At 41.9% G+C, this 55,728-nt stretch carries 66 protein-coding genes, 7 tRNA genes and 3 pseudogenes (2 of these 76 only partly in view); 56 read left to right on the forward strand and 20 right to left on the reverse strand.

What is annotated here, in order from left to right:
* Positions 1-117, reverse strand: partial view of a manganese catalase family protein gene (locus JNUCC21_RS02335; RefSeq protein ID WP_012116856.1) — the 5' end (the start) only. The gene continues 705 nt to the left of window position 1, outside the view; the window shows 117 of its 822 coding nt (coding positions 1-117); its start codon is at positions 115-117; the stop codon falls past the left edge of the window.
* 85 nt (positions 118-202) lie between these two features.
* Positions 203-1,255 carry a TRAP transporter substrate-binding protein gene (locus JNUCC21_RS02340; RefSeq protein WP_033575053.1) on the reverse strand — a complete coding sequence of 351 codons (1,053 nt, stop codon included), beginning with the start codon at positions 1,253-1,255 and terminating at the stop codon, positions 203-205.
* Positions 1,256-1,335: 80 nt separating this feature from the next.
* Between JNUCC21_RS02340 and JNUCC21_RS02345 the strand changes: the two genes are divergently transcribed.
* The 8 genes from JNUCC21_RS02345 to JNUCC21_RS02380 all read left to right on the forward strand — a co-directional run bounded on the left by JNUCC21_RS02345 (position 1,336) and on the right by JNUCC21_RS02380 (position 9,683).
* Positions 1,336-2,958, forward strand: a complete 1,623-nt coding sequence (locus JNUCC21_RS02345; protein ID WP_014416956.1) for a sensor histidine kinase — start codon at positions 1,336-1,338, stop codon at positions 2,956-2,958.
* Complete coding sequence (locus JNUCC21_RS02350) at positions 2,933-3,604, forward strand: response regulator (RefSeq protein ID WP_003156219.1); 672 nt, start codon at positions 2,933-2,935, stop codon at positions 3,602-3,604. Before JNUCC21_RS02345 ends, JNUCC21_RS02350 begins: the two co-directional genes overlap by 26 nt.
* 108 nt (positions 3,605-3,712) lie before the next feature.
* The gene (dctP, locus tag JNUCC21_RS02355) at positions 3,713-4,969 is read left to right on the forward strand and encodes a C4-dicarboxylate transporter DctP (protein WP_003156217.1); all 1,257 of its coding nucleotides are present in this window, start codon (positions 3,713-3,715) and stop codon (positions 4,967-4,969) included.
* Positions 4,970-5,154: 185 nt separating this feature from the next.
* The gene (locus JNUCC21_RS02360; RefSeq protein WP_072588808.1) at positions 5,155-6,204 is read left to right on the forward strand and encodes an AI-2E family transporter; all 1,050 of its coding nucleotides are present in this window, start codon (positions 5,155-5,157) and stop codon (positions 6,202-6,204) included.
* A 101-nt stretch (positions 6,205-6,305) separates the two neighbouring features.
* Positions 6,306-7,232, forward strand: coding sequence for an ABC transporter ATP-binding protein (locus tag JNUCC21_RS02365; RefSeq protein ID WP_012116860.1), 927 nt, complete (start codon positions 6,306-6,308; stop codon positions 7,230-7,232).
* Positions 7,225-7,992 carry an ABC transporter permease gene (locus JNUCC21_RS02370; protein WP_007410217.1) on the forward strand — a complete coding sequence of 256 codons (768 nt, stop codon included), beginning with the start codon at positions 7,225-7,227 and terminating at the stop codon, positions 7,990-7,992. The genes JNUCC21_RS02365 and JNUCC21_RS02370 overlap by 8 nt, the downstream gene beginning before the upstream one ends.
* A 94-nt stretch (positions 7,993-8,086) precedes the next feature.
* The gene (locus JNUCC21_RS02375) at positions 8,087-8,422 is read left to right on the forward strand and encodes a hypothetical protein (RefSeq protein ID WP_007410218.1); all 336 of its coding nucleotides are present in this window, start codon (positions 8,087-8,089) and stop codon (positions 8,420-8,422) included.
* A 115-nt stretch (positions 8,423-8,537) separates the two neighbouring features.
* Entirely contained in the window at positions 8,538-9,683 is a 1,146-nt protein-coding gene (locus JNUCC21_RS02380) for an acyl-CoA dehydrogenase family protein (protein WP_369878535.1), read from the forward strand.
* A 26-nt stretch (positions 9,684-9,709) separates the two neighbouring features.
* On the opposite strand, the gene fbpB is transcribed toward JNUCC21_RS02380, so the two are convergent.
* Together fbpB and JNUCC21_RS02390 are read right to left on the reverse strand one after the other, a co-directional pair.
* Positions 9,710-9,856 (reverse strand): Fur-regulated basic protein FbpB, encoded by a 147-nt coding sequence (gene fbpB, locus JNUCC21_RS02385; RefSeq protein ID WP_003156206.1) that lies wholly within the window; start codon positions 9,854-9,856, stop codon positions 9,710-9,712.
* Entirely contained in the window at positions 9,843-10,022 is a 180-nt protein-coding gene (locus tag JNUCC21_RS02390) for a Fur-regulated basic protein FbpA (RefSeq protein ID WP_003156203.1), read from the reverse strand. The genes fbpB and JNUCC21_RS02390 overlap by 14 nt, the downstream gene beginning before the upstream one ends.
* 213 nt (positions 10,023-10,235) lie before the next feature.
* Between JNUCC21_RS02390 and JNUCC21_RS02395 the strand changes: the two genes are divergently transcribed.
* Complete coding sequence (locus JNUCC21_RS02395; RefSeq protein ID WP_100001218.1) at positions 10,236-11,129, forward strand: cation diffusion facilitator family transporter; 894 nt, start codon at positions 10,236-10,238, stop codon at positions 11,127-11,129.
* Here JNUCC21_RS02395 and JNUCC21_RS02400 read toward each other — a convergent pair.
* Positions 11,126-11,443 carry a thioredoxin family protein gene (locus JNUCC21_RS02400; RefSeq protein ID WP_003156200.1) on the reverse strand — a complete coding sequence of 106 codons (318 nt, stop codon included), beginning with the start codon at positions 11,441-11,443 and terminating at the stop codon, positions 11,126-11,128. The genes JNUCC21_RS02395 and JNUCC21_RS02400 overlap by 4 nt on opposite strands.
* A 153-nt stretch (positions 11,444-11,596) precedes the next feature.
* On the opposite strand from JNUCC21_RS02400, the gene JNUCC21_RS02405 reads away from it, so the two are divergent.
* The 5 genes from JNUCC21_RS02405 to JNUCC21_RS02425 all read left to right on the forward strand — a co-directional run bounded on the left by JNUCC21_RS02405 (position 11,597) and on the right by JNUCC21_RS02425 (position 17,998).
* On the forward strand, positions 11,597-12,682 hold the full coding sequence (locus tag JNUCC21_RS02405; RefSeq protein ID WP_003156199.1) for a D-alanine--D-alanine ligase: 1,086 nt from the start codon (positions 11,597-11,599) through the stop codon (positions 12,680-12,682).
* A gap of 76 nt (positions 12,683-12,758) precedes the next feature.
* Entirely contained in the window at positions 12,759-14,129 is a 1,371-nt protein-coding gene (gene murF / locus JNUCC21_RS02410; protein ID WP_060563115.1) for a UDP-N-acetylmuramoyl-tripeptide--D-alanyl-D-alanine ligase, read from the forward strand.
* 330 nt (positions 14,130-14,459) lie between these two features.
* On the forward strand, positions 14,460-15,944 hold the full coding sequence (gene cshA / locus JNUCC21_RS02415) for an ATP-dependent RNA helicase CshA (protein WP_015239193.1): 1,485 nt from the start codon (positions 14,460-14,462) through the stop codon (positions 15,942-15,944).
* Between the two features lie 118 nt (positions 15,945-16,062).
* On the forward strand, positions 16,063-16,542 hold the full coding sequence (locus JNUCC21_RS02420) for a PH domain-containing protein (protein ID WP_007410226.1): 480 nt from the start codon (positions 16,063-16,065) through the stop codon (positions 16,540-16,542).
* Positions 16,532-17,998, forward strand: coding sequence for a PH domain-containing protein (locus JNUCC21_RS02425; protein ID WP_031378638.1), 1,467 nt, complete (start codon positions 16,532-16,534; stop codon positions 17,996-17,998). The genes JNUCC21_RS02420 and JNUCC21_RS02425 overlap by 11 nt, the downstream gene beginning before the upstream one ends.
* Here JNUCC21_RS02425 and JNUCC21_RS02430 read toward each other — a convergent pair.
* Complete coding sequence (locus JNUCC21_RS02430) at positions 17,995-18,594, reverse strand: rhomboid family intramembrane serine protease (RefSeq protein WP_003156193.1); 600 nt, start codon at positions 18,592-18,594, stop codon at positions 17,995-17,997. The genes JNUCC21_RS02425 and JNUCC21_RS02430 overlap by 4 nt on opposite strands.
* A 92-nt stretch (positions 18,595-18,686) precedes the next feature.
* Here JNUCC21_RS02430 and acpS point away from each other — a divergent pair, with 92 nt between their 5' ends.
* The 14 genes from acpS (at position 18,687) to JNUCC21_RS02500 (ending at position 29,459) form a co-directional block, all read left to right on the forward strand.
* Positions 18,687-19,052 (forward strand): holo-ACP synthase, encoded by a 366-nt coding sequence (gene acpS, locus JNUCC21_RS02435; RefSeq protein ID WP_150941004.1) that lies wholly within the window; start codon positions 18,687-18,689, stop codon positions 19,050-19,052.
* Between the two features lie 164 nt (positions 19,053-19,216).
* Entirely contained in the window at positions 19,217-20,224 is a 1,008-nt protein-coding gene (locus JNUCC21_RS02440; RefSeq protein ID WP_007410230.1) for an outer membrane lipoprotein carrier protein LolA, read from the forward strand.
* Between the two features lie 116 nt (positions 20,225-20,340).
* Positions 20,341-21,510, forward strand: coding sequence for an alanine racemase (gene alr / locus JNUCC21_RS02445; RefSeq protein WP_025284272.1), 1,170 nt, complete (start codon positions 20,341-20,343; stop codon positions 21,508-21,510).
* Between the two features lie 119 nt (positions 21,511-21,629).
* Positions 21,630-21,911, forward strand: coding sequence for a type II toxin-antitoxin system antitoxin EndoAI (endB, locus tag JNUCC21_RS02450; RefSeq protein ID WP_003156188.1), 282 nt, complete (start codon positions 21,630-21,632; stop codon positions 21,909-21,911).
* A 5-nt stretch (positions 21,912-21,916) separates the two neighbouring features.
* Positions 21,917-22,267, forward strand: coding sequence for a type II toxin-antitoxin system endoribonuclease NdoA (gene ndoA / locus JNUCC21_RS02455; RefSeq protein ID WP_003156187.1), 351 nt, complete (start codon positions 21,917-21,919; stop codon positions 22,265-22,267).
* 117 nt (positions 22,268-22,384) lie between these two features.
* Positions 22,385-23,206 carry an STAS domain-containing protein gene (locus JNUCC21_RS02460; protein ID WP_015416874.1) on the forward strand — a complete coding sequence of 274 codons (822 nt, stop codon included), beginning with the start codon at positions 22,385-22,387 and terminating at the stop codon, positions 23,204-23,206.
* Positions 23,207-23,210: 4 nt separating this feature from the next.
* Positions 23,211-23,576, forward strand: coding sequence for an RsbT antagonist protein RsbS (gene rsbS / locus JNUCC21_RS02465; RefSeq protein WP_003156180.1), 366 nt, complete (start codon positions 23,211-23,213; stop codon positions 23,574-23,576).
* Between the two features lie 2 nt (positions 23,577-23,578).
* Entirely contained in the window at positions 23,579-23,980 is a 402-nt protein-coding gene (locus tag JNUCC21_RS02470; protein WP_003156178.1) for an anti-sigma regulatory factor, read from the forward strand.
* Positions 23,981-23,991: 11 nt separating this feature from the next.
* A complete protein-coding gene (locus JNUCC21_RS02475; protein ID WP_007410233.1) occupies positions 23,992-24,999 on the forward strand; it encodes a PP2C family protein-serine/threonine phosphatase in 1,008 nt (335 codons plus the stop codon).
* Between the two features lie 63 nt (positions 25,000-25,062).
* Positions 25,063-25,392, forward strand: coding sequence for an anti-sigma factor antagonist (locus JNUCC21_RS02480; protein WP_033575044.1), 330 nt, complete (start codon positions 25,063-25,065; stop codon positions 25,390-25,392).
* Positions 25,389-25,871: an anti-sigma B factor RsbW gene (gene rsbW / locus JNUCC21_RS02485; RefSeq protein WP_007609591.1), complete on the forward strand. Its 483-nt coding sequence runs from the start codon at positions 25,389-25,391 to the stop codon at positions 25,869-25,871. Before JNUCC21_RS02480 ends, rsbW begins: the two co-directional genes overlap by 4 nt.
* Positions 25,837-26,625: an RNA polymerase sigma factor SigB gene (gene sigB / locus JNUCC21_RS02490; protein WP_003156171.1), complete on the forward strand. Its 789-nt coding sequence runs from the start codon at positions 25,837-25,839 to the stop codon at positions 26,623-26,625. Before rsbW ends, sigB begins: the two co-directional genes overlap by 35 nt.
* On the forward strand, positions 26,625-27,227 hold the full coding sequence (locus JNUCC21_RS02495; protein ID WP_007410234.1) for a PP2C family serine/threonine-protein phosphatase: 603 nt from the start codon (positions 26,625-26,627) through the stop codon (positions 27,225-27,227). Before sigB ends, JNUCC21_RS02495 begins: the two co-directional genes overlap by 1 nt.
* Before the next feature lie 72 nt (positions 27,228-27,299).
* The gene (locus JNUCC21_RS02500) at positions 27,300-29,459 is read left to right on the forward strand and encodes a Tex family protein (protein ID WP_151295736.1); all 2,160 of its coding nucleotides are present in this window, start codon (positions 27,300-27,302) and stop codon (positions 29,457-29,459) included.
* Between the two features lie 9 nt (positions 29,460-29,468).
* Here the strand turns inward: JNUCC21_RS02500 and cmpA are convergent, their stop codons facing one another.
* Entirely contained in the window at positions 29,469-29,582 is a 114-nt protein-coding gene (gene cmpA / locus JNUCC21_RS02505; protein ID WP_003156164.1) for a cortex morphogenetic protein CmpA, read from the reverse strand.
* Between the two features lie 99 nt (positions 29,583-29,681).
* Here cmpA and JNUCC21_RS02510 point away from each other — a divergent pair, with 99 nt between their 5' ends.
* From JNUCC21_RS02510 to JNUCC21_RS02545, 8 genes are all read left to right on the forward strand, one after another.
* On the forward strand, positions 29,682-30,131 hold the full coding sequence (locus JNUCC21_RS02510) for a SprT family protein (protein WP_060563118.1): 450 nt from the start codon (positions 29,682-29,684) through the stop codon (positions 30,129-30,131).
* A 135-nt stretch (positions 30,132-30,266) separates the two neighbouring features.
* A tRNA-Asn gene (locus JNUCC21_RS02515) sits at positions 30,267-30,341 on the forward strand.
* Positions 30,342-30,344: 3 nt separating this feature from the next.
* Positions 30,345-30,435 (forward strand) — tRNA-Ser (locus JNUCC21_RS02520).
* Between the two features lie 19 nt (positions 30,436-30,454).
* Positions 30,455-30,529 (forward strand) — tRNA-Glu (locus JNUCC21_RS02525).
* Positions 30,530-30,540: 11 nt separating this feature from the next.
* A tRNA-Gln gene (locus JNUCC21_RS02530) sits at positions 30,541-30,615 on the forward strand.
* A 33-nt stretch (positions 30,616-30,648) separates the two neighbouring features.
* Positions 30,649-30,724 (forward strand) — tRNA-Lys (locus tag JNUCC21_RS02535).
* A gap of 8 nt (positions 30,725-30,732) precedes the next feature.
* Positions 30,733-30,814, forward strand: a tRNA-Leu gene (locus JNUCC21_RS02540).
* Between the two features lie 68 nt (positions 30,815-30,882).
* Positions 30,883-30,966 (forward strand) — tRNA-Leu (locus JNUCC21_RS02545).
* Between the two features lie 499 nt (positions 30,967-31,465).
* On the opposite strand, the gene JNUCC21_RS02550 is transcribed toward JNUCC21_RS02545, so the two are convergent.
* Together JNUCC21_RS02550 and JNUCC21_RS02555 are read right to left on the reverse strand one after the other, a co-directional pair.
* Positions 31,466-31,915 carry a hypothetical protein gene (locus JNUCC21_RS02550; RefSeq protein WP_044802974.1) on the reverse strand — a complete coding sequence of 150 codons (450 nt, stop codon included), beginning with the start codon at positions 31,913-31,915 and terminating at the stop codon, positions 31,466-31,468.
* Between the two features lie 849 nt (positions 31,916-32,764).
* Positions 32,765-33,268 carry an Rrf2 family transcriptional regulator gene (locus JNUCC21_RS02555; RefSeq protein WP_004393007.1) on the reverse strand — a complete coding sequence of 168 codons (504 nt, stop codon included), beginning with the start codon at positions 33,266-33,268 and terminating at the stop codon, positions 32,765-32,767.
* 196 nt (positions 33,269-33,464) lie between these two features.
* Between JNUCC21_RS02555 and JNUCC21_RS02560 the strand changes: the two genes are divergently transcribed.
* The 4 genes and pseudogenes from JNUCC21_RS02560 to JNUCC21_RS02575 all read left to right on the forward strand — a co-directional run bounded on the left by JNUCC21_RS02560 (position 33,465) and on the right by JNUCC21_RS02575 (position 35,669).
* Complete coding sequence (locus tag JNUCC21_RS02560; protein ID WP_150941031.1) at positions 33,465-34,106, forward strand: FMN-dependent NADH-azoreductase; 642 nt, start codon at positions 33,465-33,467, stop codon at positions 34,104-34,106.
* Positions 34,107-34,114: 8 nt separating this feature from the next.
* Positions 34,115-34,261 (forward strand): NAD-dependent epimerase/dehydratase family protein, encoded by a 147-nt coding sequence (locus JNUCC21_RS02565; RefSeq protein ID WP_119001710.1) that lies wholly within the window; start codon positions 34,115-34,117, stop codon positions 34,259-34,261.
* 160 nt (positions 34,262-34,421) lie between these two features.
* Positions 34,422-35,584: pseudogene (locus JNUCC21_RS02570) on the forward strand (tetratricopeptide repeat protein).
* Positions 35,541-35,669 (forward strand): hypothetical protein, encoded by a 129-nt coding sequence (locus JNUCC21_RS02575; RefSeq protein WP_260485571.1) that lies wholly within the window; start codon positions 35,541-35,543, stop codon positions 35,667-35,669. Before JNUCC21_RS02570 ends, JNUCC21_RS02575 begins: the two are co-directional and overlap by 44 nt.
* Positions 35,670-35,737: 68 nt before the next feature.
* On the opposite strand, the gene nfsA is transcribed toward JNUCC21_RS02575, so the two are convergent.
* The gene (gene nfsA / locus JNUCC21_RS02580; protein WP_020955362.1) at positions 35,738-36,478 is read right to left on the reverse strand and encodes an oxygen-insensitive NADPH nitroreductase; all 741 of its coding nucleotides are present in this window, start codon (positions 36,476-36,478) and stop codon (positions 35,738-35,740) included.
* Positions 36,479-36,964: 486 nt separating this feature from the next.
* Positions 36,965-37,324: a helix-turn-helix domain-containing protein gene (locus tag JNUCC21_RS02585; RefSeq protein WP_020955363.1), complete on the reverse strand. Its 360-nt coding sequence runs from the start codon at positions 37,322-37,324 to the stop codon at positions 36,965-36,967.
* 228 nt (positions 37,325-37,552) lie between these two features.
* On the opposite strand from JNUCC21_RS02585, the gene JNUCC21_RS02590 reads away from it, so the two are divergent.
* The 3 genes from JNUCC21_RS02590 (at position 37,553) to JNUCC21_RS02600 (ending at position 39,481) form a co-directional block, all read left to right on the forward strand.
* Positions 37,553-38,275, forward strand: a complete 723-nt coding sequence (locus JNUCC21_RS02590; RefSeq protein ID WP_150941032.1) for an NADPH-dependent F420 reductase — start codon at positions 37,553-37,555, stop codon at positions 38,273-38,275.
* 363 nt (positions 38,276-38,638) lie between these two features.
* The gene (locus JNUCC21_RS02595; RefSeq protein WP_157872133.1) at positions 38,639-38,779 is read left to right on the forward strand and encodes a hypothetical protein; all 141 of its coding nucleotides are present in this window, start codon (positions 38,639-38,641) and stop codon (positions 38,777-38,779) included.
* A gap of 177 nt (positions 38,780-38,956) precedes the next feature.
* Entirely contained in the window at positions 38,957-39,481 is a 525-nt protein-coding gene (locus tag JNUCC21_RS02600) for an NAD(P)H-dependent oxidoreductase (RefSeq protein ID WP_015416878.1), read from the forward strand.
* A 187-nt stretch (positions 39,482-39,668) separates the two neighbouring features.
* On the opposite strand, the gene JNUCC21_RS02605 is transcribed toward JNUCC21_RS02600, so the two are convergent.
* Positions 39,669-39,794 carry an ester cyclase gene (locus JNUCC21_RS02605; protein WP_227051472.1) on the reverse strand — a complete coding sequence of 42 codons (126 nt, stop codon included), beginning with the start codon at positions 39,792-39,794 and terminating at the stop codon, positions 39,669-39,671.
* 474 nt (positions 39,795-40,268) lie between these two features.
* Here JNUCC21_RS02605 and JNUCC21_RS02610 point away from each other — a divergent pair.
* From JNUCC21_RS02610 to JNUCC21_RS02630, 5 genes and pseudogenes are all read left to right on the forward strand, one after another.
* Positions 40,269-40,677 (forward strand): annotated as a pseudogene (locus JNUCC21_RS02610) (BCCT family transporter); the annotation flags it as partial.
* Positions 40,678-40,715: 38 nt separating this feature from the next.
* Entirely contained in the window at positions 40,716-42,119 is a 1,404-nt protein-coding gene (locus JNUCC21_RS02615; protein WP_063096234.1) for an MFS transporter, read from the forward strand.
* Between the two features lie 337 nt (positions 42,120-42,456).
* A complete protein-coding gene (locus JNUCC21_RS02620; protein WP_072588824.1) occupies positions 42,457-42,771 on the forward strand; it encodes a MarR family winged helix-turn-helix transcriptional regulator in 315 nt (104 codons plus the stop codon).
* A gap of 161 nt (positions 42,772-42,932) precedes the next feature.
* Positions 42,933-43,293, forward strand: a pseudogene (locus JNUCC21_RS02625) (cystatin-like fold lipoprotein); the annotation flags it as partial.
* A gap of 125 nt (positions 43,294-43,418) precedes the next feature.
* Positions 43,419-43,844, forward strand: a complete 426-nt coding sequence (locus JNUCC21_RS02630; RefSeq protein ID WP_003156152.1) for a MaoC family dehydratase — start codon at positions 43,419-43,421, stop codon at positions 43,842-43,844.
* A 260-nt stretch (positions 43,845-44,104) separates the two neighbouring features.
* On the opposite strand, the gene JNUCC21_RS02635 is transcribed toward JNUCC21_RS02630, so the two are convergent.
* From JNUCC21_RS02635 to JNUCC21_RS02645, 3 genes are all read right to left on the reverse strand, one after another.
* Complete coding sequence (locus tag JNUCC21_RS02635) at positions 44,105-44,446, reverse strand: MmcQ/YjbR family DNA-binding protein (protein WP_012116882.1); 342 nt, start codon at positions 44,444-44,446, stop codon at positions 44,105-44,107.
* Positions 44,447-44,594: 148 nt separating this feature from the next.
* Complete coding sequence (locus tag JNUCC21_RS02640; protein WP_225307344.1) at positions 44,595-44,696, reverse strand: hypothetical protein; 102 nt, start codon at positions 44,694-44,696, stop codon at positions 44,595-44,597.
* A gap of 92 nt (positions 44,697-44,788) precedes the next feature.
* Positions 44,789-45,232 carry an Rrf2 family transcriptional regulator gene (locus JNUCC21_RS02645; RefSeq protein WP_108654912.1) on the reverse strand — a complete coding sequence of 148 codons (444 nt, stop codon included), beginning with the start codon at positions 45,230-45,232 and terminating at the stop codon, positions 44,789-44,791.
* Positions 45,233-45,429: 197 nt separating this feature from the next.
* Here JNUCC21_RS02645 and JNUCC21_RS02650 point away from each other — a divergent pair, with 197 nt between their 5' ends.
* From JNUCC21_RS02650 to JNUCC21_RS02670, 5 genes are all read left to right on the forward strand, one after another.
* A complete protein-coding gene (locus JNUCC21_RS02650) occupies positions 45,430-46,068 on the forward strand; it encodes an NAD(P)-dependent oxidoreductase (protein ID WP_259425015.1) in 639 nt (212 codons plus the stop codon).
* Positions 46,069-46,263: 195 nt separating this feature from the next.
* Positions 46,264-46,389: a hypothetical protein gene (locus JNUCC21_RS02655; protein ID WP_257645089.1), complete on the forward strand. Its 126-nt coding sequence runs from the start codon at positions 46,264-46,266 to the stop codon at positions 46,387-46,389.
* A 470-nt stretch (positions 46,390-46,859) separates the two neighbouring features.
* Positions 46,860-47,435 carry a TetR/AcrR family transcriptional regulator gene (locus tag JNUCC21_RS02660; RefSeq protein WP_150941033.1) on the forward strand — a complete coding sequence of 192 codons (576 nt, stop codon included), beginning with the start codon at positions 46,860-46,862 and terminating at the stop codon, positions 47,433-47,435.
* Positions 47,436-47,493: 58 nt separating this feature from the next.
* A complete protein-coding gene (locus tag JNUCC21_RS02665; RefSeq protein ID WP_032866855.1) occupies positions 47,494-48,243 on the forward strand; it encodes an SDR family oxidoreductase in 750 nt (249 codons plus the stop codon).
* Between the two features lie 262 nt (positions 48,244-48,505).
* On the forward strand, positions 48,506-49,519 hold the full coding sequence (locus JNUCC21_RS02670) for an NADP-dependent oxidoreductase (RefSeq protein WP_369878536.1): 1,014 nt from the start codon (positions 48,506-48,508) through the stop codon (positions 49,517-49,519).
* 573 nt (positions 49,520-50,092) lie between these two features.
* Here the strand turns inward: JNUCC21_RS02670 and JNUCC21_RS02675 are convergent.
* Positions 50,093-51,121: a fatty acid desaturase gene (locus JNUCC21_RS02675; RefSeq protein WP_369878537.1), complete on the reverse strand. Its 1,029-nt coding sequence runs from the start codon at positions 51,119-51,121 to the stop codon at positions 50,093-50,095.
* A 176-nt stretch (positions 51,122-51,297) separates the two neighbouring features.
* On the opposite strand from JNUCC21_RS02675, the gene JNUCC21_RS02680 reads away from it, so the two are divergent.
* On the forward strand, positions 51,298-51,396 hold the full coding sequence (locus JNUCC21_RS02680; protein WP_369878806.1) for a molecular chaperone TorD family protein: 99 nt from the start codon (positions 51,298-51,300) through the stop codon (positions 51,394-51,396).
* A 446-nt stretch (positions 51,397-51,842) separates the two neighbouring features.
* The gene (cspC, locus tag JNUCC21_RS02685; protein ID WP_003156143.1) at positions 51,843-52,046 is read left to right on the forward strand and encodes a cold shock protein CspC; all 204 of its coding nucleotides are present in this window, start codon (positions 51,843-51,845) and stop codon (positions 52,044-52,046) included.
* Between the two features lie 656 nt (positions 52,047-52,702).
* Here the strand turns inward: cspC and JNUCC21_RS02690 are convergent.
* A complete protein-coding gene (locus tag JNUCC21_RS02690) occupies positions 52,703-53,164 on the reverse strand; it encodes a CarD family transcriptional regulator (protein WP_041481999.1) in 462 nt (153 codons plus the stop codon).
* Positions 53,165-53,615: 451 nt separating this feature from the next.
* On the opposite strand from JNUCC21_RS02690, the gene JNUCC21_RS02695 reads away from it, so the two are divergent.
* Entirely contained in the window at positions 53,616-54,296 is a 681-nt protein-coding gene (locus JNUCC21_RS02695) for an aspartate/glutamate racemase family protein (RefSeq protein ID WP_369878538.1), read from the forward strand.
* Between the two features lie 105 nt (positions 54,297-54,401).
* Here the strand turns inward: JNUCC21_RS02695 and JNUCC21_RS02700 are convergent, their stop codons facing one another.
* From JNUCC21_RS02700 to cotR, 3 genes are all read right to left on the reverse strand, one after another.
* Positions 54,402-54,971: a DUF2812 domain-containing protein gene (locus JNUCC21_RS02700; protein WP_369878539.1), complete on the reverse strand. Its 570-nt coding sequence runs from the start codon at positions 54,969-54,971 to the stop codon at positions 54,402-54,404.
* Positions 54,958-55,275, reverse strand: a complete 318-nt coding sequence (locus tag JNUCC21_RS02705) for a PadR family transcriptional regulator (RefSeq protein WP_014416988.1) — start codon at positions 55,273-55,275, stop codon at positions 54,958-54,960. Before JNUCC21_RS02705 ends, JNUCC21_RS02700 begins: the two co-directional genes overlap by 14 nt.
* 366 nt (positions 55,276-55,641) lie before the next feature.
* A protein-coding gene (cotR, locus tag JNUCC21_RS02710; RefSeq protein ID WP_038457049.1) for a sporulation hydrolase CotR crosses the window boundary here: on the reverse strand, positions 55,642-55,728 show its final stretch. Its footprint extends 879 nt past the window's final position; the window shows 87 of its 966 coding nt (coding positions 880-966); the start codon falls outside the window, past its right edge — the gene reads right to left on this strand; its stop codon occupies positions 55,642-55,644.

Below are 55,728 nucleotides of genomic sequence, written 5' to 3' on the forward strand. Positions count from 1 at the left end.
GGCGACGGATATTTCCCCGTATTGTCCCCCTAAAATTTCCTGCATCTTTTTGGCGAACAGCGGGTCAGGACGATCCGGTTTAGCCGGATGCTGCAGTTTTTTCGTATGTGTAAACATGTCTCCATCTCCTTTTTTTTGCTCTGTCCCTATTTACTTCCCCGGCGGGAAAAGGGATGAAACGGAGATGGGCGTATTGGTCCTGCTAAGGCTCGCGGCGCAAGGATAACAAATCCTGCACAAGCCCGCGGCCGATTACCTGTTCATATTGTCCGTAAATCGGGTCGAGGCGTTTCATCCATGTGTTCTTTTCCGCTTTGCTCAGCACATGAATATGAATGGATGAATTCTTCTTTATCTCTTCAAGCTGGTCTTTATTCATTTTCTCAGCGGAGGCTTCGTTCCATTCCGTCGTTTCTCTCATCGCCTCCGTTAAGATGGCTCTCGTTTTTTCTGTCTGCGAATTCCAGAAATGCTCGTCGGTCATCACGGCATAACCGAGGTACCCGTGATTGCTGATTGTCAAATAATCTTGAACATTATAAAATTTTTTAGAATAGATATTTGAAATCGTATTTTCTTCTCCGTCTACGAGATTGCTTTCCAATAGCTGAAACGTGGAATTAAAGGAATCCTGCCGCGGGCGCGCGCCGAGCAGACGGTACTGGTCTTCGATCACGCTGCTCGGCATGATCCTGAGCGCCTGTCCTTTCAAATCGTCCGGAGTGAAGATCGGTCCTTTATTTGACGTAAGCTGCTTAAACCCGTTCGTCCAGTACGCCAGACCTTTCAAATGATGCTTTTCTAAAGAAGCGAACAGGCGTGTGCCGATTTTGCCGTTGAGGCCTTCTTGCACGGCTTTATAGTTTGTAAACGCGTACGGCAGATCCAAAACACCCCATTCGGGAGACAGTGATCCGAGCTTTGAGGTGGAGGGAGCGATGAATTGTACGTCCCCGTTTTGGAGGGCGTTTATTTCTTCATTATCTGAATAGAGGCTCCCGTTTGGAAACACCTCTACTTTAATGGTGCCGCCGGATTTTTGATAGACAAGTTCGGCAAACTTATTCGCCGCCCGCCCTTTTGGCGTGTTTTCAGCAACGACATGGCTGAATTTGAAAACGATTTGATCTTTCAGGCCTTCCTGTTCGTCATCATAATACGGTTCTTCCGTTGAGAAACGATCATGAAAGCCGATGAATAAAGCGGTTCCGATACCGAGTACCATCAGGCTGAGACAAGTCAGCAAGCTTTTCATCGAAAACCCCCTCCGCCATTTTCTATAACAAGCATAATCGGGCGGGCCGTTTTCGTAAAGAGACGGAAAGGAAGAGGCCAATGACGAAAAAAAAGCTCACCATCCGCTGGAAAATCACCATACTTTCGTATATCGTCGTGCTTTTTACCTTTTTGATCGTCGGCATCGTGCTGATCGGCAATATTCAGCATACAGAGGAGCGCGAGCTGAAAAAACGGCTGATGAATACCGCGCGGACGGTATCTGAGATGACCGATGTCAAACGCGCCCTCGAGCAGAAAAAACAAAGGGAAGACGTGCGCCATGCGGTCGAAGAAATAAGGATCATCAATGAAGCGGACTACATCGTCGTCATGGATATGGATCATATCCGCTATTCACATCCCGTCAGCACAATGATCGGAAAGCGTTCAAGGGGTGAGGACGAAGCCGCGGCGTTCGCCGAGCACATTTATTTTTCCGAAGCAAAGGGAGAAATCGGCACCGCCGTCCGCGCTTTTTATCCCATTAAAGACCGGGATTTGAATCAGATCGGGGTCGTTCTGGCCGGTAAAACGCTGCCCGGATTCGGTGAAATTCTTCTTCAGCTGAAACATGAAATACTGTTTATCGTTCTGCTGGCGCTCGGGTTCGGACTGGCCGGCTCCTTTTTGCTGGCCCGCCACATCAAAAAACAAATGTTTTGGCTGGAGCCCCATGAGATCGTGAGAATGTATGAGGAACGGACCGCTACGTTTCATTCGATGAATGAGGGCGTCATCGCGATCGATAATCAGCATCACATCACCATTTTTAATGAAAAAGCGAAGCAGATATTCAATGTCAGACAAGAGACCGATGGCAGGCTGATCTGGGACGTGTTAAAAGATTCGCGGCTCCCTGAGATCGTCGAGCGGAACCGAGCCGTATATAATGAAGAAATCCAAGTCAGCGGAAAGGTGATCATGAGCAGCAGAATTCCGATCGTCATGAAAAAGAAGGTCATCGGAGCCGTCGCCATTTTTCAGGACAGGACGGAAGCGGCGAAAATGGCGGAAGAACTGACAGGTGTGAAAAATTTTGTCGATGCGCTCAGAGTTCAAAATCATGAACATATGAACAAGCTTCACACCATCGCGGGACTGATTCAGCTCGGAAAATCAGAAAAAGCGCTCCAGCTTGCTTTTAAGGAATCATCAGAACAAGAAAGCGTCACCGATTTTCTTCATCAGGCCATTCAGAATGACGCTGCGGCGGGACTGCTGTTAAGCAAAATCAAAAGAGGAAAAGAGCTTGGCATTTCTGTGAAAATTGATGAAAACAGCAGTTTCTCGGCATTTCCGGAGCATGTCGACCAGCATGATATTGTCGTCCTGCTCGGCAATTTAATTGAAAATGCGTTCGGCGCATTCGAAACAGCGGACACGGAGGACAAACATATTGACATCAGTATCGAGCAAAATGATGAAGTGCTTGCTATATTAATAGAAGACAACGGAAGCGGGATTTCCGATCAGCACATCCCGCGCCTTTATGACAAAGGGTTTACCGTCAATAAAACGGGAGGAACGGGATACGGCTTGTACCTCGTCAAACAAATCGTCGACAAAGGGATGGGCGTTATTGAAGTCGACACACGGCAGGGACAGGGAACGGCATTTTCTATTTTATTTCCGATGAAGGGGGAGGAATCATTCGATGGACATCAAGGTGCTGCTTATTGAAGATGACCCGATGGTGCAGGAGGTGAATAAAGAATTTATCACCGGTGTTTCGGGGTTCAGCGTCATCGCCACAGCCGCTGACGGAGACGAGGGAATCAGGCTTATTAAAGATCTGCGGCCCGGGCTCGTGGTATTAGACGTATACATGCCGAAAAAAGACGGAATTAAAACGCTCCAGGAAATCAGAAAACAAAAGCTCGAAGTGGACGTCATCATCGTCTCGGCCGCAAAAGACAAAGAAACAATCCAGCTTATGCTGCAAAACGGTGCGGCCGACTATATTTTGAAGCCGTTTAAGCTGGAGCGGATGAGACAGGCGCTCGAAAACTATAAACAATATAAACGGAAAATTGAAGAGCATGACACCATGTCGCAAGAGCAGCTTGACATGCTGCTTAAAATTCCGCAAAATCCGTCCCGGGATCTGCCGAAGGGGTTAAATCATTTTACGATGAATGAAATTTTGACCTATATGAAACAGCAGACGGAGCCGCTTTCAGCTGAAGAAGCCGCCAAAGCGCTCGGAATCGCAAGGGTGACAGCGCGGCGTTATCTTGATTTTCTTGAAAAAGACGGCCAGATTAAGCTCGACATTCAATACGGGGGAGTGGGCCGGCCGGTTAACCGCTACAAATTCGTCCGCTAGCCGAGACCAAAAAGACCAAAATGTCCGTTATGATCATAAGCTTCCCCTCTTTGTTTGAAAACGCTATCATTTTTGTATAGACGCAGCGAGAGGCAAGGGGGAGTAGGGATGAAAATTTTCAAAAATCTTACGGTGCAGGTCATCACGGCGGTTATCATCGGCGTCATTGTCGGACTCGTATGGCCTGAGGCCGGGAAGCAGATGAAGCCGCTCGGCGATACATTTATCAATGCGGTAAAAATGATTATCGCACCGATCATATTCCTGACGATCGTGCTTGGCATCGCCAAGATGGGAGACATGAAAAAAGTCGGCAAAGTCGGGGGAAAAGCATTTATTTATTTTGAAGTCGTGACCACCATCGCCCTTATTATCGGACTTCTGGTCGTCAATATCATGAAACCCGGTGAGGGGCTTGATTACAGCAAGCTTGAAAAAGGGGATGTCTCTCAGTACACGCAAAACGGGGGACAGGGGATTGACTGGATTGAATTTATCACTCACATCGTTCCGTCAAATATGGTTGACGCTTTCGCAAAAGGCGACATTCTTCAGGTCTTATTCTTTTCTGTTTTATTCGGTGTCGGCCTGGCGGCGCTCGGTGAAAGAGGCAAAAGCATTATTGATTTCTTTGATAAACTGTCGCATGTTTTTTTCAAAATCATCGGCTACATCATGCGCGCGGCGCCGATCGGCGCATTCGGAGCCATGGCCTATACGATCGGGCACTTCGGCCTTGATTCCATCAAGCCGCTGGCGAGTCTGATGCTGTCTGTATACGTTACGATGTTCCTGTTTGTATTTGTCGCTTTGAATATCATTTGCAAACTATTCGGTTTCAGCTTGTGGAACTATCTCCGTTTTATTAAAGATGAACTGCTCATCGTTCTCGGCACAAGCTCTTCTGAGTCCGTCCTTCCGCGGATGATGGATAAAATGGAGCGCTACGGCTGTTCCAAATCGGTTGTCGGCCTTGTCATTCCGACGGGATATTCTTTTAACCTGGACGGCACCTCGATTTATCTGTCCATGGCGACGGTTTTTCTGGCGCAGGTGTTCGGCGTTGACCTTACCATCGGCCAGCAGGTTACGATCATTCTCGTGCTGATGCTGACATCAAAAGGCGCGGCGGGCGTAACCGGAAGCGGATTTATCGTGCTCGCCTCCACTTTATCGGCGCTTCAGGTTATTCCGCTGGAGGGACTGGCGCTGCTCCTCGGCGTCGACCGCTTTATGAGTGAAGGAAGGGCGATCGTCAACCTGATCGGAAACGGAATCGCCACCATCATCGTAGCCAAGAGCGAAAATGAGTTTGACGAAGCGAAAAGCACACAGGCCGTTAAAGAAATAAAAACGGCGGTATAAAAGGAAAGGAACGGCATGCATCGGGCATGCCGTTCTTTTTTTCGGCCGCCATGAGTAAAAAAGATAAATTTGTTTAAATTTATTAGGAGGTGGACAAAGACCTTAGCGTCATTTTGTTATATAATTTACAATTAGAGAGTGAAAGATGAAATCTAAGGGCTTTTTGTCCTAGCAGGAGTGTATAAATGGCGGCTATTTTTAAATTTTTTCAGCATCCGGGTGTCAGACGTTTTTCCGTTTTTCTTGTTTTGACTGGGGTGTTAGTTGTATTCCGAAGTATGATTAATTTGATTTTGCTTACGTTTATTTTTACTTTTCTGATGGATCGGCTGGAGACTGTCATCCGGCACGTGTTGAACCATTTTTTCCGGATCAGCCAGAGGGTGGTCATCACCGTTTTATATATTGCGCTGGCTGTCGGGGCGACTGTCGGAGGCTTTGTCTTTTACCCGATTGTTGCCAAGCAGATTGAACAGCTGATTAAGCAGATCAAGCACATCGCGTATCATCCCGATGTCATTCCGTTTTATGATGAGATATCGAGCGTGTTCGGCGATATCAATATCGGTTCCTATGTAAAAGAAGGTTTTAATGTACTGTATACATACTTGGCCGATATCAGCACTTTCGGTTTGCAGGTCGTGATGTCACTGATTCTCAGCATGTTTTTCCTGTTCGAGAAAAAGCGGCTCACGGAGTTTATGAAAAAATTTCAGCACAGCAAGCTGTCTGTTTTTTACTGCGAACTTGCTTATTTCGGCAGCAAGTTTGCGAGAACATTCGGCAAAGTGCTTGAAGCCCAATTTATTATCGCGCTGGTGAACTGTATCCTCACCTTGATCGCATTGGCGATTCTGCATTTTCCGCAGCTGTTCGGCCTGTCAATCATGGTCTTTTTCCTCGGGCTCATTCCCGTTGCGGGTGTGGTGATTTCGCTCATTCCGCTCAGCATCATCGCATATACGACGGGCGGCGCAGCGTATGTCATCTACATCGTGCTGGTCATTTTCGTCATCCATGCGATTGAGACGTACTTCCTTAATCCGAAACTGATGTCAGCGAAAACGGAACTGCCGATCTTTTTTACCTTTACAGTTCTGATTTTCTCGGAACATTTCTTCGGCATTTGGGGCTTGATTATCGGAATTCCGATTTTTGTGTTCCTGCTTGATATTCTGGATGTCGTCAATAATGAAGAGAAGGAAAAAAACGGACCGGTCCCGGATAAGACATAACGTCGGCTCCGGCTCTTCACGAATATATGACTAATGTTATAATGCAGACAGTGCCTTTGTACGGGCACTGTTTATTTTTTGTGAAAAAGGAGGAAGGCTGTATGACTGAGCCGATTTTACATATTGAAGGCCTTGACAAAACAATAGGCAAAAAGCACATTTTAAAAAACATCAGCATGGATGTCAGGCAGGGCGAGATCATCGGTTTGCTCGGTCCGAACGGGTCGGGAAAAACCACACTTATCCGAATCATCGTCGGTCTTTTAAAGAAAAACAGCGGCACGATTACAATTAACGGCTTTCAGCACGATGCTGATTTCGAAAAAGCGCTTGAATCCGTTGGAGCGATCGTGGAAAATCCTGAATTCTACCCGTACCTGACGGGGTGGGAAAATCTGAAGCACTTTGCCAACATGCACAAAAACATCAAAGAGGACAGGCTTCAGGAAGTCATCGAACGGGTCGGGCTCACCAATGCCGTTCATGACAAAGTTAAAACGTATTCCCTCGGTATGCGTCAGCGTCTCGGGATTGCGCAGGCCATTCTTCACCGTCCGAATCTGCTCATTTTAGATGAACCGACAAACGGGCTTGATCCCGGCGGAATGAAGGATTTCCGCGATCACTTAAAGGAACTCGCGGAGCTTGAAGGGACGAGCATCCTTTTTGCGACGCATTTATTGCGTGAAGTGGAGGACCTTTGCGACCGTGTCATCATCATTCAAAAAGGTGAGATCAAAACAGAGGTTGTTCTGCGCGGCGCTGAGGAAAAAGAAGAAAAAGCCGTCCTCGACATTCAGCCGGCTGACGAAGCATTCGAATGGCTGTCCCAACAGCAATTTGCTCCGGAGAAAAACGGCGGGGGCATTACCGTCACCGTAGCGAAGAAGGACATCCCGGCATTAAACCGTGCGCTCGTCGGACAAGACTTTCTCGTGTATTCCATCATGCCGTATGCGGAATCGCTGGAGGATGAATTCATGAAAGTGACGACGGCGCTTCAAGAGGAGGGGGAGACGAATGTTTAAATTGACAGCGAATGAGCATATGAAACTCTTTAACCGAAAAGTCTCATTAGTGGCGCTGATTCTGATGGCCGTTCTCCAATTTATTATGGCGCTTGTCATTAAACGGCTTGTCATCAGTTCCGGAACGGATGAGAATTTCATCGGCTATATGGCGTACGCGCCCGGGCTGAATATTCTGCTTGAGGCATTAACGATCGTGATCGCGGCAACGATCATTTCCGCTGAATTTGATAAGAAAACGATCAAATTTTTATTAATCCGCCCGGTAAAGCGGGAGCGGATTTTTGTATCTAAACTCATTACCGTATTTTTGGTCAGCTTGTACCTGTATGCGGCGTACTATATTCTGTCTCTGCTGTTCGGCATGGCTTTCTTCGGCGTGTCGGTGACATCTGAATCAGGGACGCTTCTTATGAACACCCTGAAAGTAATCGGCACGAACTGGGTCGAGGCGTTTGCGATGGCATGCTTTGGCTTGTTGTGTTCTTCTGTATTCCGAAACAGCGCAACGGCCGTCATTTTGTCATTTATCGTGCTGTATGGCGCAAAATCACTCGTGACGATTATGTCGCTCTTCCAAAACAAATGGGGAAGTTTTCTGCTGTTCGCAAATACTGACCTGACGCAATATATGAGCGGGGCGAAACCGCTGTTTGCGGGAATGACGCCGTTATTTTCCGCAGGCATTATCATTATCCATATCGTATTCTTCTTAGCCGTCGCTTGGTGGAGCTTTTGCAAACGCGATGTTCGGGTATAAAGTAAAGGAATGACATTTTTGTGAAAAAGATCACGATAAATCAATAATTTATGCTATTTTGATTTATAATAAAGGTAATGACGGAGGTGCTCACTTGAGAAATTTTATTACCGCATTACCGATTGTGTTATTGCTTGGTTTTTCCTTTGTGTCATTCATGTTCCAATTCGAACATCTTGTTTATTTCAGGCTTGCGCTGGGTTTGTTTTCTACAGTGGGGCTGTTTCTCTTATATAAAATGAAGTCGGGATTCCGTTATTTCATCATCTACCTGTATGCAAGCTGGATCGTGCTTGCGGCAGTTACCGCGTTTGAAGAGCCGATTTTTTCTAGCTTTTTCTTTGGCGGGCTTGTGATGACGATGGGTTATCTCACATATATGCTGATTTATCTCGGGCTTAAGCAGGACCGCGGCCCGGAAGCAGTCTGAACGCGCTATTCCATGGAATAGCGTGTTTTTTTTGTACAGCCTCACAGTTGCGAAACGAGACTTGAATCTCTATAATACTTATTAACTTTATCGGAATTATAATGGGGGGATTCCAGTGTCTTTATGGATACAGAATGAACGGCAGAGGGAATGGATGGAAAAAATCGGCCTGCTTGCAGACGAATTTCAAAAAACAGCCGCGCTTGATGATGAGGCGGGCCGTTTTCCTGCGGAGAAAATTCAAAGACTGCGCGACGCGGGATATACGGCGTTAACGGTACCTGAGGTATTCGGCGGTGCAGGCATTTCCGTTTATGATATGGTGCTGTTTCAGGAACGGCTGGCGCGGGGAGACGCGGCCGTTGCTCTCGGAATCGGCTGGCATTTATCCGTCATGGGTGAGCTCGGAGAAGGAAACAGCTGGGATGAAGATGTCTTTTCATTTATCACAGAAGAGGTGAAAAAGGGAGCTGTCCTGAACAGGGCAGCGACGGAACGGCAGACCGGCAGTCCGACGAGGGGAGGAAGACCCGGCACCTCCGCTGTCAAAAAAGACGGAAAATGGGTGCTGAACGGCCGAAAAACCTTTACAACCCTTTCACTGACTTTGGATTATATGCTTGTGACGGCATGGATTGAAGAAAAACAAACGACCGGTGTTTTTCTCATTCATAAAGATCAGTCAGGCGTTTCAGTCGAAGAAACATGGGATATGATTGCCATGAAGGCGACCGGAAGCCATGATCTCCTTTTAGATCATGTCACGGTCAGTGAAGAGCGGCTTGTGGAGCTTATCAGCGGGCCGAGAGCGGCGAAAGTGAATGGCTGGCTGCTTCACATTCCGGCTGCTTATCTGGGCATCGCTCAAGCGGCAAGGGACTATGCCGTCCGGTTTGCATCCGAATATTCGCCGAACAGCCTGAACGGACCGATTAAAGACGTGCCGGCCGTTGGGCAGCGTGTCGGGGAAATGGAGCTTGAATTGTTAAAAGCGAGACAGTTTCTCTTCACGGCGGCGCAAATGTATGATGACCCGAAACGCCGTCCTTTCATCAAAAGCGAGCTTGGCGCGGCAAAACATATTGTGACAAATGCCGTCCTTTCTGTTGTTGATAAAGCAATGAGAATCACCGGCGCAAAAAGCCTGGAGCGAAACAATCCGCTTCAGCGGTATTATCGGGATGCCCGGGCCGGCCTTCACAATCCGCCGATGGACGATGCGGTCATCGGCAAATTAGCGGCGGAAGCCTTTGAGCAATAAAAAAAAGAGCCTGAAAAAGGCTCTTTTTATGTATGGCTGTTGTGCCGGAGCAGTTTTTGATGCTTGCGGTCAATTCTGTCATAGATCACATTCATCAGCTTTTGATTATTCATAATGGCCGCCTTGTTTTCTTTTATCAGCTGTTCGTATGTTTTTATTTTACGTTTCGCCATGAGCCCGCACCTTCCTTACATATTTGTATTCGCTTTCTAATTCTCCGAGCGATAATTCATATAAATGCCGTTCCGACTTTTTGTATATTCCGTTATTGATCAGCAAATGGATCAGATGTTTTTTTCGTCCTTCAACTGATGATCTGAGCTGAGGAGAAGACCTCATGATTACCCTCCTAATCAAATGATATTGAGAATCATTATCAGTTAATGAAAGTATACAATGGGCATATTCATATGTAAAGGGAAAATACCGCCAATTTTTCGACAAAAAGTTTCCCGGGGAATAATGCTGTCGAATATTGCATTCGCTCAGATCAAAGCTGCTATTTTTCCGCTTTTCCATCCATACTATGAATGAGAATGGAGGAGTCCTTACATGAATGATCAAACGGCAAACTTAAAACGGGGTGAGAAAGGCGCGATTCTTAATATCGGCGCGTACCTCATCCTTGCCGCCGTCAAACTGGTGATCGGTCTTATTTATCATTCCGAAGCGCTCAGAGCGGACGGGTTAAATAATGCCACGGATATTGTCGCATCACTGGCTGTGCTGATCGGGCTCCGGATTTCCCAGCGCCCCGCGGACAGTGATCATGCCTACGGACATTATCGGGCTGAAACAATTTCTTCATTAATTGCGTCTTTTATTATGATGGCGGTTGGTTTTGAAGTGCTGATCGGAGGGGCAAAGGCGATTGTCAGCGGAACGGAGGCCGAGCCGAGCTTCATTGCGGCATGGACGGCGCTCGGAAGCGCGATTGTAATGTACGGCATGTATGTATATAACAGCCGTCTTGCAGATCGGGTTAAAAGTGCTGCGCTTCATGCGGCGGCGAAAGACAGCCGTTCTGACGCCTATGTCAGTATTGGGGCGTTTATAGGCGTCTTAACGGCCCGGCTTCATCTGCCGTGGATTGATCCGGTCATTGCTTTTCTGATCGGAATCATCATCTGTAAGACGGCATGGGACATCTTCAAAGATGCTTCCCACTCATTGACGGACGGGTTTGATCTGAAAGATTTGGAGCCGTATAAACACACGGTGAAAGAAATAAAAGAGGTCAGCAGGCTGAAGGATGTGAAAGCAAGGTATTTAGGGAGCACGGTTCATGTGGAAATGGTCATTACGGTAGATCCGGGGCTGTCTGTGAAAGAAGGCCATGAAGTAGCCGATGAAGTCGAGTATACAATAAAACATGAACATGATGTGACTCATGTCCATGTTCATGTAGAGCCTGAAGTCATAAACAAAGATCGTGAAACGAATTAAATATGCTGTGATAAAAACTCTGTGACTTCTTCGGGCGTTTTCGCGTTTGCGCTGTGAAGATGCGCTTTCTTTTCACCGTTTTTAAAAATCAGAAGGCTCGGTATGCCCATTACCTGATATTTGTCGGCAAGCTCAGGGAGCTCGTCTCTGTTCAGTTCATACCAATCATTTTGATTATATTCTTCCAAAATATCGCCGATGAACATATTCATGCGCGTGCAGTCAGGGCACCAGTCAGCGAAAAATTTCACGATGATTTCCTTGTCGGATTGAATAAGTTCATTAAATTGTTCTGTTGTACTGATTTTTTTCATATGACACATCTCCTTTTCCATGCCATTTTAATATAAAATAAAAAGGAATTACATACAAATGCTTTCATATTCAGAATGCCCAAAAATAATTAGATCATTTTCTGAGGAAAGTGATAAGATAGTAAAGATGAATTGTTGTGGGGGGAATATCCATTGAAAACAAGTCTAGGATTGGTGTACGGCGGAAAGTCAGCCGAACACAATGTATCGCTGCAGACAGCATTAGCTGTAACAAAAGCGCTTAATACTGAGAAGTTTGATATACATCCGATTTACATCACTGAAAAAGGAGAATGGCAAAGAGGCCCGTTGCTGACTGAGCCGGTTTCCAACGTGAAAATGCTTCAGCTGGAACAAAACGGTGAAAGTTTCGCTCTATCAGCATTGAACCGGGAAATGTTTCCTGAAGCGTCGCCTGACGAAAAGGCGCCGATCGATGTCGTATTTCCGCTTCTCCACGGACCGAACGGTGAAGACGGCACCATTCAGGGTCTGCTGGAATTGCTGAACGTTCCTTATGTCGGCAACGGGGTGCTTGCATCATCAGCCGGCATGGATAAAGTCATCATGAAGCATTTGTTCGCTCAAGCGGGGCTTCCGCAGGCGAAGTACGCCGCTTTCTTAAAAAAGGACTGGAAACAGACGCCGGACAGCTGCTTACAGCAGGTTGAAGAGGAGCTGGGATATCCGTGCTTCGTCAAACCGGCGAACCTCGGATCAAGCGTCGGAATCAGCAAATGCCGAAACCGTGAAGAGCTTGAAAAAGCCTTCGAACTGGCTTTTGAGTATGACCGGAAAATTGTGGTGGAAGAAGGAATCGCCGGCAGAGAAATCGAAATCGGCGTACTCGGAAATGACGAACCGAAATGCTCCGCCGTCGGTGAAATCGCGCCGAAAACCGACTTTTACGATTACAAAGCGAAATATGAAGACGGCGACACGGATTTAATGATTCCCGCACAAGTGACGGATGAACAATATGCGGAAATCAGCGAAATGGCGATTAAAGCCTTCAAAGCGATTGACGGATCAGGCCTTGTCCGCGCCGATTTCTTCCTGACCAATGACGGTCAAGTGCTCATTAACGAAGTGAACACAATGCCGGGCTTTACGCCATTCAGCATGTTCCCGCTGCTTTGGAAAGAAGCAGGCGTAGATTACAGTGATCTGATCGAACAGCTGGTTGAGCTGGCAAAAGAACGCCATGCCGAAAAACAGCTGATTAAACATACATTTTAATGAAGACGGACACTGCCTGAAGGGGCAGTGTCTTTTCCCGTAACAGACAACATTTTCAGAAAGCGAGGTGCCACCTTTGATAAAGCGAACTGTAAAACGAATCGCAGACATGGTCAAAGGCACACTGACAAATCCCGAATTTGAACAAACAATGATTGAGGGCGCCGCAACCGATACGCGGACTTTGGAAAAAAATCAGCTGTTCATTCCTTTAAAAGGCGAGCATTTTAACGGCCATACCTTTGTGCCGCAAGCATTCGAAAAAGGCGTTTCCGCGGTGTTGTGGGACCGCTCTGAACCGAATCCGCCGGAAGGGCGTGCTGTCATCCTGGTCGATGACACGCTGGAGGCGCTGCAAACATTGGCAAAAGCTTATTTGAAAGAGCTCGGCACACGGGTTATCGGGGTGACCGGGAGCAACGGAAAAACGACAACGAAAGACATGCTTCACGCCGTTCTCGGCACGCAGTACCGCGTTCACAAAACCGCCGGCAATTTCAACAATCATATCGGCCTGCCGCTGACTGTGCTTGCCATGCCTGAAGATACAGAAATCGCCGTTTTAGAAATGGGAATGAGCGCGAGGGGCGAAATTGATTTTCTGAGCCGTCTTGCTGAACCGGAAGCGGCCGTCATTACCAATATCGGCGAATCCCACATGCAGGATTTAGGCTCAAGAGAAGGAATTGCGGAGGCGAAACTTGAAATTATAAACGGACTTCGGGAAGACGGCGTTCTGTTTTATTTCGGGGATGAGCCGCTGCTCCGCCAAAAGACGTACACTTGCCGGACAACGACATACGGCGCAGGCGCGGACAATGATCTCCGCCTGAAAGAAATAAAACAAGCGGAAGAAGGCACGTACTTCAATATCGACGGGATCGACCGTTCTTTCTTTATTCCGGTTCTCGGCAGACATAATGTGATGAATGCCATGGCTGCATACGCCGCCGGCATCTATTTCGGCATTACGCCGGAAAATGCCGCTCTGGGACTGAGCCGCCTGAAGGTGACGGGGATGAGATTGGAACTGGTCAAAACGGACAACGGCATCTCGATCGTAAACGACGCGTATAATGCGAGCCCGACGTCAATGAAAGCGGCGGTCGAATTAATCGAAACGATGAAAGGCTATCGGAAGAAAATGCTCGTGCTCGGTGATATGCTTGAACTTGGTGATGAAGAAAAAGCATTCCACGAAGAATGCGGAGCTGCGGTCAATCCGGCGGAAATCGACCATGTATTTACTTACGGCACACTCGGCGCATTCATCGCTGACGGAGCGCGCCGGCATTTTGAAGAAGGGCGCGTCAGCCATTATCTTGACAAAAAAGAACTGCTTCACGCCATACAGAAAATGGCCGCTTCCGGCGATCTCCTTCTGTTTAAAGCATCGAGAGGTATGAAGCTCGAAGAAATCGTTAAAGATTTATTAGAGAAGAACTGAAAAAATACTGATCAGCATCATAAAAAAATACAAAAATGAAGAAACTAATTCAGGGTGAAATAATTCTGTCCGTATGAAAAAGAAAGACCGCCGGCTGGGAAATCCCGTCCGGCGCGGGGTCCGGCCTCGTTCGCGGGAAGAATCCGGTCAGGCCGCTTCCGGCCGCCTGACCATCTCGCCTTATTGAAAAACACATAGTGTAATGGTAAGATTAAACGTAAAGTAATTCGGGCTTTGTATACGTATGATCCTGTCCTTTGGATGAAAGGGCGGTTTTTAGTGGTAAATCACGACATTACTGAAACAGCAATCAGAAGGAGTTTGAATAATTTGACTATAACGTTTCAAGATTTCCAATTAAGTTCTGATCTCATGAAATCAATCAATCGTATGGGATTTGAAGAAGCAACACCGATCCAGGCACAAACGATTCCGCTCGGACTTTTAAATAAAGATGTCATCGGACAAGCGCAAACAGGTACAGGTAAAACAGCTGCGTTCGGTATACCCCTTGTTGAAAAAATGAACCCCGAGTCTCCTAATATTCAAGCAATCGTAATCGCGCCAACCCGTGAATTAGCCATTCAAGTATCTGAAGAGTTATATAAAATCGGACAAGATAAGCGTGCGAAAGTACTGCCTATTTACGGCGGCCAGGATATCGGACGTCAGATCCGCGCATTGAAGAAAAACCCGCATATCATCGTAGGTACGCCGGGGCGTCTTCTTGACCATATCAACCGCCGCACGATCCGTTTAAACAACGTGAATACGGTTGTCATGGATGAGGCTGATGAAATGCTGAATATGGGATTCATTGATGACATTGAATCCATTCTCTCAAACGTGCCGAGCGACCACCAAACGCTCTTATTCTCAGCAACAATGCCTGCGCCGATCAAACGGATCGCAGAGCGTTTCATGACTGAGCCGGAACACGTAAAAGTAAAAGCGAAAGAAATGACTGTGTCCAACATTCAGCAGTTCTACTTGGAAGTGCAGGAGCGCAAAAAATTCGATACGCTGACTCGTCTTCTTGACATTCAGTCTCCGGAACTTGCGATCGTATTCGGACGTACGAAACGCCGTGTCGATGAGCTTGCTGAAGCCCTGAACCTTCGCGGATATGCGGCTGAAGGAATTCACGGCGACTTAACGCAGGCGAAACGTATGGTTGCGCTTCGTAAATTTAAAGAAGGTGCGATCGAAGTGCTTGTAGCGACTGACGTTGCCGCCCGCGGACTTGATATCTCAGGCGTTACCCACGTTTACAACTTTGACGTGCCTCAAGATCCTGAAAGCTACGTTCACCGTATCGGAAGAACGGGCCGTGCAGGAAAAACGGGTATGGCGATGACGTTTATCACACCGCGTGAGAAAAGCATGCTTCGCGCGATTGAACAAACGACAAAACGCAAAATGGACCGTATGAAAGAGCCGACGCTTGACGAAGCATTAGAAGGACAGCAGCAGGTGACGGTTGACCGTCTGCGCACGGCGATCAGCGAAAACAACCTGAACTTCTACATGACGGCAGCTGCGGAATTGTTAGAAGATCATGATGCAGTGACAGTTGTGGCTGCAGCCATTAAAATGGCGACAAAAGAGCCGGACAGCACGCCTGTACGCCTCACTGATGAAGCGCCGATGGTCAGCAAACGCTATAAAAACCAGCGTACTTCTAAGCGCAGAGACGGCCAAGGCGGCGGCTACCGCGGCGGCAAAGGGAAAACCAACAACCGTTCTTCCTACGATAAAAAACGCTCAAGCGACCGCCGTTCTTCAGGTGACAGACGCCAGAAAAAATCATACTAAAACACAGGAAGCGGACCCTTTTACGGGGTCCGCTTTTTTTTTTGATATGCCGGAAAGTGAATCTTTTTTGCAAATCAGCCGTATTTGTATGTATGATAAAAAATGGGAGGTAGGTATGTTGAGAGCACAGCCAAAAAATCGAATCAGTCCAAGCGGCTTAAAAGTCTGGCGTCTTCAGGAAATCATCCTGTCCGCCTTCTGTCTTCTGGCCGTTATAGCAGCAGCTGTTTTAAGCCATTTCTTCCATTGGCCGTATTGGATCACCGGAGTCCTCGGCATCATTTGGATATTCGGTTCAGTGATATCCGTCTATGCCATACCGAAAATCAGGCACAGGATCTGGCGCTATGAAGTCCATGAAAATGAAATTGATATTCAATCCGGCATTTTTATTGTCAAACGGGTCATTGTGCCGATGGTGAGGGTGCAGCACGTAGATACTTCACAAGGCCCGCTCCTCAGAAGGTACCGTCTGGCCTCAGTCAAAATCTCCACGGCGGCAACCGTTCATTCCATTCCGGCGCTTGATATGGAGGAAGCTGACCGGCTGAGGGATTCCATTTCCCGTCTGGCAAGGGTGACGGAAGATGATGTCTGAGCCGAAACGTCTGCACCCGGCGGCCGTGATTTTGAACTTATTCCATATTATTATCGAAACCATTAAAAACATTATTCTGCCATTTTTTCTCGTCTATATTGTAAACTCCAACCACTTCATCCGCTTTTACGGAGGCATTGCGCTCGCCGTCCTGCTTATCTGGCTGATTACGGCTAGTGTGATCGAATGGAGAAAATTTACATACCGGATTGAGGACGGAGAATTCAGAATTGAAGAAGGCTTGTTTTTTACGAAAAAGAGATACATCTCCATTGACCGGATTCAATCAATGAATACGAGTGCCGGCATCATTCAGCAGCTTTTTAAGCTTGTTAAGCTTCAAATCGAAACGGCCGGTGACGGGAAAAACGCCGAGGCCGTCTTATCCGCCATTACTGTGGAAGAGGCGGAACGGATCAGAGCGGCTGTTTTTCAGCAAAAAGCGGAGCAAGAAGAACGAGGGGAGACCGCAGCGGAGCAGGAGCCGATGCGCGGGGAAGATGTGCAATCCGTTTACCGACTGTCTGTAGGTGAGCTGCTTATGGCCGCCTCAACATCCGGGGGAATCGGTGTCATCATCTCAGCGGTATTCGCCCTCTTTTCTCAGATTGATGAAGTACTTCCGATGGACTGGCTCTATGACAGGTTTTCTTTTCTCAAGCATGCGAGCATCGGTATATACGCCGTGATCATTTTCATAGGATTGTTCATCGCCTGGCTGTTAAGCATCGCCGGTATGATGATCAAGCATGCCAACTTTAAGATAGAAAAAAAGGAACACGAATTGGTCATTACCAGAGGAATTATTGAAAAACATCAAGTGACAATCCCGCTCCGTAAAATCCAAGCCATTAAAATGAAAGAAAATGTGATCAGGCAATTATTCGGATACGCGACGGTTGCGATTGTCAGCGCCGGCAGTGCGGGGAATGAGAAAGAAGGAGCACAGACGATTCTGTTTCCGATCATCCGCAAATCAAAGCTCGGAGTGATGCTGAACGGTTTCACACCGGATTACGTGCTGGAAGAAAACCGGAATCATTTGCCGAAAAGGGCGCTGCGCCGGTATTTATTCCGATCCATAATCTTCTCGGTTTTCGTGATCATCCCGCTTTGTATTCTGTTTAAACCGTGGGGATATGCATCGCTCCTTGTGCTTCCCGTCGAACTGGTGCTTGGATATGCCTCGTTTAGGACAGCGTCATGGTGCATAAACGGCGGCAGGCTTCAGATCACCACGAGGCTGGTCGGGAAGACGACCACGATTATGCTGAGAAGAAGAATGCAGATGTTTGAAGTCAGCCGCTCCTTTCTGCAAAAAAGAAGGCGGCTCGCATCTGTGGCTACCGCAGTGAAATCAGCTCACCACATGGAGCATGTCATGCTGAAGGATGTCAGCGAGGAAGATGCCGAACGCATCGGGCGCTGGTATTCATATGAAAAAGCGGACGGTTAATACCGCCGCTTTTTTTGCTGCACGCATAAAAAGGAAAGCAAAAATCCGCCTGCCAGTCCGAACAAATGCGCCATAATGTTAATATTAGAGTTGATAAACGTCGACAGCACCGCGATGATAAGCAGGGTCATAATCATTTTCGACTGATCCCGGCCGATCAGCTCCTTGCGGAAAACAGTCAAAAACACATACACGCCGAAAAGTCCGAAGATCGCGCCGGATGCGCCGACATGCACATAATCAAGCGGTTCGGCAAGATACGTGCCGATATTGCCGATGATGCCCGATGCGATGTACACAATCAGAAAACGGACTTTTCCGAGCATCTGCTCAAGCGGGGGCGCGAATAAAAAGAGAGACATGGAGTTAAACAAAAGGTGAGTGAAATTCGCGTGTAAAAACATCGGTGTCACCAGCCGCCACCATTCTCCCGAGGAAACGCCGTAATTATAGCCGGTCACAGCATCTGACCACATCATGACGGAATGAAGCGGCATACTGAAAAACAGCCACAAGAACGCCTGCAGCGCCAAGATACAGCTGACGGCCGGATAACGTCTGATAAAAGTCTGGAAATTTTCCGTTCGTATAAACATCGCAAGCCCCTTTGCATCTGATTTGTTACATATATAGTAACACGTTTATGACATAAACCGTTTTTTAGTACGGACTTTTAGGAGGAATTCACATGATTTTCGGAATCGGAATCGACATCGTTGAACTGCACAGAATTGAAAACATGCTCAGCCGGCAGGCGAGGTTTCCGCAAAGAATATTGACGGAGGCTGAATACGCCCGTTTTACATTGCTGTCGGACAAAAGGAAAATTGAATTTCTCGCGGGAAGATTTGCGGCAAAAGAAGCCTTTTCGAAAGCATACGGCACAGGTATCGGCAAAGAGCTCAGCTTTCAGGATATTGAAACCGGAAAAGACAAAGCGGGAAAGCCTGTGCTGGCCTGCGCCAAGCTTGACGGCGCGGCGGTTCACGTCTCCATTACCCATACAAAAGAATACGCCGCGGCACAGGTCGTGATTGAAAGGTTGTCACGCTAGTCTGCATATTAGCCGGAACCCCTTCATATATTTGATAGTGCATTAAGGGAGACAAGTTGTTTGAGGCTTTTATGGTACGCGTCCGTCCGTTCAGGGCGTACCGTTAAAGTCAAACAAGCGATTTCTTCCCTTTACATCAATTGAGAAGAAGGGGTTGAAAAAAGGTGAGAAAAAGCTTTGTTTTGCTTTTAACGGGACTGCTTGCCGTCCTTATTCTTTCGGCCTGCGGCCAAAAATCACAGGAAGATATCGTGAACGGTTTAGATAAGAAGGCGAAAGAATACACCTCGTACAAAGCGAAAGCCAAAATGACCATTGAAACGGGGAGTGATCCGCAAGTATACAATGTGGAAATCTGGCATAAAAAACCTTCCCTGTACCGGGTCTATTTGGAAAATCCGAAAAAAGACCAAAACCAAGTCATTTTACGGAACGCCAACGGAGTCTTTGTCCTCACGCCGTCGTTAAATAAGAGCTTCAGATTCCAAAGCGACTGGCCGAATAACAGCAGCCAAGTATATTTGTTTGAGTCACTTGTAAAAGACGTGCAGCATGACAAAGACGCCGTCTATTCCGCCAAAGATAAAAAGTACACGTTTGAAACAAAAACAAACTATCAGCACAACAAAATGCTGCCGACTCAGGAAATCACTTTCAACAAAAAGGACATGAGCCCGTCGCTCGTCAAAGTCATGGATACAGACCGGAAAGTGATGGTAAAAGTCGAATTCAAAAGCTTTGAATTCAACAAGCCGTTTGATAAAGACTCTTTTGACGAGAAGAAAAATATGACGCTTTCCCAGATGGACGTCGCCACAAGCGCCAAGCCGTCTGATTCATTTGCGGTCAAAACACCGCTTCAAGTGCCGGCCGGCGTCAAAAAGCTTGAAGAGAAAGATATTTCAACGGCGGACGGCAAACGGATCGTCATGACTTACGGCGGAGAAAAATCATTCACCCTTATTCAAGAAAAAGCCCATATCGCAAAAGCCGCCTCTGCCGTCACGCTGAAAGGCGAACCGGTTAATCTCGGCTTCACGGTTGCGGCATTATCTGATACGTCTTTAACGTGGACATATGACGGAGTGGATTATCTTCTGTCATCACAGGATCTTACAAAAGATGAAATGGTGGCCGCCGCCAAAAGCATGCAGGGACAGTCGTCAAAATAACGTCAAAAAAGAGGCCGCCGCTGTCGGTCTCTTTTTTGATTCCATTTCACTTTGCAGAATAATTTTAGTATGATAATAACAATATGAATTGAAAATAATGCTAGGAAGTGTATCGAATGAACACAGCATCCTTTTACAGAGAAACGTGGGCGGAAATCAACCTGTCCGCGATTAAAGAAAATGTCACGCATATGAAAAAACACATCGGGCAAAACGTCCATCTCATGGCGGTTGTAAAGGCGAACGCTTACGGCCACGGAGATTTGGAAGTTGGGAAAGCCGCGCTTGAAGCGGGTGCCTCTTGTCTTGCCGTAGCCATACTGGATGAAGCGATTTCATTGAGAAAACGGGGCATTACAGCGCCGATTCTCGTGCTTGGCGCCGTGCCGCCCGAATATGTACAAGCAGCTGCCGAGTATGACGTAACACTCACGGGGTATTCTGTTGAATGGCTTCAGGAAGCTGCGCGCCACCTCGGAAGTGCGACAGTGCCGTTTCATCTGAAAGTCGACACCGGCATGAACAGACTCGGAGTCAAAACGGAGGAAGAAATCCAAAGCGTGTTAAAAATCCTCAGCCAAAATCCCGGTTTAGTCTGTAAAGGCGTATTCACCCACTTTGCTACCGCGGATGAGAAAAACAGAGATTATTTCCTCTTCCAGTTTGACCGCTTTAAAACATTGATCGCTCCGCTTCCTTTAAAAGAATTGATGGTGCACTGCGCGAACAGCGCTGCCGGACTTCGTCTTAAAAAAGGCTTCTTTAACGCGGTTCGTTTCGGCATCAGTATGTACGGGCTTCGTCCTTCTGCTGACATCCAAAGCGAAATTCCGTTTCAATTAAAGCCGGCTTTTGCGCTGCACTCTGTTTTATCCCATGTGAAAAAGATCCGCAAAGGGGAAAGTGTCAGCTACGGCGCAACATATACGGCAGAGAAGGATCAATGGATCGGAACGGTTCCCATCGGCTATGCGGACGGGTGGCTCCGCAAGCTGAGCGGCACGTCTGTGCTGATCGGCGGCAAACGGATGAACATCGCGGGAAGAATCTGTATGGATCAATTGATGGTCGAATTAGATCAATCTTATCCGCCGGGCACCAAAGTCACCCTGATCGGCAGCCAGAAGGGAGAAACGATCACGATGGATGAAATCGCAGGGCGGCTTGAGACGATTAATTACGAGGTCCCTTGTACCATTAGTTCCCGCGTTCCCCGTATGTTTTTGGAAAATGAGAGTATAATGGAAGTAAGAAATCCTTTACTGCAAGATAATACAAACAAGTAGCCGTCATCCGGAAAAAGAGAATTTATAAAACAGCTTTGCTTGACGTTTGAATAATGGTATCATTATGTCTGGATGGATGTATTGGTCGTATCCGTAAGTTTGGTGGAGGTGTATGTTTTTTGTCTGAATCCAGCGCAAGAACCGAAATGAAAATCAGCTTGCCTGAAAACTTAGTAGCTGAATTGGATGGTGTAGCGATGCGGGAGAAACGAAGCAGAAACGAACTGATATCACAAGCAGTGAGAGCGTATGTCAGCGAACGGACAACTCGCCATAACCGTGATTTGATGAGACGCGGGTATATGGAAATGGCGAAAATCAACTTGAATATCTCTTCTGAGGCTCACTATGCTGAGTGCGAAGCAGAAACGACCGTTGAGCGCTTAGTCAGCGGAGGATAATCATTTTGATTGTAAAGCGCGGCGATGTTTATTTTGCTGATTTATCTCCTGTTGTTGGCTCAGAGCAAGGCGGCGTACGCCCGGTTTTAGTGATCCAGAATGATATCGGAAATCGCTTTAGCCCGACTGCTATTGTTGCAGCCATAACAGCCCAAATACAGAAAGCGAAATTACCAACCCACGTCGAAATTGATGCAAAACGCTACGGTTTTGAAAGAGATTCCGTTATTTTGCTGGAGCAAATTCGGACGATTGACAAGCAAAGATTAACGGATAAAATAACTCATCTGGATGATGAAATGATGGATAAGGTTGATGAAGCCCTGCAAATCAGTTTGGCACTCATTGATTTTTAGTCATATTTTGGTTGCTCATATAGAGCAACTTTTTTTGTTTTCGAAAAACATAAGCGCTATAATAAAGAGATAATCAAACAAAATTTGTTGTTTTGTGTCGGGAGGTCAGTGAAACCCATGTCGAATCAGAAAGTGTATCAGTTTATCATTGATCAACATGATGAACTGCTTGATACTTGGACAGCCAAACTAAAAGAAGTAGGCAATCAGGAAGACTATCAGCTTACGAATCACATATGTGAAAATATCTGTAAAGACTATATAGACATTCTTTTATTATCGACTAAAAATGACGAGGCTGCGGAAGAGCAGATCAGTGAACTCGCACTGCGCGCCGTTCAGCTCGGCCTGTCACTGAAACTTCTTTCAGCCACCCTGTCAGAGTTTTGGAAACTGCTTTACGAAACGATGGTCGACCTTAATATGGCCGATCAGGACAGAGCGGAATTGATATTGGAGATAGACAGCTTTTTCAGTCCGATCAACACGGAAATCTTAAATCAGTATTCTATCTCATGGGAAAAAACGGTTACTTTGCAAAAAATCGCGCTTCAGGAACTGTCCGCTCCGCTGATCCCGGTATTTGAGCATGTAACGGTCATGCCGCTTGTCGGGACGATTGATACGGAGCGTGCAAAGCACATTATGGAAAATCTGTTAAACGGAGTCGTGAAGCACCGTTCACAGGTTGTATTAATTGATATTACCGGCGTGCCGGTCGTTGATACGATGGTGGCGCACCATATTATCCAGGCGTCAGAAGCGGTGCGGCTTGTCGGCGCAAAATGTCTGCTCGTCGGAATCCGTCCGGAAATCGCGCAGACGATCGTTAACCTGGGAATTGATTTGTCGCAGGTTATTACGAAGAATACCCTTCAAAAAGGAATTCAAACAGCGCTTGAAATGACAAATCGAAAAATCGTTTCATTGGGGGAATAACATTGTGAGACATCCAAAAATCCCGATCCTGAAACTGTATAACTGCTTATTGGTATCCATCCAATGGGAACTTGACGACCAGACAGCTTTGCATTTTCAAGAAGATCTGCTGAACAAAATCTATGAAACCGGCGCAAACGGGGTCGTCATTGACCTGACATCCGTTGACATGATCGATTCATTTATCGCGAAAGTGCTCGGCGATGTCATCACCATGTCTAAATTGATGGGCGCAAAGGTCGTATTGACGGGAATTCAGCCGGCTGTGGCGGTCACATTGATTGAACTCGGAATCTCACTTGAGGAAATTGAAACGGCGCTCGATTTAGAGCAAGGGCTTGAGACATTGAAGCGGGAATTGGGGGAATAGCGATGAACGACCAATCCTGTGTGAAAATCATGACAGAATGGGATATCGTAGCCGCAAGACAGCTTGGCCGCAACGTTGCGAAGGAATTAGGCTTCGGCACGGTGGACCAGGCCAGAATCACGACGGCTATCTCAGAATTGGCCAGAAACATTTACTTATATGCAGGCAAGGGCCAGGTCAGCATAGAACAAGTAAACGACAGAGGGAAAAAAGGCCTTAAAATTATAGCGGAAGACAAAGGACCCGGAATCCCCGACATCCGTAAAGTGATGGAAGACGGCTTTTCAACGTCAGGCGGACTGGGAGCGGGACTTCCGGGCGTCAAAAGGCTGATGGACGAATTCAGCCTGCAATCTGTTGCAGAGGAAGGAACAGAGATTCAAGCCGTGAAATGGCTTCGGTAGGAGGTTAGAACGTGGATTTCAGGGAGGTTATAGAGCAGCGGTATCATCAGCTGCTTAGCCGATATATAGCCGAATTAACAGAAACATCTTTATATCAAGCCCAAAAATTCAGCCGAAAAACGATTGAACATCAGGTTCCTCCGGAGGAGATTATCAGTATCCACCGAAAAGTAGTAAAGGAACTGTATCCGGATCTGCCGGAAGATGTTTTTCATTCGCTGGATTTTTTAATAGAAGTCATGATTGGCTACGGGATGGCTTATCAGGAACATCAAAGTCTGAGAGATATCCAGCAGGAGCTTCGTTCAGAAATTGAAATTGCCGCAAATGTTCAGCAGACGCTGCTTGGCACAAAAATTCCTGAAGAAGAAGATCTGGATATCGGGGCGATCAGCGTCCCCGCCAAACAGATGAGCGGGGATTATTATCACTTTGTCAAAGACAAGGAATCGATTAACATCGCGATAGCCGATGTCATCGGAAAAGGAATACCCGCCGCATTGTGCATGTCGATGATCAAGTATGCCATGGACTCTCTTCCGGAGATCGGCATTCACCCCTCCCAAGTGCTGAAAAATCTTAACCGCGTTGTAGAACAGAACGTGGACTCAAGCATGTTTATCACCATGTTTTACGCAAACTACAATACGAAAAATCACCAATTTACATATGCCTCTGCGGGGCATGAACCGGGCTTCTACTACTCTGAAAAAGAAAAAAAGTTTTATGATCTGGAGGCAAAAGGATTGGTGCTGGGAATCTCTCAGGATTTTGATTACAGCCAATATGAACAGCACATGGACGAAGGAGACATGATCGTTCTTTTTTCTGACGGCGTCACCGAATGCCGTACCGAAAACGGTTTCTTAGAACGCAGCGACATTCAGCGCATGCTGGAAGAACACATGGACTGCTCCGCGCAGGATATGGTCAAAAATATTTACGACAGCCTGCTGAGACTCCAGGACTTTCAGCTTCATGACGATTTTACGTTAATTGTTTTAAAAAGAAAGGTTTAAAAAAACAGCAGCACGGGTAAAAAGCCATTAACACGAGTAAGGATAACTTTCAGAGGTGATACGATGAATTTAACGGTAGATATGAAGGAGAATCTTTCAGATATACAAATCAATATCGCTGGAGAAATCGATGTATACTCAGCTCCGGCGGTTCGTGAAAAGCTGATGCCCCTGGCAAACGAGGGGAAAGACATGAGAATCTGCTTAAAAGATGTAAATTATATGGACAGTACGGGTTTAGGCGTTTTTGTAGGCGTGTTTAAAACGGTGAGCAAGGAAGGCGGCTCTCTGAAGCTTGAGAATCTTTCCGACCGGCTCGTCCGTCTGTTTGAAATTACGGGGCTTAAGGACATCATCGACATTTCGGCAAAGTCAGAAGGTGGCGTGCAATGAGTACATCAGTTGATTATATAGAGATGAAAATTCCGGCCGAACCGGAATATGTAGGAATCGTCAGGCTTACGTTATCAGGGGTCGCAAGCAGAATGGGCTATACCTATGATGACATTGAAGATTTAAAAATCGCTGTCAGCGAAGCTTGTACAAACGCTGTCCAGCATGCATACAACGATGAAAATAAGGGAGAAGTATCCGTGCGGTTCGGTGTGTTTGAGGATCGGCTGGAGGTCATTGTCGCCGATCAGGGAGACAGCTTTGATTTTGATCAGAAGCAGCAGGATCTCGGGCCGTACACTCCTTCGCACACAGTCGATCAATTGTCAGAAGGAGGGCTCGGTCTGTATTTAATGGAAACGCTCATGGATGAAGTCAAAGTTCAAAGCAACTCTGGCGTAACCGTGGCGATGACAAAGTATTTAAATGGGGAGCGAGTTGATCATGGCACAACCATCAAAAACTACGAAACTAACTAAAGATGAAGTTGATCGGCTCATACGCGACTTTCAAACACATGATAATAAAGAAGCCCAGGAAACACTCGTCGAGGTGTATACCAATCTCGTCGAAATGCTGGCAAAGAAATATTCAAAAGGAAAAAGTTTTCATGAAGACCTCCGCCAGGTCGGGATGATCGGACTTCTCGGAGCCATTAAACGGTATGATCCCGAGGTCGGCAAATCCTTTGAAGCATTTGCGATTCCGACCATCATCGGCGAGATCAAACGCTTCCTCAGAGATAAAACATGGAGCGTACACGTCCCGCGACGGATTAAAGAACTCGGGCCGCGCATTAAAATGGCGGTGGATCAGCTGACGACAGAGACGCAGCGGTCGCCGAAAGTCGAAGAAATCGCAGCCTTTCTCGATGTGTCAGAAGAGGAAGTGCTTGAAACGATGGAGATGGGAAAAAGCTATCAGGCGCTGTCTGTCGATCACAGCATCGAAGCGGATGCGGACGGAAGCACCGTCACGATTTTAGATATCGTCGGTTCGCAGGAGGAAGGATACGAACGCGTCAACCAGCAGATGATGATCAAAAGCGTGCTTCATGTGCTGTCCGACCGCGAAAAACAAATTATCGATCTAACATTTGTGCAAAATAAAAGCCAAAAAGAAACAGGGGACATTCTCGGAATATCTCAAATGCACGTCTCGCGCCTGCAGCGGAAAGCGGTGAAAAAACTGAGAGAGGCCTTGATTGGAGATCCCTCCATGGAGCTAATGTAATGATTCAGGTTGAAGAAAATGAACATGTTCAAACTCTTGTATACCAATTAAATAAAGAAGGCAAGTCCATATGCGGCGACAGCTTTTTTATGAAGGCGAATGAAGAAGAATTAGTTTGCGCGGTAGCGGACGGTCTCGGCAGCGGATCTCTTGCCAACGAATCCTCGTCAGCCATTAAAGACATCGTGGAAACGTATGCGGATGAGGATGTGGAAAGCATCATTGAGCGCTGCAATCAAGCGATGAAAAACAAAAGAGGGGCGACTGCCTCCATCTTAAAAATCAATTTCATCAAAAGGGAATTGACATACTGCTCGATCGGCAATGTCCGTTTCTTCCTGCACTCCCCATCAGGCGAAGTCTTTCATCCGCTGCCGATTTCGGGTTACCTCTCAGGCAAACCGCAAAGATACAAAACGTATACGTCATCATACGAAAAAGGGGCGAGGTTCATCATCTACACGGATGGGCTTGAGGTTCCGCATATCCGCACCTGCTTAAAGCAGGGACACTCAATAGAAGATATATCAAAATCACTTCATCCGTACACAACATCCAGACGTGATGATTTGACCTATATTCTAGGGCAGCTTTTATCGTAAGGCTGCTTTTTTTATGTTCCGCCGTTTTTTGATACACTAGAGAAAGAATGAAGAGATGGAGGCTTTTGTGATATGGAAACGTTAGCCCTTTTGAAAAAACAAATTGCTGAAGAAACAGCGTTATCCCAAAAACATGTCGAAAGTGTCATCCGCCTGCTGGAAGACGGCAATACCGTCCCGTTTATTGCGCGGTACAGAAAAGAGCAGACCGGCTCAATGGACGAGGTGCAGATTCAGGCAATCTCCGAGCGGTGGCAATACATACAAAACCTGACGCAGCGGAAAGAAGAAGTCATCAGATTGATCTCTGAGCAGGACAAGCTGACGGAAGGGCTGAAGCAAAAAATCGAACAAGCGGTTAAGCTTCAGGAAGTCGAGGATTTATACCGTCCCTTCAAACAAAAACGGAAAACAAAAGCCACCGTCGCCAAAAGCAAAGGTCTTGAACCGCTTGCGGACTATATTCTTTCTCTCCCGAAAGAAAACCGCCTTCACGACATCGCTGATCAATATATCAGTGCAGAAAAAGAAGTCGCTTCAAGAGAGGAAGCCATTGAAGGCGCGAAGCACATCATAGCCGAACAAATCTCGGATGACCCTCATTTCAGAAAGTGGATTCGCCAGGAAACGTATAAAAAAGGAATTCTCACTTCCGCGGCAGGCAAGTCAGCCGCAGATGACGAGAAAAACGTCTATGAAATGTACTACGAGTACGAAGAGCCGATCCAAAAGGTCGTTCCTCACAGAGTGCTTGCGATGAACCGCGGTGAAAAAGAAGGCATTTTAAAGATTGCGATCGAACCGCCCGCCGATCAGATAAAAGCTTATTTAGAAAAGCAAATTATCAAACACCGTGAAACGCCTGTGAAAGAAACGTTGAAAGAAGCCATTGAGGACAGTTACAAACGTCTGATCCAGCCGGCTATTGAGCGCGATATCCGCAAAGAGCTGTCAGAAAAAGCAGACGCGCAGGCGATCCATATTTTCGCTGAAAATCTGCGTAAGCTCCTGCTGCAGCCGCCGATGAAGGGAAAAGTCGTGCTCGGCGTCGATCCGGCCTTCCGTACGGGGTGCAAACTGGCAGTCGTTGATGAGACGGGAAAAGTGCTGAAAATCGACGTCATTTATCCGCACGCTCCCGTAAAAAAGACAGCGGAAGCACAGAAAAAAATCAAACAATTGCTGGATCGGTACGAAGTCGAGGTTGTGGCGATCGGAAACGGCACGGCATCACGGGAGACAGAGCAATTCGTCGTTGATGTGCTGAAAGAAACAGAGCGTGACATTTATTATGTCATCGTCAACGAGGCCGGAGCAAGCGTGTATTCCGCGTCAGAAATCGCCCGTGAAGAATTTCCGGATTTTCAGGTCGAAGAGCGCAGCGCCGTCTCCATCGCGCGGAGGTTGCAGGACCCGCTCGCCGAGCTTGTAAAAATTGATCCTAAATCCGTCGGCGTCGGGCAATACCAGCATGATGTCAGCCAAAAGCATTTAAATGAATCACTCCGTTTTGTCGTGGAGACCGTCGTCAACCAAGTCGGGGTGAATGTCAATACAGCATCAGCCGCGCTGCTTCAATATGTAGCCGGGTTATCCAAAACCGTTGCCGGTAATATCGTTAAAAAAAGGGAAGAGCTCGGCAAATTCACAAACCGCAAAGAGCTGAAAGAAATCCCGCGTCTCGGCGCAAAAACATATGAACAGTGCATCGGCTTTTTGAGAGTGCCCGGGGGACGGGAGCCGCTCGACCGCACCGGGATACACCCGGAAAGCTATAAAGAGACAAAGGCGCTGCTCAAAAAACTGCAGCTCACTGCGGATCAGATCGGAAGCGCGGACGTAAAAGAGAAAATAAGCGCATTGCCGCTGTCTGAAACGGCTGAAGAGCTCGGTATAGGGGAAATTACGCTTGCGGATATTTGCGGGCAGCTGACAAGGCCGGAGCGCGATCCTCGTGACGAAGTGCCGAAGCCTTTGCTGAAAAAAGACGTTCTGCAGCTTGAGGATTTAAAGGAAGGAATGGAATTGCAGGGCACCGTCCGCAACGTTGTAGACTTCGGCGCTTTCGTCGATATCGGCGTCAAGCAGGACGGGCTTGTGCACATCTCAAAACTGAGCAATCAATTCGTCAAACATCCTCTCGACGTCGTATCGGTCGGAGACATCGTCACCGTATGGGTCGAAGGGGTGGACGTGCAAAAAGGCAGAGTGTCGCTGTCTATGGTAAAATAAAAGCACTGCTTACGAGCAGTGTTTTTTTCTGTAGAAATACCAGCACTGATTCAGCAGTTTGATTTGGTAATTGTCTTTTTCTAAAAACGCTTTTTGCATTTGTTTCATCAGCCAATTCGGCATGGCTCATTCCTCCTCAGCTTTTAGTTAGAGGTCGGTTTTAACTCATTGTATGCGAACGGTGAATTGTCCCGTTCAATGTTTTTAAAGCGGGGTGCACTTATGGATAACGAACAACTTCAAAAGCTGACGGAAGACATCTCTGCACAGGATTTCGGAAAACCGTTCCGTCACCGGGCCTTCTTCAATGATCGGCTGAAAACGACAGGCGGCCGGTACATGCTGTCTTCCCATAACATCGAATTAAACCGAAAATATCTGCTCGAACACGGCCGGAGCGAGCTGGAAGGCATCATCAAACACGAGCTGTGCCATTACCATCTTCACCTTGAAGGAAAAGGGTACAAGCACAGAGACAAAGACTTCAGAGACCTGCTTCAGAAAGTCGGAGCGCCGAGATTCTGCACGCCGCTGCAAACAAAAAAGACACAAAAGAAAACATATATGTATAGATGCGCGGCCTGCGGCCAACAGTATATAAAGAAGCGGGCAATGAATCCGGAAAGATATGCCTGCGGAAAGTGCAGAGGAAAAATCAAAAGAATTTTTTAAAAAGGCTTGACTCATTTTAATGTTCTATGTTAAATTATAAAAGTCGTTGAGAGACAACGACACTTTCTCAAAAAAATAAATGTTGCTTCTTGACACAATATGTCGCATCATTTATAATGAAGAAAGTCTGATTATTCCACAGTAGCTCAGTGGTAGAGCTATCGGCTGTTAACCGATCGGTCGCAGGTTCGAATCCTGCCTGTGGAGCCATATGGAGAAGTACTCAAGTGGCTGAAGAGGCGCCCCTGCTAAGGGTGTAGGTCGCGTAAGCGGCGCGAGGGTTCAAATCCCTCCTTCTCCGCCAGATAAGTTCTCAACCAGACGGCCCGTTGGTCAAGCGGTTAAGACACCGCCCTTTCACGGCGGTAACACGGGTTCGAATCCCGTACGGGTCACCATTTACCTTCGTTGGGCTATAGCCAAGCGGTAAGGCAACGGACTTTGACTCCGTCATGCGTTGGTTCGAATCCAGCTAGCCCAGCCATTTTATTTAAAAATTTTGAATCACTTTTAGAGCGAGCCATTAGCTCAGTTGGTAGAGCATCTGACTTTTAATCAGAGGGTCGAAGGTTCGAGTCCTTCATGGCTCACCACTTGTCACGCGGGTGTGGCGGAATTGGCAGACGCGCTAGACTTAGGATCTAGTGTCTTACGACGTGGGGGTTCGAGTCCCTTCACCCGCACTTTCTTTTCAAAGTGCTGATCATCATCACTAGCTTATATGCTTAGTGGAAAGACAGCTTCATAACACGCGGTCGTGGCGGAATGGCAGACGCGCTAGGTTGAGGGCCTAGTGGGTGAATAACCCGTGGAGGTTCAAGTCCTCTCGGCCGCATCTCAATGATACCAAGGATAATAGAGATCCTTGGTATTTTTTTGTTTGTAGAAAATTTGTCTGTTACTGCCCACTTACTTATAGTAAGTCATCTAGTTTGATGCCCTTCGTTTTGTTTATTTTACTTATCTTGGTGAGTGGTCAAGGTTCCTTTACTCCCATTTACTGTCCAGAAAATATGAAAAAACATTAAAAAAGGTGTAAATAATGATAATGAGCGCTGTATAACCCTTAAATATAGGACAGGATAATATTTCATAAGGCTGAGGGGAAAAGAGCAGGAAAAGCAGGAGAAGAAAATTGGAGAAAAGTAATTACTAATCGGTTTGATTTGCATCATATAGGATTTAATACAAAAACCTTTTATTTCTAGAAAAAGAGAAGTTGAAAAACCTGGAGTGAATTTATATCCAAAGTATAGAAAGTAAGGAATCTTTTAAAAAACTAAAAAATGATGAAATTACGGAAAGGTAATGAGTGATTACCTTTCCATAATTCGTTAATTATTTCTTTGAGCAATTTTATATTTCATCTTAACACTACCACCTTGAGCCGTTGGTGAAGCTGTAAATGTGTAATTGTATGTCCAACCAAACCAACCATTTTTAACCTCGGCAGAAATGCTGCCTTGCTTGCCTGGTGCGATGGTTCTTGAGACTTTTCCGTCAATTGATATTTTTATGTCATTGCTTCCGTTATTTGAAATCCAGAAGTTTACTTGTGCTCCGTCATTCTCATCTAATTCGAACTCCCGACTCCAGCTTGATTGATCAACAGAGTCTTCTGAAACCTCCCTGTCTAGAGCTTTGAATACTCCACTTGTAACTGCATAATTTTTCGACGATACACTTGTAGTCGACTCCGCAAAAGCAGGTATAGTACAAGTTCCAACAATTGCACCAGCTATCAGAGTCGATGTTACTCCTTTGAAAATGGACTTAAGATTCACGATCAAGCACTCCTTTTAATTTCATTTATTACACATACATATTCTGTATGCACAATACAAATAGTACCATGTAAAATAATTACAGTAAACGTTCTTTTGGATAATAATGTTTGTAACTCAACTTTTGTACCCCAAACATCCCAAATCAGACAAGTAAGCCTTGATATAGTTAGGTAAGCGGAAATTGGGTTCTTTTATTGAGGTACTGCTACTAGCAAAGATTTTCCGATACCCGCAAAACCAAAAAACACCATCCTTTCTCTAAAGTAACGAAAAGGGTAGTGTTTTTTGTGCTATTCAAGATTAATACGTACTCTTTTTTACTCAAAATCGGACAAGTCAAGATACTACCAAAAGAAAAAACTATCGCACCTATTGGGCGAGACCACCTTACTTCTTTTGTTAGTGGTTTCTTAGATCTTAGTTGGAATTACAAATTTAAAGCTAATATTTTCAGTGATTTTTTTAAAAAAAGTAATGCCTAATTTTTGCCCAAAATTCATAAAAAAAGAAGAAAACAAGTGGAAATGTAGATAAAGAATGCTTTATTTATAAGGTTTATGTAATACATGATACGTTTTCACTATGTTGATGGCCCAGCGGGTGAGTAACCCGTGGAGGTACAAGTCCTCTCGTCTGTAAAATAAGAAGATTGTTATTCTTTTTTATAAGGGGCCATATAAATCGACGATTAATGTAGTCTTTAATATGAGTATAACATTTGCGCTTTCTTATGCAAGAGAAGCACCAATAGGTACGGCATTGTTTTTACAAATTCAAACGTCGAGATGGAAAACGAAAAAACATAATATGACTTGTAATAGCACAAAAAAGCTCTGACTAATTAATTTAGTCAGAGCTTTTTTTTATGAAGTATTCCCGAGTATCTGTCCTTGTTTTTTTAGGCAATACTACGTCCAATTCTTTATTTAACCATGCGAGCGTTTTATTACGAAGATAATTACGCATCTGTTCTTCTGCTTCAAGCATTACCAAGTTAATTGTACAAGAAGAATTGCTGGATTCACAGGAGTTGCATTTGTCTCGATAAAGCAGACCATTGCTTACAATATTTTTACATTGAAAAATGGGTTTTGGTCCTTCAACAGCCTCTATTACATCCCAAAAGGAAATATCTTCTGGGGATTTTGCTAACCTGTATCCTCCCTTTACACCGGGGACAGAATTTACAATACCAGCTTTAGATAATTTACCGAAAACTTTTGAAAGAAATGTTTCTGAAAGTCCTTGGAACTCTGCAAGGTCCCGAATCCCGACACTTTCCTTGGAGGGAACATCTATTAAATAAACCAGACAATGTAAAGCATATTCAACCCCAACACTGTACTGCATATAAACTCACCTGCTTTTGATTTTAAGGGTTATCACATTGTATCTTAGGAGTATTTTTGGTGATAGTCAATCATAAAACCCTTCTTTAGTATATGATTTGTTCCGTTTGACAAAATAAACTGCAGGGTTTATATTAAAGACCGAATTGATCGTCGATTAAATTAATCTTTAATATAAAATAAAAGGAGAGTTTTAAATGAGCAAAACACTTTTCATTAATGCACATCCAAAAGTAGATGATACGTTGTCATATAGTTTACGGGTAATGAAACACTTTTTGGAAACTTACAAAGAATTAATTCCTGAGAGTGAAGAGCTTGAGCAGATTAACTTGTATAGTGATGAAGTGCCTATGGTTGATAAAACAGTTTTAAGCGCATGGGATAAGGCTGGAAAGGGCGAAGAACTGACAAGCGATGAACAAAAAGTAACAGAACGCATGACAGAAGTATTGAAACAATTCAAAAGTGCAAAAACGTATGTCATCGTTTTGCCTTTGCATAATTTCAATATTCCATCAAAATTAAAAGACTATATGGACAATATCATGATCGCACGCGAAACATTTAAATATACTGACACTGGGTCAGTAGGTCTGCTTAAAGATGGACGAAGAATGCTTGTCATACAAGCCAGCGGATCAATTTATACAAATGATGACTGGTATGAAGAAGTTGAATACTCTAATAAATATTTGAAATCAATGTTCAATTTCCTCGGTATTGAGGATTATCAAATTATCCGAGTGCAAGGAACAGCTTTACTAAGTCCGGAGGATGTTTTACAAAAAGCAAATAAAGAAGTTGAAGAAGCTGCTTCAAGATTAGCAGGTAAATAAGGTATAGCATGAAGATCATTGTTGCTGGGGGGACTGGAGTAATTGGTCGGTCCCTTCTTCCTAAATTAATACAAAACGGCCATCAAGTATTTGCATTGACCCGAGGTAATCGGTCGAACACGTTCCTCAAAAGAATCAGTTTTAGTAAACAATGAAGTAATCTTTACACGTTAGAACATTTTCTAGCGTGTTTTGTTTTTTTTTATTTATGGATCACGTGTCAAGACACAAAAGCCTTACAATAACCGCAATAAAGACGAAAAGAATAATTTCTTCAATAGACTATTCGTACCTTTTTGCATTGGAGGAATTTGCTTGCACCGAATTATATTGGATGAAAATAGGAAAATTCCGTACGACCTAGTCACTCAAAAATTGAATGATTGGTATACTCTTATTAAAAATGATCAAGTTGAGCAGGCTGAGCATATAAGAAAAGAAGTAGAAAAAGAATTAGTGAATATGGAAGAAAATCAAGATGCTTTGTTATACTATCAATTGCTTGAATTCTGACACGAGATCATGTTGAGTTATATGGAATCAAAAAGGATTGATGATTTAGATAGTGCATATGAGACAATAAAAGAAATGGAAGAGCAGGGGCAATTAACGGGAATGCTTGAGTATTACTATTTCTTTTTTACAGGTATGTACGAATTCAGACGTAAAGAATTAACAACGGCAATAAGTGCTTATAGGATTGCTGAAACAAAACTTTCTGAAGTGGAAGATGAAATAGAAAAAGCTGAGTTTTTCTTCAAAGTTTCGTACGTTTATTATTATATGAAACAGACTTACTTTTTGATGAATTATGCTAATCGTGCTTTAAAAATATTTCAGAAGTTCGATGAATACGCTGTTCAAACATTGCGCTGTCAGTTTATAGTAGCAGGGAATTTGAAAGAGCGTTGCAACAATTTTTGAATGCATTGGAAATTGCAGAATACACTAAAATTCCTCATCTGATTGGTATGTCTTATATGAATATTGGGATTTGTTATGAAGAGTTAAAGGATTATAATAATGCTGCTATCCATTTAGGATGGTTGATAAATATTTTGAAAAATCTGAACATAGTTTTTTGACAAAAGCTTTATTTGCTATGGCTCACGTTTATGCTAAAAAACATAATTTTGATATAGATAGCTTATAATTATTTCATTAAAGGACGAAACGAAGCTGAGAATAAGAATGATAAAGAATACATCGCAAAATTTAAAATTTTAGAAGGACTTTATTTTTCAAATGGTGAATATGAATTAATTAATGAAGCATTTTTTTATCTTGCTGACAGAAAAATGTTTGCCGACATGGAGAATTTTGCAACTGAAATAGGTGATTATTTTTATCAAGCAGGGGAATTAAAACTTTCGAATGAATTTTATCGCATGAGTATTGAGGCTAGACGAAAAATAAAAAGAGGGGAGATTATTAATGAAGATCAGCCGAATTCTATTGGGAGTAATGGTGTTGAGTAGCATTTTAACGTTTGCTCACTTTGCAGGTGTGGACAGTGCTTCAAATGATGGTTTCAAAATTGCCGCAGATCGAGTTGGTGCATAAAGAGGAAGAGCGTCAAAACTCTTCCTCTTTTATTTGGATGGAATGCCGAAATTCCCTCTTGGGAAAATTTATTTTTTAGCAAATCCCTGTTTATTTAAATACTCAAGCATGAAGGGGAGTTTGCTTCTTTCGAGATGGTCCTCAATATGATCTTTCCATCCCTTTACTTTTTTCACTGTGAAAGGCGCTTTAACAGGACGATCTCGGTAGTACTCACGCATCTGTTGATCATAAGTTGCTAATTTTTCATCATCTAGTGCCTGATACTGATTATCAAACATGACCATTGATTGAGGCAAACGTGGTTTTAGTCCAGGTTTCTCTTCAGCAGGATGACCTATGCATAGCCCTACTAAAGGAACCACATGTTTTGGTAAATGTAATACCTCAGTTAATTCTGTAATATTAAGTCTTATTCCACCGATATATACACCACCGAGTCCCATTGATTCGGCTGCAGTTAAAGCATTTTGAGCCATGAGCCCAGCATCAAATGTACCTATTAATAGGTATTCAATATATTCGAGATCTACATCGGGAGCAATTTGATGATTTCGGTTAAAATCAGCACAAAAAATCCAAAACTCTGCTGCCTCTTCAATATAAGGCTGATTCGCAGAAAGCTCCATCACTTTTTTTCGAAGATGCGGATCTGTAATTCTAATGATAGAAACAGCTTGGAGAAGGCTGAAAGATGAAGTTTGATTGGCTGCCTTAAAGATTGCTTCTCGTTGCTCCTTTGTGAGAGGTTGATCTGTAAAAGACCGAATGGAAGTATGATTACAAAGTAATTCAATTGTATTATTCATATTGACATTCTTCCTTTCTTACATATTAGATTCAAGCTGATTAAGATGGATTGGCGTTATTTGTAAAAAAATAATGAAACTTTGTATACAATATGATAAAGTCATCACTCTAATTTATGAAGAGGGCAATTTAAATTGCCGTAGTACATTTTTTTGTACAATAGGAAAGAGGTCTAAATTATATAAAGGTTTTTTAAAAGAGGATAAATATAATCGAAAAACACGAAGTATGTGGGGGAACCTCGGAAAATGAAGATTTATAATATTTAGAAATATTCAATAAAAAAACCGATTCCTCTGTATTAAAATAGACAGATTGGACCTAAATTTAAAATGAACAAGTTGTAAGCTAACGCTGTCTCCTGCTTAGGATTTAGTGCTGTAATCATAGAAGGCCTCTTAACAAAAGAAAGGAATTATCCCGATGAGCTATAGGTATAATTCCTTTTTGTGAATAAATAGGTTATTTACTTTCTACTTATTATTTTACTCAGGTTTTTCCCCGAATTTTTTGCCAAAGTTCTCCATCAAATCAATTATTGGGATAAATTCGCGCCCTTTAGTTGTTAATGAATATTCAACTCGTGGAGGTACCTCAGGAAAAACCTCTCGCTTAATTAATCCATCTGTTTCTAGTTCCCTCAACTGTTTTGTTAGAGAGCCTTGTGAAATGTCCCCTAAAAAAGCTTTAATTTCGCTATAACGACGTTCTTTTGTTTTTAAAAACCAAAGAATTAAGTACTTCCAACGCCCAGAAAGCATGTTTTGGGCATAGGCAATACCATATACTTCTCTTTGTTCCTTTATACATTCTTTGTCAAATCCATCCTTACATATTCTAGACATCTTTTCACCTGCTTTCTGCTGTTATGTACAAAAAAATGTACTATGGCAATTTAAATTGCCTACTTTAAAAAGATGAGAAATGGTTTTATTCTAGTATATGTAAAGGAAATATTCAATACACATACGTTTTTCATATCTAATGGGTATATGTTTGCGATTTGGTAAACATAATTGTGTAACTTTAAGCGAAATATTCTTTTATATACAAATTCTTTAGGAGGAACAATAATGAGATTTGGAATTATAGGTGCAGGAGTAATAGGGACAAATATTTCTAAAAAATTAGTTGAGAATGGACATAATGTCAAAATTGCAGAAACCCGAGGAATTGAACATTTAAAAGGAAGAGAGCTTGATGCAACACCTGTGAATTTAGAAGATGTAATAACAAATATTGATGTTCTTATAATATCTCTCCCTTCTGTTGTAATGCCGAGCATTCGTAACATTGTAGATAAAGTTGGAGAGGAAGTAATCGTTGTAGACACTTCAAATTATTATCCTTTTAGAGACAATAAGATTGAAGAAATTGAGAACGGGATGGTTGAAAGTGTATGGGTTTCAAATCAATTAGGCAGACCTGTCATTAAAGCTTTCAACAACCAATTAGCTTATACATTGGAAAATAAAGGAGCCCCCAAAGGTGCTAGTAGTCGCATTTCCTATGCAATTGCCGGTAATGACCAAGCACATAAACAAGTAATCATGGACGTGGCAAACGAACTAGGCTTTGATGCAGTGGATAGTGGCTCTTTAAGTGATTCGTGGAGACAACAACCAGGAACTCCTGCATACTGCACAGAACTAACAAAAGAGGAACTAATGGAAGCGCTCAAAAAGGCAGATAAAGAAAAAGCCCCACTCCTACGGGATAAGGTAATAGAGAAGCTTTCAGCTGAATTATCTCATGAAGATATTGTAAATCTAAACAGAGAAATATACAATTCATAAAAACAAGAGGTGCACTCAGTTAGAGCGCACCTTTTTGTTTCGCTTAGGCTCACCATTTTTTAACCATAATTCATATAAACGTATATAAATGATGGCAAATGAAAATAGGAAATGTTATGAAAACAAGCTTTCATAACCAGTGATATGGATTTACTATGTTGAGGGCCCAGCGGGTGAATAATCCGTGGAGATTCAAGTCCTCTCGGCCGCATCTCAGTGATACCAAGGGTAATAGAGAGATCCTTGGTATTTTTTTGTGCTTGTTTTTAAATGATCTACTGCCCACAAACTGCCCACTTACCTAAAGTAAGTCATCTGCAGTCGACATCGCACAAATATTTTCATCATTATAGGTAGTTACTAATGCCTCAAGCTCCAATTTGCAAAAGCAGAGAAAGTATTACAAGCATGGAGGAAAACAAAGATGCCTTGTTATATGATCAGCTATTAGAATTTAGACACGAGATAATAGGGCAGGGGCATAAGGGTACTGAAAAGGCTTAATCTTTTTTAAAAGGTTAAGCCTTTTTTTGGCTATAAATGTAATCGGTGTCCAATAGTTGCCCTGAATTCATGAAAAAGGATAAAATAGGTGTAAATAAGTTGTAATTTTAAAATTAGAATCAAATCCTTATCACAAAAGCAATAATAACTAATCGGCGAAGAAAGGATAACAGTCAAATGAAAACATTAGTTATCGTTATACACCCTAATTTGGAAACGTCTGTTGTCAACAAAACCTGGATGAATCGTTTAAAGCAAGAGAATGACATTACGGTTCATGACCTGTACGGTGAATACCCTAATTTTATCATTGATGTAGAAAAAGAGCAGCAGCTCCTGTTAGATCATGAGCGTATCGTTTTTCAGTTCCCAATGTATTGGTACAGCAGTCCCGCGTTACTCAAACAATGGGAAGATGATGTGTTAACACATGGCTGGGCTTATGGAACTGGAGGTACTAAATTGCATGGAAAAGAACTGCTCTTAGCGATCTCCTTAGGCGCACAGGAATCTGATTATCAAGCAGGCGGAGAATATAATATCACGATCAGCGAGCTTATCAGACCGTTTCAAGTCACTGCTAACTATATAGGAATGCGTTTTCTTCCTGCCTTTACACAATATGGGACACTTCACCTTTCAAAAGAAGATGTTAAGAACAGTGCGGAGAAATTGGTTAACTATCTTAAAGCTGAGCATTGATCCGGTATTCGCGAGGGAAGCTGAAATAAATGATGTGTTGTGAAAATAAGGATTTGTGATAGATGTTAATTAAACTTTATTTCAAAGTTACATCGACTGAATGCAGGAGGGCATAGAGCGAGGACTTAATTATAAAAAAAGAGACCAAGCTATTCACCTGGTCTCTCACTATTTCAACTTTTTACTGTTAATTAACGCCAAGCTGACGGAGAATATCATGTACATCCACATGAGATCTATGTTCAATAATTTTACCGTCAACAATACGTAACAACATCATAAGAGAGAATTTAACGCTTTTTCCTAAATTCAAAATTCAATTGTCGGTGATTGGCCTGTTTAAATGCATCCATTATTTCATACCCGGTGCTACTTATTTCTGTTGTAGTCTGTATCCTGATTAATAGGTAAAGAAAGTCGAAAAGGTATACGAAATTCTTCATACAAATTAAAGTTTTGAATGAAAGAGCAGGATTACTCCTGCTCTTTTTCTTTCTGATTGGGCTGGATTAAACGCAGACGGTTATTCCTTGGGAAAAACAAAAAAATTTCTTCTATCCATTGACTAGCTGGGCTTTAGCCGGGTTTCTATCACCCTGTTGAGCTTGTCAGATTTTAAAAAGATATGGTACGTTTATAGTGTTTTGTTTCACCTGATTGTGGGGTAATAAAGATAGGATCAGTAAATAATTCTTAGGAACGACCTCAATCTTATAATAAACATATTGGAAGACGTAATGGAAGAACTAAAATAAAGGTTTAGGATACTTTGAAGAAATAAAAGTTTTTGTTCGATTGTGATAATATTCACAATGGAGCTTTATTAAGGGGAATCATTTCTCCAAATAGTCTGCAGAAAATACCAACCACAGCCCAAGGATATATCACTAACCGCTTTGCCTGGTATTATCTGTTGGATGTTTCTCTTTTTGTTGCTTTTTGTATTATTTTTAGTCCAATCGGCAAAAATAAGTTAAGGAAACCAGCGAAAAAACTGAATTTCATCCTTCTTTCCTGGTTTACAATGTTATTTGGCGCTGATATGGATATTAGTCTAGTCTTTTAAGGTACAGTTGAACCAATCATCCACTATGCCGTTAGCTCTCCATCAGGTGAAACAGAAACCCCCAGACTTTTAAAGAAGCATTACGCTATACATTCTGGGACTGCATGCTTGGACCGTTTATACGCTTGTATAATGTGGATTTGATAATTAAGGAGTCGATATTATTAAATGAAGTTTAACAAGAAAAAAATTAACGTTGTAGACATTCAAAAAGCGAAGAAAAGCGTGTTTGCTACAGGGATAGGAAACGCGATGGAATGGTTTGATTTTGCTTTATATTCTTATTTGGCAGTTATTATTAGTAAAAACTTTTTCAGTCCAGTTCAAAACGATGAATTAAAGTTAATATTTACTTTTGCTACATTTGCAATTGCCTTCTTACTTAGACCCGTAGGCGGAATTATTTTTGGTAAAATGGGTGATAAATTTGGTCGGAAAATAGTATTAACAATTACTATTTTAATGATGGCTTTATCTACTTTAATAATTGGTGTGCTTCCTACTTATGATCAGATTGGTGTATGGGCCCCTATATTATTACTCTTAGCTCGTATTCTGCAAGGTTTTTCTGTGGGTGGAGAGTACGCTGGTGCAATGGTATATATCGCAGAATCTTCTCCAGATAATAAGCGTATAAGGTTAGGCAGCGGTTTAGAAATCGGCACATTATCTGGTTATATAGTAGCTTCTGTTTTAGTTACAGTACTTTTCTGGACTTTATCTGATGTTCAAATGAATAGTTGGGGATGGAGAATTCCTTTCTTCTTAAGTATTCCAATAGGATTATTTGGTTTATATTTGAGAAGTCATTTAGATGAATCACCAATTTTTGAAAATGACATCTCTGAAAGCCAAGAACAACAACCAGGTTTATTAGAAGTCATTAAAACATATAAAAAAGATATCTTTTTATGTATCGTATTTGTGGCATTTTTCAATATAACCAATTACCTATTGTTAGGTTATATGCCTTCTTATTTAGATGAGAACCTTGGTATAAGTGATAATATAAGTACACCGGTTACAGCAATTGTATTGATTATTATGGTACCGTTCGCTTTAACTTTCGGTAAACTAGGAGATAAATTAGGAAATAAAAAAGTTATATCAATTGGATTAGTATTAGGAATTGTATTTTCGATTATCTCTTTTCAATTTCTTAATATGGGGAATATAACATTCTTATTTATAGGACTTTTAATGTTAGGTATTGTATTATCTGTATACGAAGGCACTATGCCAGGATCTTTACCTACGTTGTTCCATACTGACATTAGATATCGTACATTATCCTGGACATTCAACTTATCAGTTTCTATTTTTGGTGGAACAACACCTTTAGTTGCTTCTTGGTTAACCCATGTGACAAGAAACAATTTGGCGCCGGGTTTCTATTTATTAGCAGTTAGTTTAATTGGCTTAATAGTTGTGTTAACCTTATTTAAAGATACTTCAGGTAAATCTTTAAAAGGTTCTTACCCAACAGTTGCTTCTAAAGCTGAGTTTCAAGAAGCTGTTGAAAATCCAAAAGATTCACTGTGGTGGAAAATGGAACAAACAGAAAAGGAATGAAAAAAACATCCATTTAATTGACCGGCTACTCGAAATACAGACTCAGAATAAGCTGGGATTATCCGAGCAGCAATGACTGCAGCTCTTTTATATTCTGGAGGGCTTACTGCTTTGCAAAAGCAGCGTTGCTATTCTCGATCGTCATTATTTTATTGGTTGTGTCCTAATAATAAAACGTTGACGCAAGAACGAAGAGAAATTAAAAGGTCCGAGCAATACAGCAAAATAAGAAGCAAGAAGCTTTGTTATGCCAGTTCTTCTCACGAAGGAGAGCTGGCTTTTTATTTTCTATGGGGTCCAAAGCAGAAAACGAGAACTTGTACGCTAATCACAGTACTTGGTTCTTCTTGTTTTATGGGAGAAGGAAAAAATATCTGTTAAAGGTTTAGGCGAAGAATTATATCTAGACTCCGGAACATTAACTCCAGTTTTAAAACGACTTGAGGAGCGAGGTCTTATTATAAGAGAGCGTTCAAAAGAGGATGAACGAAGTGTAATTATTACGTTAACAACTGAAGGGAATGAGTTTAAAGAAAAAGTCACAATGATACCTAATGCAGTATTTGATAAAACCGGTTGTAATGAAGAAGAAATTAAAAGTTATAACAAGGAAATTCGTAATTTACTTAACATGCTGACAACTGAGCAATAGTTTTATGAATATAGATGGCGGGCCCAGCGGGTGAATAACCCGTGGAGGTTCAAGTGCCTCTCGGCCGCATCAATGATACCAAGGGTTTTGACACCCTTGGTATTTTTTGTTTATAGAAATTTATCTGTTACTGTCCACTTACTTATAGCAGGTCGTATGATTTGTCAGTCACCTTCATCCTTCAGCTGACTGCGTGCGGCGGTAGTAAATATGATAATGCAATTAATGAAGTGATGAAGCAGGAGAAGAAAGTCAGAAAAGAAATGCGAGCGGATTCAGATGAGCACAAAAGAGATAACGTCATAATTCGTTTATATGATGACGGGAAATATATTCAACTTGCGTTTTATCAGCCAGAAGAAAGTACTCGCAAGCTGACTGCTTATTCTTATTATGAGAAGCTTGGAGATTCTTATGAGGAAATAGGAAATGGCACATATGCCGGGTGATGGTGATGGCGACCGCCTTGGTCTTTATAAGAAAACACCTGATTATAAAGAGGTTAAAGGCAAGGAAACAAAAACAATGTGCTTGTTCATTCCTGATAGGGGAACAATTGTTTTACCATTAAGTTGTTGTGTGAGAGCCAGTATGTTAAAATGCTACGTAGATTTAATAATAAAGTTTAGATTCAAGGAGATTTATTTATGAAATTGGATGAATTCACCATCGGGCAGGTTTTTCAAACTAAATCTTTTGAATTAACAAAAGAGAATATAATGAATTTTGCAGAAGTGTATGACCCACAATACATGCATTTAAATGAAGAAAAAGCAAAAATGGGCAGGTTTAATGGAATTATTGCTTCTGGAATACAAACGTTATCTATTACTTTTAAGCTTTGGATTGAAGAAGGGTGTCATGAAGACGATATTATTGCTGGGACAGGAATGAATAATATAAAATTCCTAGCACCCGTTTACCCTAATGATAAACTGAACACTATTGTTAAGGTTATTGATAAAAAACCAAATAAAAGCCAGACGGGGATACTTACTGTATTGTTATCTACCTATAATCAGAAAGAGGAAAAAGTGTTTGAAGGTGAGTTATCAGTATTAATTAAACGCTAAATGACCTTTGCGGCATATCATCGTCACCTTTCATTTTTTATAGGTGTCTGGATGAAATGAGCAATCATCTTAATTAATTGAGTGGACTTTGAGTCTGCTCTTTTTTATTTGTTCAACCTATTTCAAGAAACAAAGGACTCACAATAACGAAAACATCTCATAAATACAAATTTAAAAATTGCTGCCTTGAAGTTTTTTGCATATTCCTCTGTACCATTGCACCGGATGAATATCTATAATGAGCGTTCTATCCTTCGATGTTATGTTTCCTTTTTGCTTTTTGGTTTTGTCAGTTCAAAGCTGTACTTTACCATGTCATGGATTTGGTGCTCTGGGAGTCCCTCATCTAAGGTAAGAGTATTCCAATGCTCCTTGTTCATATGGTATCCGGGCTTGATTTCTTCAAAAAGACCACGCAGAAAATCAGCCCTTTCAGGTTCGCATTTAAGGTTGACACATAAGTGTTCGTCGCGAGTGAAGATAAGTGCAAATATTTTCTTATTCCCTTTGTGACGAATTGCAGTCCAACCATCTCCAAAAGGATGGTCTTCATAAGAGTTTGGAAAGGTTAGGCAGTAATCTTTTATTCCATCATAATTCATTATCAATTCACCCCATACCTCATTATTTTTATATACAGAACATATTCGTTCAAACTAAGATTTGCGGTTTCTTTTATACCAATCCGAGATTTCCTCAAGTCTTTGTTTGAACTTAGCTTCTGAACCTTGAGTTGTTGGATAGTAATACTCAACGCCCTATTAAAGAATCTGGCATCGTCTGCATTGTCGTTAATTTTTCCTCTGTATCATGAGCATATTTATATCCCTTACCGTAATCTAAATCTTTCATCAAAAGGAGCAGACTTTATGTCTGCTCTTTTTTTGTTCATGAAAAGCCATTTTTTTATCCCCAGTCTGATAAAAGATTTTCTGTGAAATCATTTAATAATTATTGGTCAATTTTTCTTTTTCAATAATATCCTTTACCACATCCTCAATTGTGATATGCCCAAGAGCTTTTTCCAAGGCAGATTGGGCGATTTCAAATATTGGACCAATTGTACTTTGAATGTTCCGGCCTACAGGACATTGAGGATTGGGATTTTCATGTATACTAAACAATTCTTTATCTTGAACAACATTAACTGCTCTATAAACATCAAGTAAGGTGATTTCAGTTAAATCCTTCGCTAATTCAGCTCCTGCAATACCTGGCCGAACTTTTACTAAACCTGCTTTTTTCAGCATCCCCACAATTTTTCTTATGAAGGCGGGATTTGTATTTACACTTCCAGCTAAAAATTCAGAAGTGCTAATTCCGTCTTCATTTATTTCAATAAGAGCCAATATATGAATTCCTACAGCAAAACGGCTGCTAATAGACATGATTTCTTCACCATCCTCATTACTTTACACTCTTTATAGTACACTTGTAACTGAATGTATTACAAGTTCTTTTACTCTAATATGCTCAATTAACAAGATGATAAAAGTATTGACAAATAGAAAAGGTGTAACTAAAATTATTACATGTAATCAATATGGTTACATTTAAAATTTTGAATGATTAGGAGGACTTTAAATTGAAAATTGGAATCATTGGTGCAACCGGAAAAGCTGGAAGTCTTATCTTGAAAGAAGCGGTAAGCAGGGGACATGAAGTAACTGCAATTGTAAGAGATGCTGCAAAACTTAAAGAGGAAAAGATTGCAGTCATTGAAAAAAATATAATTGATCTTACATCGGATGATCTAAAAAAGTTAGATGTAGCAGTTAATGCCTTCGGTGCTCCATTAGGAGAAGAACAGGCACATGTAGATGCTGGCCGGGCATTAATTAGGGCATTAAAAGGAACGGGTACAAGAGCAGTAATTGTAGGTGGAGCAGGGAGTCTTTATGTAGACGAAAATAAAACTGTCAGTGTAATGGATACACCTGATTTCCCGGAGATTTTTATTCCGACAGCTAAAGGGCAAGGTCGTAACTTGCAAGAACTAAAGGAAACTTCTGATATGAACTGGACATTTATCAGTCCTTCAGCGGTATTTGACCCAGACGGGAAAAGAACTGGATTTTATCAGTCAGGAAAAGATCATCTTCTTGTGAATTCGAAAGGTGAAAGTTATATCAGCTATGCAGACTATGCAATTGCAGTATTGGATGAAATTGAAAATCCAAAACATATAAATGAACGCTTTACAGTTGTTGGAGAAGCTGAATAATTGAGTAGAAACAAAGGGTACCATTAGTGTCATCGCTAATGGTATCTTCCTTCTAAGAATGTACGGAGACATTGAAAATTTTGCAATCAGAGCAGCTGATTATTTTTATGAAAAAGGGGATTTATCACGTTCCAATGAGTATTATCGACTGAGATTAAAGCGGGACGAAAAAATAAAAAAAAGGGGAGATTATTAATGAAGATCAGCCTGACTTTGTTTACAGTCATTTTATTGGGCAGCATCGCAGGAGTGGTTTTAACAAATAATGTCCCTATTATCAAAGCTCCTTTTCAAGTTGCTGATGACAGAGTAGGTGCTTAGTGAGTTGGACCAAAAAAATATGTATAAAAAGCTCTGACTAGCAACTTTTTGGATTAGTTAGAGCTTTTTTATTTGACTGTGTTACCCAGTGTAATCCTCCGTATTGTTTAATACACTTTAGTTTGAAAATCCGGGAAACTCTTCTACAGTTCCTATTTCGTGTCCAAAGTGTGAATATTCCAGCGGGGAACTTTACTGAAATGAGGGGTATTTTCGAAAACACACCAGTATGCTTTATGACCTGCCGTCAATGACATTAAAGAAATGATTTGATGAAAAATAAAAAGGAGCGATATTCGTTAAAATTCAGGTAGTAGCCATGCATAGCATATAAAACACATGATTTAATTCTAAATTCTTTACTGATCGTTCTTAAATTTGATATACTTGAAATACGTCAGATCTAACTGTTTTGCTGCTCAAATGAGAATGATCGTTCTTTAATTATTTAAGAATGAAGGAGGGATAACATGGCTAGAAATAAAGAATTTGATGAAAAAAAAGCATTAAGAAAAGCAATGGACCTTTTCTGGGAACAGGGGTATGAAAAAACATCCATGCAAGACTTGGTGGACCATATGGGCGTTCACCGCAGAAGTATCTATGATACATTTGGCGACAAACATACTTTATTTATGCGAGCCTTAAGTCACTATGTAGAAGTAATGGAAGTAAGAATGAAGAATGAAGTGAAAACAGAATTAACGGTTAAGCTGGCTATACGAAAATTATTTGAAATGGTTATTTACCCAAAAGAAGATCAGCCAAAAGGATGTTTAGCTGTTAATGCAGCTGTTGAATTATCCCTAATAGATGAAGAAGTAGCTAAGAAAATCACAGAGATTTTTATAAATGCGGAAGCATTATTATTTGATCTGCTAAAACATGGTCAAGAACAAGGAGAATTTTCTAAACACCATGACATTAAAGGGCTTTCTCAATTTATTCATAATTCACTCGTAGGGATACGAGTATTAGCAAAAACGACAAATGATAAGGAAAAATTAGAAAACATTATTGATTTGACTTTGTCGACACTAGACTGAATCTATTTTGTTATATGGATTAACTAATTAGAAAATTTGTTTTCGAGGAGAGAATAATATGAAGTACACAGTTATTACAGGAGCAAGCTCAGGTATAGGATATGAGACAGCATTGGAATTTGCTGCTCGCGGCAAAAACTTAATTATTGTAGCTAGAAGATTAGATAAATTAGAAGAGCTTAAATCAACCATTCAGAATATTAATCCTGATTTGGATGTTATTATTCGTACAAGTGACTTATCTGTCACAGCTCAGGCATACACACTGTATGACAATTTAAAGGAATATCAAATTGAGACTTGGATTAATAATGCCGGGCTTGGTGAATCTTCTTCTGTCACGGATCAGAATTTAGATAAAGTGGAAACCATGCTACGTGTAAACGTAGAATCCTTAACGATTCTTTCTACACTATTTGTACGTGATTATTCGGATGTAGAGGGAACTCAGTTAATTAACGTATCATCAGCACTCGGATATGCAATTGCTGTTGGCAGTATTACTTATTCTGCATCTAAATACTTTGTCAGTGCATTTACAGAAGGCCTTGCAAAAGAACTTGAACGCAAAGGTGCGAAAATGAAGGTGAAAGTTTTAGCGCCAGCAATCACGGAAACAGAATTCATGAAAACTGCATCTGATACGAAAGAATATGATTACAAAGCAAATATCCCGATGTACCACACAGTTGAGCAAGTGGCGAGTTTTATGATGGAGCTTTATGATAGTAATCAAGTAGTAGGAGTTGTAGACGGAAACTATGAATTTCAATTAAGAGATCAAATCTATCCGATTCTAGAGATGTAATATTTCAAGTTATTAAACCTATATAACGATGCTCTACATCAATAACACTAGGAAGATGAGAAACATTTATTCACAGTATCGGTCTATAAAATTTAATTATTTGAGAATGATCGTTCTAAAAATGACTGCTGTTTAGGTGGAGGGTTAATCATAAAATTGGAAGTCAGACTTCGTTAAAAGAAAGATTCCCCTCCACCTAAACGATTATATAAAAAGGTAAAAACCTAATAAACGTAATATGATAGAGGATGCTGATAAAAAAATGAAAAAACTTATGAAAGCAGCTCAGATCACCAAGTATTCAAAAGATCTCTATGCCCAAATCAATGACATTCCAATTCCAGAAATCGATGACAATGAAGTCTTGGTAAAGGTCAAAGCTGCGGCAGTCAATCCACTCGAAATGTTAATTATTACAGGCAGCGTGAAACTGATTCAAGATTATGAATTCCCATTAACGCTTGGTAATGAATTGACAGGAGTTATCGAAAAAGTCGGAAAAAATGTGGCAGAATTTCACGTAGGAGATGCCATCTATACACGTCTCCCCCTCGAAAAAATTGGCGCTTTTGCGGAATATGCCGCAATTGATGCTGCCGCAATTGCACCCATGCCAAAAAATTTGTCTTACGTGGAAGCCGCTGCTGCACCACTGGCTGGACTCACAGCGTATCAAGGTCTGCATGAAGAACTTGAGGCACAGTCAGGTAAATCTGTCTTCATTCCAGGTGGATCAGGCAGCTTTGGTCAGATGGCTGTACCAATCGCAAAGGCAATGGGCCTAAATGTCATTGTTAGCGGCAGCTCAGAAGCGCGCGAACGCATTTTGGAAATGGGTGCAGATCAATATTTGGATTATTCAACAGAAAACTATGTTGACTTGTTGTCAAATGTGGATTGTGTGATTGATACACTGGGACCTAAAGAATTTGACAGTGAATTGAGTATCATCAAACCGGGCGGAAGATTGCTCTCTCTCCGTACAGGACCAAATAAACGCTTCGGAAAAGACCGGAATTTTCCATTGTGGAAACAAATGCTATTTTCCCTTGTTGGCGCAAAGTATGATCGCAAAGCCAAGAAACAAAACGTGGAATACCATTTTATCTTCGTTCGTTCTGACGGCGCACAACTTAAAGAGATTACCAAAATCATTGAAGAAAACAACATTGCTCCAGCAATTCATCCAATACAATTTACCATAGACAACGTAAATGAAGCGCTAGAACTAGTCGCAAATGGACGGCCAAAAGGGAAAGTGATTATTCAATTTTAAGGGGAATACAAAGAAAACAGTCAAAAAGTTAAGATCGTTTATGCAAAGGATTTTGAAAGGCAATATTAAGGTGTTACAAACCGCGAGTTCTGCTGATTAAGAAATGGAAAGATAAAAAGCTAGAACAAATCATAGAAAAACTTCATCAAGCCAGAGTTCATTATAAAACATGGAGAACTAGCCATTTCAATTAGGCGGTTACTCTAATAGACATGTCACCAGTAACAAGACATTAACTGTCTTGAAATGAAAACCTACTCCATTTTTACTCCCAAATAAAAATAAATCGAAGTAAACATTCATAATCAAAATAAACAAATGCTGATATTATAGGCTTTTGTAATTCATAATAAAGAATCACTTTATTGAGGGCCCAGCGGGTGAATAACCCGTGGGTTCAAGTCCTCTCGGCCGCATCCTAATGATACCAAGGGTTTTGACACCTTTGGTATTTTTTGTTGTAAGTGCATATGGCATTAAAAAAGTGCTGACCTCTGCACAAAATCTTTGCGCGAGTCTGCACTTTTATTCTGCAAGATACACTGCCCATTATCATCGATTATGGGCGTTTATTTAATCCGTTCTTAGCCGAGCTGATACCTGGCTTTTAGAAGTTTTTTTTAAGTGGGTAAAACCAACAAATTTTTTGCCTTCTTCATCCCATAGGCGGAACTTTAACGACTTAATACTTGTTGCCAGTGTGATGGTCGGAACGTTTTGCAATGGTTCAGTGTTGTTATGCACGATTTCAAGCTTATAGTTTGGGACTCTTGGGCTTAAATGATGAACATGATGGAAACCGATATTGCCTGTTAACCATTGCATGACTTTTGGAAGCTTATAAAAAGAGCTTCCTTCAACGGCTGCTTTTACATATTCCCAATGCTCATCTTCTTCGAAATATGAATCCTCAAACGTATGCTGAATATAAAACATCCAAATTCCGAGGGATCCCGAGATCATAAAAATTGGCGTCTGGACCAGCAGAAAGTTTTGCCAGCCGATAGCCCAACATAAAAGTGCTGCCAAAGCGACGATCCCCAGGTTCGTTACATATGTATTCATCCGTTCTTTGCGTTTTGCCCCTTTACGATTAAAACGATTGGTAATCCCGAAGACGTAAATCGGTCCGATAATAAACATAACAAACGGATTTCTGTACAAACGGTACATTATTTTTGTCTTAGTTGAGGCTTCCTTATATTCCTCAACAGTCAGTACCCAAATATCGCCCGTACCGCGTTTGTCCAGGTTACTGCTTGTCGCATGATGGACAGAATGATCGTGTGCCCAATGATCAAACGGATGCAGAGTCAGAATTCCAGTAATTGTTCCAAGGATTCGATTCGCCTTTCGGTTCTTAAAAAAGGAATAGTGGCAGCAATCATGAAAGATGATGAAGGTTCTTACTAAAAAACCTGCTGCAACGACAGAAATGGCTAATGTAAGGAAATAAGAAATGGACAAGCTCTTATATGCCAAATACCATAGCAGGAAAAATGGTACCAATGTGTTAATGATTTGACATATACTTTTTTGTAAATCGGACTTTTCATAAGGTGTAACCAGTTTTCTCAAAGTCCTTAGGTTTTGTTCATTCATTTTTAAAAGTTTCCCCTCCCCTGATGTTCTTCTAAGTAGCGAAAACGTTTGTCTTTGAAGTCACAGCGTCATACACCATAGATGATAAGTATCTTTCCCATTCATCTGTGAAATTATTGGAAATGAGATACTTGTTTCCATCTCGATTAAATCTTTATTAGCAATGGCCAGCCGGGATACAAAAAGCGTATGAAGATTATACCCGGCTCTTTATCGGGCCAAACTCTCTCCATGCTCCCCAATGTGAATCGGTTTATTTAGACCGTGAATTTTGATTGTTTGAGGAACAAACATGACAAGTTAATACCGTTAAAATAGGGGTATACCTGAGTGATCGTTTGGAAACATCTGCAGAAACAAAGCTGTACCAGTGAACAGCCAAGAATATCTTGTACTTGAACAAGAAACAGCTGAGCTTTTTAAAGAAATCTTTAACAATCAATATGAAGTACTGGGTTTGAAGGCACTCGTAATTCATTTTCACGGTGTTTTCAAACCATAGCTATTAATAGGCATCTTATTTTGCACTGGTATCGACAGGTTTAACAAATAAAACATGAATGAACACATTATTAATTTGCAGTTATTTCCGTTTCGTGATATGATAAAGGAGAATTATTTTTGTTCGTGTAAAGGATAGTATGAATATCGACTTTTCGTCTTGATGATACTTTGGGCAAGGATAGTAATACAATGTGTAACACACTAGGAGGCAACAAAAATGGAACAAGGTACAGTTAAATGGTTTAATGCAGAAAAAGGTTTTGGATTTATCGAACGTGAAAATGGAGACGATGTATTCGTACACTTTTCTGCAATCCAAAGTGACGGATTCAAATCTTTAGACGAAGGTCAAAAAGTAACGTTTGACGTTGAGCAAGGTGCTCGCGGAGCTCAAGCTGCTAACGTTCAAAAAACTGCTTAATCTTCAATCGTTTATACAAACAGGCTCTTTATATAGGGCCTGTTTTTTTATGTTCTCTGTATCATACTGAATAAAAAAACCCTACTCAACGTTCGAGTAGGGACAGTTGCTACAAGGTAAGAAAAAGGTTTAAAACCTCAAAGGATTGTTTACAGTATAACATACCGGATTGACGATATGTGGAATATATATAAATGATTTGTTTTTATGTTCTCAAGATAACTGTATGTTATTCTTTGTTACAATTCGCATATCTCTTTTATGAAAAGAAGATAACCAACTGCTATTCACTGTGGAAGCAGATGTAAGAAATTCTTAAAGATAAAGAGGGGAGTGGTTGTTTTTTCTTCTGGAAATAATCACTTAGACCTAAAACAATGAAAGCCCTGCCTCTCTTCCATCCTTACGGCTCCTTGTCCGTGCCAGTGTGAATCAGGATTACAAAAATCAAGTGACTATTTCATCGAGTTTTTTGATAAAACATCAAATGTTCGTTAAAGAAAAAAATAAAACAGATTAGATTGTAGGAATAATAAAAGAGGTTAATGTTCTAAAAGTAAGTTGAAGAAGTTAAGCGTCTTTGAAATATTTTAATTGTAATATTCCGAAAACTCGCGGGTGCTTTTTGGAATGCAAAACATTATTTAAAATTAACCTTAGCAGAAACTTTTTATTTGTTTTTCAGTGATTCCTTTAATGACTTCCAGTTCACTAATCAAAAATTCATATGCATTATCCAACATTTTTTTTTCACTTGAATTAAGTGCTTTTTCTTTCTTCATTCGCATTAAATCACGTACAACTTCAGCGCCTTCTTGTATTTCACCCGTTTTTATTTTGTTCGTGTTTACTATATACCTTTGCTTCCACGGCAGTAACCTATCTGATTCTCCATGCTGAAAAATGTGTATAATGTGTTTTAATGCACGTATATCAGTAACTGGCCGTATATTTGAACTCAATATTTTACGCGTTGGAATCATAACTGTCATATTACTGATTGACATTCTTATGACATAATACTGTTGTTTTTCCTCTAAGAATTGTTTTTCTTCTATGGCTTCAATTGTACCTGCTCCGTGCATTGGATAAACAATGTTATCGCCAATTTGAAACATATAATCCACCTCCATATATGGGAACTTAACTTAAGGTTACCATATATGGAGTGAGATATCAAATTTTTAATGATAACATGGTCATTTATTGGTGTCAATAACTTTTTTAAAAAAACAACATCAAAATAAGAGGGAACCTGTGCGATTCCTAAAAAAGGAAAGGTCAATTGGTCCGTGTATATCTTGGAATCTCGACTAATTAACAGAGATCAGTTTTTCGTTGAAAATGAGTTATTAAATTTCCTTTAGGAGTTCATGACTTGACATCAATGACACGTTTACTAATCTATATGGGCACAATTTAATCACCGATTTTTAACCATAATTCAATTAATGAAATGATAAAATAGGAGAAGACAGCCAAAAAGAAATGAGAGCAGATTCAGATGAGAAACACAAGAATAACTCATCGTGATCGTATTCGTACACATTTTTATAGAGGAGGACAATTATGATCGGAATACTGGCAGGAATGGGGCCAAAATCTACTGGGCCATTTGTAGATAAGGTAGTAGACGAGTGCCAAAAAATATATGGAGCAATACATGACATGGATTTCCCTCATATGATGATCTATTCTTGTCCGACTCCTTTCTATATGAATAAACCTCTCAATCATACGGACATGGAAAAGGCAATTATTGAGGGGGCTGTAAAGCTTGAAAAAACGGGTGTTGATTTTATTGCCATCCCATGTAATACCGCACATATCTATTTTAATCAAATAAAAAAATCGCTTTCAGTCCCTTTACTAAACATGGTTGATGAAACCATAAAAAAAATACCTAAAGGCTCAAAAAAAGCAGCTCTTTTAGCCACCGTTCCTACAGTTCAATCTGGAATATTTCAAGAAGCGTTAAACAGAGAAGGTTATGATTTTTTACATCAAGATAGTTGGCAAATCTATGTCGATCACATAATAGAGAAGATTAAACAAGGTCAAATCAATGAGGCTGGTACATTATATGATGAATTACACCGTGAATTAGCAGAAAAGGTTGATACGGTTATCATTGCATGTACGGATTTAAATATTGTCACGGATCAAAAAAGCAGCGAACTTACCTTTGTTGATTCATCAGCTTGTCTCGCTCAAGCCATTGTAAATAAGTATGTATCATTAACAAAATAAGCCGTCTGATTTATCAGCAAATGCAGGGCGCTTTTTTCCGTTAAAGCGCCCGGCTTCGGCAAATACATGATCCTCGATTACTTCTTTGAATGTAACTTCCCCGCGTTATTGTTCTTTTAACATTGAATATTTTCGATACGCTTTATAGTAACTGAAGCCGAAGACAACAGCCATAAGAGCGGGAAGCGACCTCAAAAGGGCAAATGGAGTTTCAAATAAAAATGCTTTCCAAAACATTGCGCCTTCCATACTCCACAGACCTTCAGCTAAATACAAACCTGAATCCTTGTAAATCAAATAAGAATAAAATAAGCAAAGTAAACCAAAACAAGATGAATAACCCATTAATCTTTTATAATAATTACTCTTTGATTGGCGATCCGAGAAGATTTCATTTTGATCATCATCTTCTTTTTGCCAATATCGAGTTCCGCTGAGCCATGGGCTGTTTATATAACTCCAGCCGAAGTCTTCATAGATCTCTCTGTAGTCTTTGAACTTTTTCTTTGATAAATAATCATGATAATCCAGTCTCATTACATATCTCTTGTCGGTTTTTTCGAAAGTGTATATTCCTAATCCGCTGATATTTGTACAGCGATAGCCTTTTTGTAATTGCTCGTTCAGCCATTGCTCCTCTTTTTCAATATCAAAAAACATCTTAAATTTCTTCATTCGATTCACTTCCTTCATGCAGGGATAAAATATGCAGTAACCTGTTTTGTTCCATCTTCAAAATGGCGCTTCCTTCCGCAGTTATCATATAAACCTTTCTCCGGCCCGATTCTCCAACAGGTTCAATCCATCCATGCTTATTCAAGTTTTCAATCGCGCCGTATAATGTGCCGGCCGCTAAAATAACAGTTCCGTTACTCATCTTTTCGATCTTCTGCATGGCGGCATAGCCATGAAGCGGCTCACGCAGAGCTAATAAAATATAATGCATGGTTTCAGACAGCGGTAATAATTTATGTTTCATATCCTCATCCTCTATTCAGTCTGACTATATAGTTAAACTTAATACAGTTCAACTGAATAGTCAATGGTCTTTTCAAAATTTGTCAAAGGAACTTGAAAATCAAATCTAAAAAGTCGCTTTTCTTACGTAATGGGAAGCGACTACTGAGTAGTCCTATTCAATTAAATGGCCCGATTGTTGGATGTAATGCTTAACTTCAGTGCTTGAAATGCCGGGTGGTAATAAGCTAAGCTTTCACTTTATCGAATGCCCAGCGTATAAACACCCCGTAAAGGTCCAAACCCTCTCGGCCGCATTAATAATACCAAGGGTGTTGAGTCCCTTGGTATTTTTTGTTCATTGAATTATTATAAACTTCTAACTTAGTTAATGGCTGTCGTTCCAGTTTTTCTCTATAAATGTATTCACAGGCTGTAAGTTGGTTTTGTTCGCAATTTCAATGACAGCGGGAAC

The organism is Bacillus sp. JNUCC-21, assembly GCF_041222765.1.
Taxonomy (GTDB): Bacteria; Bacillota; Bacilli; order Bacillales; family Bacillaceae; genus Bacillus; species Bacillus velezensis.

Coding starts and splice junctions, on each gene's coding strand:
- JNUCC21_RS02340 (WP_033575053.1), bottom strand. CDS start 1,255: ATGAAAAGCTTGCTGACTTGTCTCAGCCTGATGGTACTCGGTATCGGA.
- JNUCC21_RS02345 (WP_014416956.1), top strand. CDS start 1,336: ATGACGAAAAAAAAGCTCACCATCCGCTGGAAAATCACCATACTTTCG.
- JNUCC21_RS02350 (WP_003156219.1), top strand. CDS start 2,933: ATGGACATCAAGGTGCTGCTTATTGAAGATGACCCGATGGTGCAGGAG.
- dctP (WP_003156217.1), top strand. CDS start 3,713: ATGAAAATTTTCAAAAATCTTACGGTGCAGGTCATCACGGCGGTTATC.
- JNUCC21_RS02360 (WP_072588808.1), top strand. CDS start 5,155: ATGGCGGCTATTTTTAAATTTTTTCAGCATCCGGGTGTCAGACGTTTT.
- JNUCC21_RS02365 (WP_012116860.1), top strand. CDS start 6,306: ATGACTGAGCCGATTTTACATATTGAAGGCCTTGACAAAACAATAGGC.
- JNUCC21_RS02370 (WP_007410217.1), top strand. CDS start 7,225: ATGTTTAAATTGACAGCGAATGAGCATATGAAACTCTTTAACCGAAAA.
- fbpB (WP_003156206.1), bottom strand. CDS start 9,856: ATGGCGAAACGTAAAATAAAAACATACGAACAGCTGATAAAAGAAAAC.
- JNUCC21_RS02390 (WP_003156203.1), bottom strand. CDS start 10,022: ATGAGGTCTTCTCCTCAGCTCAGATCATCAGTTGAAGGACGAAAAAAA.
- JNUCC21_RS02395 (WP_100001218.1), top strand. CDS start 10,236: ATGAATGATCAAACGGCAAACTTAAAACGGGGTGAGAAAGGCGCGATT.
- JNUCC21_RS02400 (WP_003156200.1), bottom strand. CDS start 11,443: ATGAAAAAAATCAGTACAACAGAACAATTTAATGAACTTATTCAATCC.
- JNUCC21_RS02425 (WP_031378638.1), top strand. CDS start 16,532: ATGATGTCTGAGCCGAAACGTCTGCACCCGGCGGCCGTGATTTTGAAC.
- JNUCC21_RS02430 (WP_003156193.1), bottom strand. CDS start 18,594: ATGTTTATACGAACGGAAAATTTCCAGACTTTTATCAGACGTTATCCG.
- acpS (WP_150941004.1), top strand. CDS start 18,687: ATGATTTTCGGAATCGGAATCGACATCGTTGAACTGCACAGAATTGAA.
- alr (WP_025284272.1), top strand. CDS start 20,341: ATGAACACAGCATCCTTTTACAGAGAAACGTGGGCGGAAATCAACCTG.
- JNUCC21_RS02460 (WP_015416874.1), top strand. CDS start 22,385: ATGTCGAATCAGAAAGTGTATCAGTTTATCATTGATCAACATGATGAA.
- JNUCC21_RS02470 (WP_003156178.1), top strand. CDS start 23,579: ATGAACGACCAATCCTGTGTGAAAATCATGACAGAATGGGATATCGTA.
- JNUCC21_RS02480 (WP_033575044.1), top strand. CDS start 25,063: ATGAATTTAACGGTAGATATGAAGGAGAATCTTTCAGATATACAAATC.
- rsbW (WP_007609591.1), top strand. CDS start 25,389: ATGAGTACATCAGTTGATTATATAGAGATGAAAATTCCGGCCGAACCG.
- sigB (WP_003156171.1), top strand. CDS start 25,837: ATGGCACAACCATCAAAAACTACGAAACTAACTAAAGATGAAGTTGAT.
- JNUCC21_RS02495 (WP_007410234.1), top strand. CDS start 26,625: ATGATTCAGGTTGAAGAAAATGAACATGTTCAAACTCTTGTATACCAA.
- JNUCC21_RS02500 (WP_151295736.1), top strand. CDS start 27,300: ATGGAAACGTTAGCCCTTTTGAAAAAACAAATTGCTGAAGAAACAGCG.
- cmpA (WP_003156164.1), bottom strand. CDS start 29,582: ATGCCGAATTGGCTGATGAAACAAATGCAAAAAGCGTTTTTAGAAAAA.
- JNUCC21_RS02510 (WP_060563118.1), top strand. CDS start 29,682: ATGGATAACGAACAACTTCAAAAGCTGACGGAAGACATCTCTGCACAG.
- JNUCC21_RS02555 (WP_004393007.1), bottom strand. CDS start 33,268: ATGCAGTACAGTGTTGGGGTTGAATATGCTTTACATTGTCTGGTTTAT.
- JNUCC21_RS02560 (WP_150941031.1), top strand. CDS start 33,465: ATGAGCAAAACACTTTTCATTAATGCACATCCAAAAGTAGATGATACG.
- JNUCC21_RS02565 (WP_119001710.1), top strand. CDS start 34,115: ATGAAGATCATTGTTGCTGGGGGGACTGGAGTAATTGGTCGGTCCCTT.
- JNUCC21_RS02575 (WP_260485571.1), top strand. CDS start 35,541: ATGAAGATCAGCCGAATTCTATTGGGAGTAATGGTGTTGAGTAGCATT.
- nfsA (WP_020955362.1), bottom strand. CDS start 36,478: ATGAATAATACAATTGAATTACTTTGTAATCATACTTCCATTCGGTCT.
- JNUCC21_RS02585 (WP_020955363.1), bottom strand. CDS start 37,324: ATGTCTAGAATATGTAAGGATGGATTTGACAAAGAATGTATAAAGGAA.
- JNUCC21_RS02590 (WP_150941032.1), top strand. CDS start 37,553: ATGAGATTTGGAATTATAGGTGCAGGAGTAATAGGGACAAATATTTCT.
- JNUCC21_RS02595 (WP_157872133.1), top strand. CDS start 38,639: ATGCCTCAAGCTCCAATTTGCAAAAGCAGAGAAAGTATTACAAGCATG.
- JNUCC21_RS02600 (WP_015416878.1), top strand. CDS start 38,957: ATGAAAACATTAGTTATCGTTATACACCCTAATTTGGAAACGTCTGTT.
- JNUCC21_RS02615 (WP_063096234.1), top strand. CDS start 40,716: ATGAAGTTTAACAAGAAAAAAATTAACGTTGTAGACATTCAAAAAGCG.
- JNUCC21_RS02630 (WP_003156152.1), top strand. CDS start 43,419: ATGAAATTGGATGAATTCACCATCGGGCAGGTTTTTCAAACTAAATCT.
- JNUCC21_RS02635 (WP_012116882.1), bottom strand. CDS start 44,446: ATGAATTATGATGGAATAAAAGATTACTGCCTAACCTTTCCAAACTCT.
- JNUCC21_RS02640 (WP_225307344.1), bottom strand. CDS start 44,696: ATGAAAGATTTAGATTACGGTAAGGGATATAAATATGCTCATGATACA.
- JNUCC21_RS02645 (WP_108654912.1), bottom strand. CDS start 45,232: ATGTCTATTAGCAGCCGTTTTGCTGTAGGAATTCATATATTGGCTCTT.
- JNUCC21_RS02655 (WP_257645089.1), top strand. CDS start 46,264: ATGAAGATCAGCCTGACTTTGTTTACAGTCATTTTATTGGGCAGCATC.
- JNUCC21_RS02660 (WP_150941033.1), top strand. CDS start 46,860: ATGGCTAGAAATAAAGAATTTGATGAAAAAAAAGCATTAAGAAAAGCA.
- JNUCC21_RS02665 (WP_032866855.1), top strand. CDS start 47,494: ATGAAGTACACAGTTATTACAGGAGCAAGCTCAGGTATAGGATATGAG.
- JNUCC21_RS02670 (WP_369878536.1), top strand. CDS start 48,506: ATGAAAAAACTTATGAAAGCAGCTCAGATCACCAAGTATTCAAAAGAT.
- JNUCC21_RS02675 (WP_369878537.1), bottom strand. CDS start 51,121: ATGAATGAACAAAACCTAAGGACTTTGAGAAAACTGGTTACACCTTAT.
- cspC (WP_003156143.1), top strand. CDS start 51,843: ATGGAACAAGGTACAGTTAAATGGTTTAATGCAGAAAAAGGTTTTGGA.
- JNUCC21_RS02690 (WP_041481999.1), bottom strand. CDS start 53,164: ATGTTTCAAATTGGCGATAACATTGTTTATCCAATGCACGGAGCAGGT.
- JNUCC21_RS02695 (WP_369878538.1), top strand. CDS start 53,616: ATGATCGGAATACTGGCAGGAATGGGGCCAAAATCTACTGGGCCATTT.
- JNUCC21_RS02700 (WP_369878539.1), bottom strand. CDS start 54,971: ATGAAGAAATTTAAGATGTTTTTTGATATTGAAAAAGAGGAGCAATGG.
- JNUCC21_RS02705 (WP_014416988.1), bottom strand. CDS start 55,275: ATGAAACATAAATTATTACCGCTGTCTGAAACCATGCATTATATTTTA.